Origin of the sequence: uncultured Paenalcaligenes sp., assembly GCF_947630565.1 — a bacterium.
Classification (GTDB): Bacteria; Pseudomonadota; Gammaproteobacteria; order Burkholderiales; family Burkholderiaceae_B; genus Paenalcaligenes; species Paenalcaligenes faecalis.
The window spans coordinates 1-56,879 of sequence record NZ_CANRIC010000004.1 but is presented as its reverse complement, the minus strand read 5'-3'; the positions used below and the strand labels follow the sequence as shown (position 1 = coordinate 56,879).

Here is a 56,879-nt window from a genome sequence, read left to right as displayed (position 1 = left end):
TTTAGGTAATACATCATCAGGGAAACCGGGCTGTTTTTGATCTAGATTGACAGCCACTATATCAAAGTGAATGGGCGCGCGAGCTTTTAGCTTGAGTAAAATATCGAGTAAACCATACGAGTCTTTGCCCCCTGATAGACAGACCATGACTTTGTCGCCATCTTCGATCATATTAAAATCGCCAATCGCACGACCGGCTTCTCTTAATAAACGCTTCTCTAGTTTATTGTTTTCGTGTTTTTGTTTTAATTCAGCTTTGGTTGGAAATTCAGTAGTATTTGACATGATTTGCTCTAGCGCTGTAATTCAATTTCTATACCAACTGCTGCGCAGTCAGTAAATGCATTGGGTTTGCTAATGCGTAATTGAACACGCATTACATCAGGGAATTGTTCTAATAGAGAGTGGGCTGTATTTTCTATTAATGTTTCTAATAGATTAACGTGTTGTTTAGTACAGCAATTAATAATGGTTTGACGTAATTGGCGATAATCTAAAACGCTATCTATGTCATGGTCATCACTAGGCTGATTAACTACCGTATCAAACTCAGCATCAATGTAAATAGGCTGGGTGGCGCGTAGCTCATGCTCCAGAATCCCAATGCGTGCGTCGATGGTCAACTGTTTAAAAAAAATGCGACGCAAAGTAGGGCGGGTAGTCATAAAACGGGTACTTCCAAAATTTAAAGTAAGCTGAAATCGCGTTGTAAGCCTAGCAAATGCTGTCCGGCGTCCACCACAATACAACTGCCTGTTAGGCTAGGCGTATTTGCAACATACAGCACAGTACGGCAAATGTCCTCGGCGCTGCTGCCATGGCCTAACGGAGATAGTTGGTGCGTGCGCTCAAAATCCTCTGGGCTCTGTAGGTGGCTAGGTAAGGTTAAGCCAGGAGCTATACCTACAACGCGTACATGTGGGGCCAGTGCTTGAGCCATCATAATAGTGGCCGATTTTAGCGCAGCCTTACATAAGGTATAAGAGAAAAAATCAGGATTGTAGCCCCAAAGTTTTTGATCCAGCATATTTATGGCGACAGCAGCGCTTTTTTGTGGTTTTTGTGTGGCTAATGCCTGAATAAGTTCGAGAGGAGCAATTAGGTTAGCACCTAGGTGTTGTTGTAAGCAAAGAGCAGAAAAATCAGTTGCGCTATCGTATTCAAACAGTGCAGCGTTATTTATTAACAGCTGAACAGGCCCCATTTTTGCAATCACCGCCTGCATGAGTTGCTGCCCGGCCTTTTCGGCATGTAGGTCTGCGCAAAATAACTCACATCGCTGTCCTAATAGGCGTATCTCTGACGCCGTTATTTCTGCCTCAGAGAGTGAGCGATGATAGTGCAGAGCAATATCCCAGCCGTCAGCCGCCAACGCTAAGGCCATATGTTTGCCTAAGCGTTTTGCAGCGCCCGTAATTAATGCTGTTTTAGTCTGACTCATGGTGATTAATAAATTCAAACGATTCAATGATGGATGGTTGAATAGTTACCTTGTAGGTACGTAGCTCATCACGTCGAAAAACATGGCATTCGACCTGACTGCCCATAGGATATGTCCCCAGTAGTTGCTCTAGTTGCGATGCGGATTGCACACGTAATCCATTGATAGCGACCACAACATCCCCAGCCGATAGCCCTGCTAAATGAGCGGCCCCATTTTCATAAACCGTTGCTAGCTCTACATCCTGTTGGTTTTGTTTGAGTCGTACATCTAAAGAGGGCGTGGTCGAGGTGGGTTTTTTTTGCAAAATAATGTCGTGCAGTGCAAATAAATCAACTAATGGGGGGTCTTCACGGCCCTCGGCATAGCGGTGAATAAGTTCGCTAGTATCAACACCTGTGGCCTCTAAGATCAAAGCAGGCATGGCATTCTCAGGAACACCAATAGCCTGTTTAGTGTAGAAATCACGTCCATACCGCTGCCACATTAAACGCATTACGTCGTCTAAGCTGTATTGGTTTTGGCTGTGGTGTTGTATGTGTAAGTCTAAAGCTAAAGCAACCAAAGCCCCTTTGCTGTAGTAGCTAACTAACGCATTCGGAGAATTCTCGTCTTGTTTGTAAAAACGTGTCCATGTGTCAAAGGAGCTTTCAGCGGTGGATTGCTTATAGCGACCTCCTGTACGCATGACCGCATTCAGGTTGTCTGCTTGGCGTTTTAAAAAGGTAGATTGGTCTATGACCCCTGAGCGCCACAACATGAGTTCATCATAATAGGAGGTAAATCCTTCAAAGACCCAAAGCAGCTTAGTGTGATTTTCACGTAATAAATCATAGGGGGCAAAAGCCGCTGGTTTAATACGTTTGACGTTCCATGTATGAAAGTATTCATGACTAACTAAGCCGAGAAAGTCTAGGTAGCCTTTGGTTTTTTTTGTTTTATCCGCACTAAGGGTAGGTAAGCCAGAGCGAGGGGCCATTAATGCCGTAGAGCTTCTGTGTTCCAGACCACCGTAGCCGTCGGCTGTGACCATTGTCATAAAAACATAGCGATCAGAGCTATCTAAAAAAGGAACGTATTTACTTTCCGGTTCAAACAGCGCAATTTGCGCCTCACATATTCTTTTGACATCGTCTGCTATGCGCTCTAAGTCCAGTGCAGGAGCCGTCCCCGTGAACACCAGTTCGTGACTAGCCCCGTATGCCGTAAATTGAATATATTGAGGCGTGCCTATTTCGAAAGGATGGTCAATCAGTGCGTCATAATTAGGCGCCTCGTAGAGTCCAAAGTCATGGCGTTTTGCTGCAGCTGGATAAGCGGTTGCTTCTGGTAAGCTAGTGTAGACTTTCCAGTCCGGCTTGGTTGCAGGGCGCTCAAGATGAACTAAGCATGGCTGTTGTTCTTGGCCCTCTACGCCTAAAAATACACTGGTTCCATTAAAAAAAGCATGACTGTCATCAATGTGAGCGCTGCGTACTGATAAATCCCAAGCATAAACCACATAAGAAATAGTTAAAGGCCCTTTGCACGGCGCGCATAACCACTCATGATTGGCCGTTTTATTAATTGTAATTGGGTTACCATTGCTAAAGGCTTGTATGCTTTCTATTTGGCGACTAAAGTCACGTAATAAATAGCTCCCTGGAATCCAAGCAGGTAAAAATAATTTTTGTCCTTGGGGATTAGGCTGAGCAATATCAAGCTGTATAGAAAGTCGATGGCCATGAAGGTCATTGAAACTAAGCTGGTAGAGATTTTTATCGTAGTTCATCATTTTTATTTTACGTAATAAGCGGAGGCAATGTGAGCGAATCGTTAGTTCTGATTGAAACTCATGGTCGTGTTGGAGTTTTAACATTAAATCGTCCCAAAGCATTAAATGCCCTGAATAACGACGTGGTTGCTGAAATTGCTGCTGCAGCACGCCAATTTGAGGCAGATCCGGATATCAGCGTTATTGTCTTGACCGGTAACGAAAAAGCGTTTGCGGCCGGAGCTGACATTGGAGCCATGAAAGACTGGGGCTTTAGCGATGTCTATAATAATGATTACTTGGGTGGGGATTGGCAATATCTACGTCAAATTCGTAAGCCGATGATTGCTGCTGTAGCGGGGTATGCGTTGGGCGGAGGCTGTGAGCTTGCCATGTTGTGTGACATGATTATCGCTGCAGAAAATGCTCGCTTTGGTCAGCCTGAGATTAAACTAGGCATTATTCCCGGCTATGGTGGTACGCAACGCTTACCGCGCGCCATTGGTAAAGCGAAAGCGATGGACCTGATCTTAACAGCTCGCATGATAAATGCCACAGAGGCTGATGCCATGGGGTTGGTGTCTCGTGTGGTACCAACAGAAAAGTTGATGGAAGAAACCATGGATGTGGCGCAAACCATTGCATCCATGTCTTTGCCTTCTGTGATGATGGCCAAAGAAAGTATTAATCGTGCCTATGAAAGCAGTTTGGCAGAGGGATTAATGTTTGAGCGACGTAACTTTCATGGACTATTTGCCACGGAAGACCAAAAAGAGGGCATGAATGCCTTTGTAGAAAAGCGTCAGCCGGACTTTAAGCATAAATAAATTTCAATAGGGGTATAACCCTTGCTGTATGCGGCTTTCGCAAGGGTTTGCCCTAGGTTTATTGTGGTTTTTTATAAGAAATAGTTGTTATTTGTTGCACAAAAAGCAAAACAGATTTGCTTGCAACAAAAAAATAACGCTATACTTCATGGGCTTGACGTCGGCCGCTTATCTTTTTGTACGACCACTTTAACGCAAAATAGCCTGATTTTTCAAAGCTCTTTGCAATATTTTACTGGGAGATACTGGGATATGCAGCAGGTCAACAAGCCTAATCAGTCGGTTCTGCCTATGCAGACGGCTGTAAATCAAACAGAAACCAAAGCCGTTGTGCTAACACCTGAACAACGACAGCGCTTGGCGCGTCGCTCTTCACTAGGTATAGTGCAAATACTTTGTGCGCAAGCACTACTTGCTTTGATGGTTACACTGCTTTCGTGGTGGTTTGGTGGTAGGGATGCAGCTGCATCTGCGCTCATTGGGGCCGGAGCTTACTTTATTCCTAATACTTTATTCGCTGTACGATTGCTTCTGGGGTTGATGGGTGGGGCAAATGCAAATCCCGCGTCCTTTTTTATGGGCGAGGTTTTTAAGCTAGGCTCTGCTATTGCTATTTTGGGCCTTGCGGCTTGGCAATTTCAGTCTTGGTTAGTGTGGCCAGCGTTATTGTTTGGCTTAATAGGCGTTTTAAAGGGATACGTAGTGCTGCTTGCTTTAGGCAGGCTGCCTTAATCGTGGGCTTATAGGCCTTTAACATAACAGGGTAATTACAGATGGCTGCTGCTAGTGCTAATTCGCCTCAGTCAGATTACATCCAACATCACTTAGTTCACTTGAACAACGTGGGTGCTAAACAGGATGTACTCGCTAATTTCAGCGTTATCAACTACGACTCCGTATTTTGGTCGTTGCTAATGGGCTTTATTGCCGTCTACATCATGTACCGTGCTGCACGTTCAGCCACGGTTGGTGTACCTGGTCGCTTTCAAGCCGCGATTGAAATTTTAGTTAGCTGGGTCGAAGATCAAGCTAAGTCTATTGTGCATAACGAAGACTCACGTCGTTTCGTTGCTCCGTTGGCACTGACTATTTTCTTATGGATTGTCCTAATGAACGTGCTCGACTTATTACCAGTCGACTTGTTGCCTTGGACTTTTGCTACTACAGGCTTAGGTGCCGAAACTGGCGATCCATTGTATTACCATCGTATTTTGCCTACTGCTGACTTAAACGTACCAATGGGTATGTCTTTAGGTGTGCTATTGCTTACGCTTTACTACAGCATCAAGATCAAAAAACCCGGTGGTTTCGTCAAAGAACTCTTTACTGCTCCCTTCACGTTTGGTGGGATAGCAGGTGTATTGCTTTCACCATTTAATATTCTCCTCAACCTAATCGAATACGGCGCAAAAACAGTGTCGCTCGGTATGCGGTTGTTCGGCAACATGTTTGCTGGTGAATTAGTTTTCATGCTTATCGCTCTATTGGGCGGTGCATGGACAGGGTTTAATGGCGCAAGCCTTGGCTTGGGTATTGGCCATGTATTAGCTGGTTCTGTGTGGGCTATTTTCCACATCTTAATCGTGCTTTTACAGGCATTTATTTTCATGATGCTGACACTGGTATATATCGGTCAGGCTCACGAAAGCCATTAATCAGTTTCCGGTTTTGGTCGGTCACCGAAACCGGGATGCAGAATCCTTCTGCTACGCCGTTTTTTTGTAATTTTGAACTCATAAGATTTTTAACCAAGGAGTTGTCATGACCAACGTTGCTTTCGTTGCCCTTGCTTGCGGTATTATCGTCGGTCTGGGTGCGTTTGGTGCCAGTATCGGTATTGCTCTAATGGGTGGTAAGTACCTAGAAGCTTCTGCTCGCCAACCTGAGCTAATGAACGCTTTGCAAACCAAAATGTTCCTTTTAGCAGGTCTAATTGATGCGGCCTTCCTAATTGGTGTTGGTATTGCCATGTTGTTTGCGTTCGCTAACCCTTTTATCGGTTAATTGCGGCGCGGGTCCGCTGGCCCCAAGGCGGACAGGCAGTCGTAAGCGGTGCTCATTCATGCGCCGCAAGCGGCTTGATTAGATAGTGTCAGGTAGCTTCCAAGCGCCGGACACGAGTGGTATATAAGGGAAACGACCGTGAATTTAAACGCGACTCTCTTTTTTCAGATGATCGTGTTTTTCGTCTTGGCATGGTTTACGATGACATTCGTATGGCCACCCCTGACAAAAGCAATCGATGATCGTCGCCAGAAAATCGCTGATGGCTTAGCCGCCGCCGAAAAAGGCAAGGCTGACCTCGCTCAAGCTCAGGCACGTATCAGTCTGATGGAAGCTTCCGCAAAGTCTGATAACCATTCGCGCTTGGCTGATGCTGAAAAGCAAGCTGCTGCGCTAATCGAACAGGCTCGCCACGAGGCAGAAGCGGAAAAAGCGCGCATTATTGCGCAAGCTCAACAGGACGCTGCCCAAGAAGTACAACGTCTACGCGATACATTGCGTGGCGAGGTAGCGGTGTTGGCAGTTAAAGGCGCCGAGCAGATTCTGCAACGCGAAGTTGACTCCAAAGCGCATGCCCAGCTGCTAGAGCAGCTTAAGGCTCAACTTTAATCTGAAGGCAGGCCATGGCTGAACTATCGACTATTGCCAGACCTTACGCCGAGGCTCTTTTTGCGTCTACACGCAATGAGGGGACGCTAGAGCAGTGGTCGGCCCTGTTGTCCGAAATGGCTCAGGTGGCCGGTCACCCAGAGGTTAATAAAGTACTAGCTACACCAGGACTTTCTAACCAACAGCGTTACGAGCTTTTTGCAGGTCTGATGAAAACCCCGCTTTCTGACAAAGCGCGGAACTTCCTTGAATTGCTGGTAGGCAACGAGCGAGTATTGCTTTTGCCCCAAATCGCCGAGCAATTTGAGGTTTTAAAACACCAACTCGAGGGTACTGAGTTGGCGCACATTACGAGCGCCTATGAATTAAGCCAAGAGCAAGTCAACGATCTCGTTGCCGGGCTCGAAAAGAAATTCGGCTTAAAACTTATACCCGAGGTGACCGTGGACGCTGCTCTGATCGGTGGTGTACGCGTAATGGTTGGTGACCAAGTACTAGACACTTCCGTGCAGGCCCAGCTGGCCCGTATGCGCGACACACTGGCAGCTTGATCGCCGGCCAGATTACAGGATTCCAGGAGTCTGAACATGCAACTTAACCCGTCTGAGATCAGCGAACTGCTAAAAAGCCGAATTGAAGGCTTAAGCGTGTCCACAGACGTTCGCACCCAAGGCACGGTGGTATCCGTGACTGACGGTATTACTCGTATCCACGGTTTATCCGATGTGATGCAGGGTGAAATGCTTGAATTCCCCAACAACATTTTCGGTTTGGCGCTTAACCTAGAGCGTGATTCCGTTGGTGCTGTGGTTTTGGGTGAGTACACTAGCATTTCCGAAGGCGACCCCGTTAAAACAACAGGTCGTATTCTAGAAGTTCCCGTAGGCCCAGAATTACTAGGCCGCGTGGTTGATACGCTAGGTAACCCGATCGATGGTAAGGGCCCTATCAACGCTAAAGAAACTGACGTTATCGAAAAAGTTGCCCCTGGGGTAATTGCACGTCAATCTGTTGATGAGCCTCTACAAACCGGTATTAAGGCGATTGACGCCATGGTACCGATTGGTCGTGGTCAGCGCGAGCTTATCATTGGTGACCGTCAAACAGGTAAAACTGCGGTTGCTGTTGATACGATCATCAACCAAAAAGGTAAAAACGTTAAATGTATTTACGTTGCGGTAGGTCAAAAAGCCTCCACAATTAACAACGTAGTACGTAAACTCGAAGAACACGGTGCATTGGAATACACCATCGTTGTGGCAGCTCCTGCATCTGAGTCCGCTGCTATGCAGTACTTGGCTCCTTATGCTGGTTGTACTATGGGTGAGTACTTCCGTGACCGTGGTGAAAACGCGCTAATCGTATACGATGACTTGACTAAACAAGCTTGGGCTTACCGTCAAGTATCTCTACTATTGCGTCGTCCTCCAGGCCGTGAAGCTTACCCTGGTGATGTGTTCTACTTACACTCTCGTCTACTAGAGCGTGCAGCTCGTGTAAACGCTGAATACGTAGAGAAATTCACAAACGGTGCAGTAAAAGGTAAAACCGGTTCTTTAACTGCGTTACCTATTATTGAAACCCAAGCAGGTGACGTTTCTGCTTTCGTTCCAACCAACGTAATTTCAATTACTGACGGTCAGATTTTCTTGGAAACTGACTTGTTCCACGCTGGTATCCGTCCTGCGATTAACGCGGGTATTTCGGTGTCACGTGTTGGTGGTGCGGCGCAAACCAACGTAATGAAAAAAATGTCTGGTGGTATTCGTACCGACTTGGCTCAGTACCGTGAATTGGCTGCTTTCGCGCAGTTTGCTTCTGACTTAGACGAAGCAACTCGTCGTCAGTTAGAGCGTGGTCGTCGTGTTGTTGAGCTATTAAAACAGCCACAATATGTAACACTACCTGTATGGGAAATGTCTGTCGCTCTATATGCTGTGAATAACGGCTACTTTGATGACCTCGAAGTTGAGCAGGTATTGCCATTTGAAAAAGCGCTTAAAGACTCGCTACGCAGTAAACACGCTGATTTGGTTCAACGCATTGCTGATAACAACAAGCTCAGCAAAGAAGATGAAACTGAATTAGCTGCTGCTATCGCAGACTTTAAAAAGAACGGCGCATTCTAACTCATAGGCACATTGAGTGGGCCTGCATAAGCAGGCTCAACAATGCCTTTACAGGAAAGTGTGATGGCCGGAATTAAAGAAATTCGTACAAAGATCAAGAGCGTACAAAATACGAGCAAGATCACCAAAGCCATGGAGATGGTAGCAGCATCCAAAATGCGCAAAGCGCAGGAACGTATGCGTGCTGGCCGTCCTTATGCAGTTAAAGTGCGTCAAATTGCTGCACGTTTAATGCAGGCACACCCTGAGTACACACACCCTTACATGGTTGAAAGCAAAGAGCTAAAAGCTGTGGGGATTGTGATGATTACTACAGATAAAGGGTTATGTGGTGGCTTGAATACCAACATTACGCGTTTGGTATTGAATCGTTTGCGTGAGCTCGCTGACAAGAATGTCAAGGTTCAAACCACTGCTTTAGGTAGCAAAGGTGCGTCAACGTTGGCTCGTGTTGGTGCGAACTTGGTCTCCCAAGAAGTCCAGTTAGGCGATGAACCTAATCTTTCTCGTTTGATTGGCGCAGTAAAAGTGCAGCTTGATGATTACATGGATGGCAAAATTGATGCCGTTTACTTAGCCGGTACTCGCTTTGTGAACACCATGAAACAAGACCCTATGTTTATTCGTTTATTGCCATTGCCAAGCGGTCTAAAAGACCCCTTTCAAAATGGTGAGGATGAATCCGTTGAGGCCGCACAAGATGTAAATAATTCCGAGTATGGCTGGGATTACATCTACGAACCTGATGCAAAGACCGTTATTGATGAGCTATTACAGCGCTACGTCGAAGGTCTAGTTTACCAGGCAGTAGCTGAAAACATGGCATCGGAACAATCGGCACGTATGGTTGCAATGAAATCTGCTTCCGACAATGCCTCGAAGGTCATTGACGAATTACAGTTGGTTTACAACAAAACTCGTCAGGCTGCTATTACTAAAGAGATTTCTGAAATCGTGGGGGGAGCCGCTGCGGTTTAATTATCGCTAGGCTTACCGTATACGTTATTAAGCAAGGACTAAACATGAGCAACGGTACCATCGTTCAGTGCATCGGCGCCGTGGTGGATATTCAGTTCCCCCGCGACAGCATTCCAAAGGTTTATGATGCACTCAAGCTAGTTGATGCAAATTCTAAATTTGCAGAGGCCGACTTAACTTTTGAAGTGCAACAGCAATTAGGTGACGGTGTTGTCCGCACTATTGCTATGGGTTCCAGTGATGGTTTACGCCGTGGTATGGGCGTATCAAACACAGGTGCTCCTATTTCTGTGCCTGTAGGCACAGGCACCTTGGGTCGTATTATGGACGTCTTAGGCCGTCCTATTGATGAGGTTGGCCCTATCGAGTCAGATGAGACTCGCGCCATTCACCAAGACGCCCCTAAATTTGATGAGCTATCTCCTTCGGTTGAGCTACTCGAAACCGGCATTAAAGTAATTGACTTAGTTTGCCCCTTTGCTAAAGGTGGTAAGGTAGGTCTGTTCGGTGGTGCGGGTGTAGGTAAAACCGTTAACATGCTCGAACTAATTAACAACATCGCTAAACAGCACAGCGGTCTTTCCGTTTTCGCTGGTGTAGGTGAGCGTACCCGTGAAGGTAACGACTTCTACCACGAAATGGCTGAAGCAGGCGTGATTCAATTAGACAACCTAAAAGAATCCAAAGTCTCCATGGTGTTCGGACAGATGAACGAACCTCCCGGAAACCGTTTGCGTGTTGCGTTGTCAGGCCTAACAATGGCTGAAAAATTCCGTGACGAAGGTCGTGACGTGTTGTTCTTCGTGGATAACATTTATCGTTACACCCTAGCCGGTACAGAGGTATCCGCTCTATTGGGACGTATGCCTTCAGCGGTAGGTTATCAGCCAACATTGGCTGAGGAAATGGGTAAGCTTCAAGAGCGTATTACATCAACAAAAATCGGCTCGATTACATCGATCCAGGCTGTTTATGTACCTGCGGATGACTTGACTGACCCATCACCAGCAACAACTTTCTTGCACTTAGACTCTACCGTTGTATTGTCACGTGATATTGCTGCCCTAGGTATCTACCCTGCGGTTGATCCATTGGATTCCACAAGTCGTCAGCTTGATCCTCAAGTTGTTGGCGAAGAGCATTACGCTATTGCTCGCGGTGTTCAGCAAACACTACAACGCTACAAAGAGCTACGCGATATTATTGCGATTTTGGGTATGGACGAGTTGTCTCCTGAAGACAAACTGCTTGTTGCCCGCGCACGTAAAATCCAACGCTTCTTGTCTCAGCCTTTCCACGTAGCTGAAGTGTTTACTGGGGCTCCTGGTAAATTTGTTTCGTTGGCTGAAACACTACGCGGCTTTAAGATGATTGTTGATGGTGAGTGCGATACTCTACCTGAACAAGCTTTCTATATGGTTGGTGGTATTGACGAAGCCTTCGAGAAAGCCAAAAACCTATAATAAGGATTGACTCATGGCAATGCTTCAAGTTGACGTAGTCAGCGCTGAAAAATCAATGTTCTCTGGTGAAGCCAAGTTTGTGGTGTTACCAGGTGAATCGGGTGAATTAGGTATTTTACCTGGTCATACACCATTGATTTCACGTATTCGTCCGGGCACCATGAAAATCGAATTAGCCGACGGCACTGAAGAACATATCTTTATTGCCGGCGGTATTCTCGAGGTTCAACCCGGTAAGGTAGCAGTATTGTCTGATACCGCAATTCGTGCAGCAGATTTGGATGAGCAAAAAGCCCTCGAAGCACGTAAACGTGCCGAAGACGCTTTACGCAATACCAAAGACAAAGCGGATATTGCTGTAGTTGAAGCTGAACTTGCCATGTTGGCGGCTCAAGCTGATGCTGCTCGCAGATTCAGCAAAATCTCACGTCATTAATCGTGATTTTGCTTTGCTAAAATAGGCGCCTTATGGCGCCTATTTTGTGTATGGCCTACGTATTTATACGCTACTGTTTTTCGTTAAATTGCGCTAACTACGAATGGTCTGAATTGAGTTTGGTTTTTATGATGAAGACAGAATATAAAAATCACTCAAGGAGACCATCATGAATACAGTGAAAAATATCGTATTGCTTATTGACCAGCAAAGCCAGTGGGCTCAGGTTTATGCTGGGACGTATAAAAACGTGAATGTGCATTCACTCCCATTTGAGCCTCTGCTGATAGGGGATTCGGTGGATCAGGGCTTACGTCATTGGGCGCTTAGCTTATTACATTATGACTTAGCCTTAGTGGCAGTTAGTCCTACTAATCTGTCTTGGGTGCGTAGTCAGCTACATCACGCAAGACGACATTTACGTACTCCTATCTTAGCGATAGTGCAAAATTTGAAACCTATTGCTATTCAAGATGTCATAGATGCAGGTGCGGATGATTTCATCACGGACCAGAACCTCAAAACAGAGCTACCTATTCGTGTTAAGCTTTTGCTGCAGCGATTACAAAAAAAACTGAATTATGGTTCTTCATCTACCATTTCTACTGCGGAACAAAATGCACTAAATGATGAGTATTTAGTTTCTGAAAGCTCAGCCCCTTTAGATGCTTATACCGCAGCAGTAGCAACTCGTTATGCTACGCACAGTCAGCCTTTTCAACAGGCCAAGAATACAGTGGTTCAACGTTTTGAAAAGGCGTATATCCGTGCGATATTAGTTCGCAATCAGGGTAATATTACGCGCGCAGCGCGCGCTGCCAATAAGCATAGACGCTCCTTTTGGGAGCTCATGCGAAAACATAATATTGATGCTGACGTTTATCGGGTATCTGCCTGCCCAGATCAGCATCAATTCGTTAAAATAAGCAGGCATTGATTATTTAGGAATTGCCGTGTCATTACCTCAACTTAAAAACGATATTTTGTTACGCTCTTTGTTGCGCGAGCCAGTTCCCTACACGCCGGTTTGGTTAATGCGTCAGGCAGGTCGTTACTTGCCCGAATATCGTGCTACTCGTGCAGAGGCTGGGTCCTTCATGGGATTAGCACAGAACAAAGAGTATGCTTGCGAGGTAACTTTGCAGCCATTGCGCCGTTTTGATTTAGATGCGGCAATTTTATTTTCAGATATTCTTACTATCCCGCATGCCATGGGCTTGGGGCTGGATTTTGTCGAAGGCGAAGGCCCGCAGTTTGCCCACCCGGTTCGTAACGAAGACGATGTAAAGCGTCTCGTTGTGCCGGATATGTCTAAACTGCAATACGTTTTTGATGCCGTGCAGTTAATTCGTAAAGAACTAGACGGCAAAGTGCCTCTGATTGGCTTTGCTGGCAGCCCTTGGACTATCGCTTGTTATATGGTCGAGGGCCAAGGCTCAGCAGATTACCGTCTCATTAAAGGCATGATGTATGGGCGTCCTGATCTAGTACACCAAATGCTAGAGATCAACGCTCAAACAACGATTCAGTACCTAAATGAGCAGATTCGTGCTGGTGCTCAGGCGGCAATGATTTTTGATAGCTGGGGTGGTGTGATGGCAGATACTCTTTTCCAAGAGTTTTCCTTGCAGTACACCAAAAAAGTGGTTGATGGCTTGATCCGCGATAATGACGGTCGCAAAGTTCCCGTCATTGTCTTTACCAAAGGTGGTGGTCAGTGGCTCGAGGACATTGCCCAGTGCGGTGCAGATGCGGTAGGGGTGGACTGGACGGTTAATCTCACTAACGCTCGTCAACGCTTACAAGACAGCGTGGCATTCCAAGGTAATATGGATCCAATGGTGATGTTCGGTGGTGAACAAGCCATCCGTAAAGAGGTTCGTCGTGTGATTGACGACTTTGGGGTAGTGGGTAATGGCGGTCATGTCTTTAACTTTGGCCATGGCATTTCACGCTTTACTGATCCTGATATGGTGAAAGTACTGGTGGATGAGGTTCATAGTTATAGCGCTAAGCATCACAAGGGCTAACTCACCTTAATCTAATTTTCTAGGCTCAAGGTTTCTTGGGCCTTTTTTGTCAAAAAGCCAACATGAATAAATACTGGTTACGGGTGGCGCTTGATGTGCCTTTGCCGGGGTTGTTTGACTATTACCATACGCAGCCGGTGGTGATAGGCGTACGAGTACTGGTTCGTTTTGGTCCACGACAGTTGATTGGTATGGTCATTGAGACCCCGAACGAACCTCAGTTTCAGGCAGATCAAGTCAAAGCCATCGAGATGGTATTGGATGATATGGAGCCTATGTCAGCCCAGTGGTTAGATTTAGCTCAGTTTGCAGCTAATTATTATCAAAGACCGTTGGGCGAGGTTGTGATGCCCGTTTTGCCTGCCCCTTTACGGCGTCCTGCTGCTTATACAGGAAAGCGGGCCGACGGAGGGCCTGTATCACGTTTGCGCAAACGTAAGAAAACAGCAGGAAAAAAAATAAAAGCAAAAGAGGCTCCTATTCTGAATGCAGAGCAACTGCAGGCCATAGATACAATTAGGACTCAATCCGGGGCTGCACGCTATCTGCTATATGGCATTACGGGCAGCGGCAAAACAGAAACCTATATGCAGGTGGCACTGTCTGTTTTAGCCCAAGGTAAGCAGGTGTTGTTCATGGTGCCGGAGATTAACTTGACGCCACAGTTTGAGCAAACGTTACGTCAACGCTTGGTTAATGCAGAGGGGCAGCCATACCAAGTTGCCGTTATGCACAGTGCGCTTGCTGATGGAAAACGCCTAGAGGCATGGCTTAATACCGCAGAGGGCAGTGCGCACGTTTTATTAGGTACAAGGATGGCTATTTTTGCCGCTATACCTAATTTAGGCTTGATTATTGTCGATGAGGAGCACGATAACTCATACAAACAGCAAGATGGGTTGCGCTATTCGGCACGTGACCTAGCGGTTTGGCGGGCTCAGCAGATGCAAATACCAGTTGTTTTAGGTTCTGCCACGCCCTCTCTAGAAAGCTGGCATCATGTGCAAAAAGGTCACTATCAGTTATTAGTGTTGTCCCAAAGGGCAAAACGGGTTCCTCTACCTACTATTCAGTTGATTGATACCCGTCGCGCGCAGTTAGATCAGGGCTGGTCACCTCAGCTTCTAGAGGCCCTAGAGCAGACCTTATCTGCTGGTAAACAGTCCTTAATCTTTATCAACAGAAGAGGCTATGCTCCTGTTTTGCACTGCGGTTCATGTGGGTGGCTGAGTCAATGCCCCCATTGCTCAGCCTATGCGGTGCTGCATAAAGGCGCTAGGCATTATATGCAGTGCCATCATTGTGGTATTCAAAGTCCGGTCGCTAAGCATTGCCCTGATTGTGGTAATGTGGATTTAAAACCATTAGGTAAAGGCACTCAGCGTGTAGAGGAATACTTATTAGCGCGTTTTCCACAGGCTCGCATACTACGTATCGATGCAGATACCACCCGTCGTAAAGGCAGCGCAGAATCCTTGTTTGCACAGGTTCATGCCGGAGAGGTGGATATACTGGTTGGGACTCAGATGGTATCTAAAGGGCATGACTTTAGTCATCTCGCTTTGGTTGGGGTGTTAAATGCTGATACGATGCTTTTTGCACAGGATTTTCGTGCTCCCGAACGTTTGTTTGCCCAATTGATGCAGGTGTCAGGTAGGGCTGGTCGGCATTATGATGATGCACGGGTTTTAATCCAGACAGACTACCCAGATCAGGCTGTGTATCAGGCGCTACTCAAACAAGACTATGAACTTTTTGCTCGACACGAATTAGAGCAGCGCGAAACCGTCGGTTTACCTCCCTACGCTTATTTAGCGTTAATTACAGCCGAGTCCAAAACCATTGATCAGGCTTTGGCTTTTTTAAATACTGCCAAACAGTGGGCACAGCATCCTCAAATGCCTGGGGCCAACCGCGTTTTCTTATATGATGCAGTCCCCTTACGTATTGTGCGAGTTGCAAACATAGAGCGAGCGCAGCTGCTAATCGAAAGTCAGCATCGCATGGCTTTGCAGATTTTTTTAAAAACATGGGGGGCACAACTAGATGAACTGGCCAAGCACTACCGCTGTAAATTTACCCTCGAGGTCGATCCACAGGATATTTAAATCATTATGTCTGCTGTCGCTTTAGGATTGAATCCCGCCCAGAACGAGGCGGTACGCTATTTGAATGGGCCTGCTTTAGTTTTGGCCGGTGCCGGTAGTGGTAAAACACGTGTTATTACTCAAAAAATTGCCTATTTGATTGGTGAGTGTGGTTATAGTGCGCGTCGTATTATCGCCTTAACTTTTACGAATAAAGCGGCGCTAGAAATGGCTGAGCGAGTTCAAGATCTATTAGAAAAAAAACAGTCTAAAGGACTAACGATCAGTACGTTTCATTCATTGGGTTTAAAAATACTACGCGAGGAAGCCGAGGCAGCAGGACTAAAACCGCGCTTCTCTATCATGGACTCGAATGATACTTTAGGCATTATCCAAGAGATTTTGGCAACCACAGATAAAGGACGCTTGCGGGCTGTACAACAAGATATTTCATTATGGAAAAATGCGCTATTAAACCCTGACGCGGCGGCAAATGCGATTTTAACGCCTAGCCAAGCAGAGTCAGCCAAGGTCTATCGTAGTTATGATGAAACCCTAAGAGCCTACCAAGCGGTTGATTTTGATGATTTAATCCGACTTCCAACTCAATTGTTAGAACAAAATGAGCAGGTTCGTAAGCGTTGGCAGGAGCGTGTGCATTATTTGTTAGTGGATGAGTATCAAGATACCAATACATGCCAGTATCGGCTAGTACAGGCTTTGGTGGGTGATAGGGCGATGTTTACAGCTGTGGGGGATGATGATCAGGCCATTTATGCATGGCGTGGTGCAACAGTAGAAAACCTACATCAATTAACACTCGATTATCCTGATCTAAAACTGATCAAACTAGAGCAAAACTATCGATCTAGTCAGCGTATCCTAGAGGCCGCTAACAATGTGATTGGGCATAATCCTATCGTCTTTGGGAAAAAACTTTGGTCAGATTTGGGTATAGGTGAAGGCATTAAAATTAAAGATTGCGATGATGAACAGTCAGAATCTGAGTGGGTAGGTATTAGCCTATCAGCGGAAAAATTTGAGCGTAAGGCCCAATGGGGTGATTTTGCTGTGTTGTATCGTAGTAATCAGCAAGCACGTTTAATTGAGCAGCAATTACGTGAGTTACGGATTCCCTATGTAATGAGTGGGGGACAAAGTTTTTTTGATAAAGCAGAGATCCGCGACATATTGGCTTATATACGGCTAATAGCAAATCATGATGATGATCCTGCATTTATTCGGGCGGCTACTACCCCTCGTCGCGGCATAGGGCAAGGTACACTAACACAGCTAGGTGCTGTTGCCATGGAACATAAAATTTCTATGTTCGAAGCAATACATGCCATTTCGTTGACAGAGACCTTGGCAGAAAGACAGTTAAAGCCTTTGCAAGTATTTTCCGAATTCATTACCCGCTTACGGGTAAAGGCAGAGCGCACAGGGCGTGAGGGTGCGGTGGTGTTAGATGAATTGCTTTCGGCAATTAATTACGAAGGCTATCTCTATGACGTATTTGATGATAAGCCTGCCTTGTCTCGTTGGCAAAACGTGTTAGAGCTAACAGGCTGGCTTAAGTCAAAGGCGGAGCAAGATGAGATGAGCCTGCTCGACCTCTCCCAGCATGTGGCCTTGATTACTATGCTAGAGCGTAACGGTCAGGATGATGAAATTGATGCGGTGCATCTTTCTACCTTGCATGCGGCTAAAGGACTGGAATATAAACACGTTTTTTTGATAGGGGTAGAAGAAGGTTTGCTCCCGCATTTAGGACGAGACGATGAGGATATTCCGGTAGGCCAAGAAGAAACCGTTATGACTCAGCGTATCCAAGAAGAGCGTCGTCTTATGTACGTGGGTATTACACGGGCTCAGCGTAGTTTACGTCTTAGTTGGTGTAAGCGTCGACGCAGAGGCAAAGAATACACCGTCCGAGAAAAATCTCGGTTTATTACAGAAATGGGCTTAGCCGAAACGGCAATAGTAGAGGCTGCTGAGGCACATATGAGTCCTAAACAGCGGTTAGGTATGTTAAAGGATCTTTTGCAAAAATAAATCTACTCAAATTTATTTAGTTTTCGCTTTCTCTCACTGTTACTATTATAGAAGAGATAAATTGAACCTACATTTTTTAAATAAGATCTGTTGAATACAATATGCAGAAAGCTGTACTGCTAGCACCCGGCATCATGTTGCTCTTTGCCTTGGTATTTCTTGGGCTTTGGTATCAAGTTAGAGATCGTCGTTATCTGCTCTGGTTTTCATTAACTTGTGTTATGTATACCGGCGGTATGATGCTGCGATTTTTTGGGTATTTATACCCAATAGGTACACTATTTAGTAGCTCCAACTTATTGTTTTTATTCGCTTCCATCTTAGTTGGTTCAGCCACCTTGGAACGTCGAGGAGCTGTCTACCCTAAACGACTTGGGTTTTTATTGGCAGGTGCTTTTGCCGTTATTTTTTTACTATTAGAACTACAGTTAATTAGTGAAAGATGGTTTAGCTTATTGGCAAATTTCACATCGATTTTAGCTTTTTTATGCGTTTTGTTTGTTTTGTTTCGATTGCCTAATCGTAGAAAAATAGATGTATTAATTCTACTTTTCCTTTTTGTATATGTCATTCAGTTTTTAATTAGAGGCCTTTGCCTTCTATCTTGGTCTGATTATGAATTTACTTTAGGCTATCAGGCTCCTGCCTGGGTCTCTTTGCAACTGCTTCTTTTTTTTATTAGTATTGCTTATTGTTGCTTGATTTTATTTGCCTCTTTTTCTGATTTGTACAATGAGCTACGTAGGGCAAATAATTATGATGGCTTGACGGGTTTGTTAAATCGTAGTGGACTAGAGTTTCAGCTTTATAAGAAATTTAAAAATAATGACTTTTATCTTGTCATTGCAGATCTAGATCACTTTAAAGTTGTTAATGATAATTATGGTCATCATATTGGTGACCAGGTGTTGGTGTACTTTTCGCAGGTTTTAAAAGCGCATTTTTCCGATAAAGCTATTGTGTCCAGATGGGGCGGAGAGGAGTTCTTATTGATTTTACCTATTGCATCAGAACAAGAACTTTTGGCTAGTTTGCAGCCATTGTTGTCTCATTTGAATCAGACTTGTTTTACATTTGATGGCAATGAGATTGCAGTAACCGCTAGTTTTGGTGCGGCTAAGACGAATTGCCTTAATTGGCAAAAGTCGTTTATTAAAGCGGATAAAAAACTGTATGAGGCTAAATCCAATGGGCGTAACCAATTACGCATTTAACATGTTTTTCGTCTTAAAGAACGAGCATTTTGCTCTAAATGGAATGAAAACAAGCAAAAAAAACCGCGTTTAAAAACGCGGTTTTTTTGCTTTATTAAGACCTAGTAGTACAGGTGAGCAATTGAGTGTGCTTGTTGCATACGTGCTTCGTACATAGCTTCAGCCACTTTAATCATGCGATTAGAGAATGCATGAGCTACTTTTTTAAGACCTTTAACCATGGTTTTGCTTAATTCTTTTACTGACACAGCCTCACCATTGCTAAGAGCTCGGTTCATAACAGAGCGCTCTAGGGAGTCACTCCAACGTGTGTATTGGTAATCAGTAGATAGAGTAGCCATGGAAAAATCCTTAGTTAATAAAGCCTTAGAGCTGACAGTATTATAATTATAGGGTTTACCCTAGTCGCAAGTCAAGGGTAAACCCTAGGTTGGGATTAAGTGTGGTTATTCTGCTCAGGCAAAGTTATGAGAAATGCGCTATCTTTGATTGTTAGGGTCAATTATTAAAAGGGAGCGTGTATGGCAAACTCGATGATTTCTCGTTGGCAGCAGGGTTATGGGCCAATTCAACATAGCCAAGAGACGCAAATGGCGATTGCTCAGATGGCGCAACAGTTGGTGGACGAGGCGAAGCAGCCAAATACAGAGGCCGTATATGAAAAGCTGATTGCCTTGGATCATTTGACAGCAGCGGGAATGTGGCTGGTTGTACATATGACCTATGCCAATCGGGTGCGATTGGACGGTTCAGCCTTAGAGGCAGATGATTTTAAAGTGCAACCAGAAGGCCATACTGGTGGCGCCTTAAATATGGTGCCTGCTTATGCTGCCTATATGACGTTAAATGCACTCACCGGTGAGACTCGTGCTTGGCTTATGGGGCAAGGTCATAGCGTAGCTGCGATTGAGTCCATTAATGTGCTTTTAAATAATTTACATCCTGAACAGGAACAGGCCTATGGTGGGGGTGAGGCTGGCTTAAACCGGTTATTGCAGGATTTTTATGGTTATGGCTTAGCCGCTGATGGTTCTGCTTCTGCTCCCTTGGGGAGTCATGTGAATCCACATACGGCAGGTGGGATTATCGAAGGTGGCTATTTAGGTTTTGCTGAGTTGCAATATGCACATATGCCATTACCCGGCGAAAAGTTAGTCGCTTTTTTATCGGATGGTGCAGCAGAAGAGCAGCGAGGCAGTGATTGGATTCCACGTTGGTGGCGAGCAGAGGATTCGGGGGCAGCCTTACCAATCATGATTGCCAATGGTCGTCGAATTGAGCAACGTACACAAATGGGCACCTTAGAGGGGTTAAGTGATTTTATCGATCATTTGAAAGGGTGTGGCTTTGATCCTATTGCGTTTGATGGTAGAGATCCGGCTATGTTTGTTTATACGTTATGGGACATGGAACAACGTTTAAAACAACGTGTGCAATTAGTGGAAGCGGGACATCTGCAGTATCCGCTGTCGATCCCGTATGGTATAGCACATACAACAAAGGGGTTTGGGTTTTATGGTGCGGATGAAAATGCCGCTCATAACTTACCCTTGCCCGCTAATCCCCATGTAGATGAAACGGTGCGCCAGCTCTTTAATAAGTATGCAAAACCATTATGGGTGAACCCTACAGACCTCGCTCGTAGTTTGACGATCTTACAAACACACCAAGCGCAGCAGCGTGTATTAGAAAGAGATAATCCCGTTGCGAATCGTCATCCAGTAGAACCGGTATTACCTGAACTCCACTTTGTGGATAAAGGCACAATGAGTAGTCCGATGGCAGCGTTGGATCGTTATTTTGTGGAGTTGGTAGAGAAGAATCCGCAGTTACGTCCTCGGGTCGGAAATCCAGATGAACTGGCAAGCAATCGTTTATTGAGTGTCTTAAAAACCCTCAAGCATCGAGTTAGTGATCCAGAAGGGGATAATGAATCCATTCATGGTGCTGTGATTACAGCACTCAACGAAGAGGCCGTTGTATCAGCATGTATAGGTAATCAGAGTGGGTTGAACCTAGTCGCTAGTTACGAGGCGTTTTGTGTAAAGATGCTTGGGGCTTTACGTCAGCGTATTATTTTTGCTCGTCAACAAAAAGAAATAGGTCGTCCTGCCCAATGGATTAGCTGGCCAGTGGTGGCGACGTCTCACACTTGGGAGAATGGTAAGAACCAACAGTCTCATCAAGACACGACGTTTGCCGAAGCCTTATTAGGTGAAATGAGTGATGTGTCTAGGGTGATTTTTCCGGCAGATTACAATAGTTTTATGGCGGTATTACCATCTATTTATGCGAGTCGTGGGCAGATTGCTTGTGTGGTTGCCCCTAAGCGTGAACGGGCCGCGTACTTAGCACCAGAACAAGCAAGGCTTTTGGCAAGGGATGGGGCGGTAGTGCTGGATGAGTATCATGGACAGGAGCCGGTGCTGTTATTTGCAAATGGTAGCTATCAGCTAGAGCAAATACAGGTTGCGGCCCAACGCCTTAAAGATCAAGGGCATGGCTATAGATTAGTGTATATTCAGGAGCCAGGTAAACTACGTCACGCACGAGATGTCTATGAGCTAGAGCAGGTGATTATCCCTGAAAAGTTAGCCGAACTATGTCCTGATTATTTCGTACACCGTATTGCGTTAACGCACATGCGCCCAGAGGTGTTTCGTGGCCATTTGTGGCATTTGTTTCCACATGCTTTCACCAGTTCCGTGTTGGGTTATATCAATCGTGGTGGGACATTAGATGAGTTTGGTATGCAGTTTGCAAATAATGCAACATGGGCACATGTGTTAAAAGCATATGCACACAGTACCAAAACAAAATTGCAGGACTATTTAAGTTCCACAGAGGTGGATGCAGTGCTGGGGGTAGGTGATCCCTTAGTATTAAAAACGTATTAAACAACAAAGGGGCCTCAAGGTCCCTTTTTTAATGGTCTCACTTGTGTTTTTTTCAAAAAAGAAGAGGTTATTTCATTGTTAGGACTAAATAGCGTCTAAAACACAAAATGACTACATAATTTTGATATTATTCTTAATAAATGTATCGTTTCTAAATATACGTAGATAACACAGAGGAGACATTATGTCCGCAGTCAATTCAATAGGGATTATCGGTGCTGGTGCCATGGGGCAAGGTATTGCACAAATTGCAGCACAGGCCGGTTATATGGTTCGTTTATTTGATGTGCGTGAAGCGGCTATTACGCAGGCCCAAGACCAGCTAGGCAAGATTTGGGCACGTCAAGTAGAGCGAGGCCGCATGAGCCCAGAGCAAGTACAGCAAGCTCAAACGAATCTAATTGCTTGTACCGATTTAGCGCAAATGAGCGATGTGGATTTAGTGGTAGAGGCTATCGTAGAAAATTTGACGGTTAAGCAGGATTTATTTAAACAGCTTGAGTCCATTGTTAGTGATACCTGTATATTGGCCTCGAATACGTCTTCACTGTCGATTACCGCCATAGCACAAGCCTGCGAAAAACCGAATCGAGTCGCAGGCTTTCACTTTTTTAATCCAGTGGCATTAATGAAAGTGGTCGAGGTAATAGAGGGCTTACGAACAGATAGCTCAGTCTGTGATCAGTTGGTCATTATTGCTAAAAAAATGGGCCATACCCCTGTACGAGCTAAAGATATGCCGGGGTTCATCGTGAATCACGCGGGTCGCCCCATGAATATCGAAGGCTTAAAAATTGCCCAAGAGCAAGTTGCTGATTTTGCGACTGTAGATGCCATTATGCGTGAGCAGGCTGGTTTTAGAATGGGGCCTTTTGAGCTGATGGACTTGACGGCGTTAGATGTGTCACATCCCGTGATGGAGTCTATTTACAATCAGTTCTATCAAGAACCTCGCTTTAGACCTTCACCAATTACTGCCGTACGGTATGCTGGTGGGATCTTAGGTCGTAAAACAGGCGAAGGATTTTATCGCTATGTGGATGGACAAAAACAATTGCCGGAGACTCTACCTGCACCAGAACATAAAGCAGGCTTAAAGGTTTGGTTGGCTCCTTTGCATCCAGAGGGCTATGCACGCGCACATGCGTTACTAAGCACACTAGATATCGTTTTGCTAGAAACCGAAGAAGCCCCTGACGATGCCTTGATCGTGGTAACTCCTTACGGAGAGGATGTGGCGACGGTTGTGGCTAATTTTGGTTTAGATGCGGCACGTACAGTCGCCTTAGATACAGCTTTTGGCTTAGAGACAGGTCGTCGTCGCGTAGTGATGCGTTCTTTACTTACTGATGATGCATGGACAGAAAGTGCTGTGGCGCTATTTGCTAGTGATGGCACAGAGGTGAGTGTGATAGAGGACTCCGCAGGTTTTGTAGCGCAGCGTTTGGTGGCCTCAATCGTGAATGGCGCGTGTGACATTGCACAGCAAGGTATTGCTACAGCAGAGGATATTGATACGGCGGTTTCTTTAGGACTTGGCTACCCACACGGAGGCCCACTTTCTGTAGGTGATCATGTAGGGGGCGATTTGCTTTTAGAAATTTTGCAGTCCATGCAATTTGTGACAGGGGATATGCGTTATCGCCCTAGCTTATGGTTGCAGCGTCGAGTGCAATTAGGGGTATCTTTACGTACAACACGCTAATTGTTATAGCTAATAAAAAAGCCTCGTTCATCAGAGCGAGGCTTTTTTTATGCACGAAAGCAAATTAACGTACTTGTTCGACCATGTATAGAATGGCTGCGCGTAGATCGTCATCCGATGCATTCATAGCTGTACCACGGGGGGGCATGGCGCCTTTACCCGAGATAGCAATCTGCAACATGGTATCTAGACCTGTTTCTATGTAAGGCGCCCAGGCTTCTTTATCACCAAATTTAGGAGCACCTGCTACGCCAGAAGCATGACAGACGAAACAAGAGGCATCGTAGAGACCTTTACCGGTCGCGAGTTGCTCTGCTGTAGCAGCAGGGATACCACCAGCAGCAGCGGGGGCTGTGGCAACCGCAGTGCTTGCCGTTTTGTCTGCAGCAGGAGCTTCGGCTTTATCAGCGGGTTTTGCCTCGCCGTCAGCATCACCTGGCTCAGCAAAACTAGCGCCGGCTTCGTTTGCCATGTAAACCATAGCTCGCTCAACCTCTAGGTCTTTAAGAGACGTGTTACCGCCTTTAGCTGGCATAGCACCCTTACCTGTTAAAGCAACGTTCAACATGGCTTCGTAGCCAGTTTGAATGTAAGGCGCCCATGCGGCCTTATCGCCAAATTTAGGAGCACCAGCTACGCCTGTTGCGTGACAGGTGGTACAGGTTGCCTCGTAAACCTCTTTACCTGTTTTTAATGGACGCTCGCCTTCGACCACATTGAGGGTAAATTGAGCCACAGGCTGGATTCTAGAGGCAACACCTTCGGAGTTGTCCAAGCGTGCTTTACCTGTTCGTAAGTCATTGGTGTTTTGGTCAATGAAAAACATCGCTGCACCAACAGCGATTAAGAACACCATTGCTAGCCAAAAAATTTGGGTAGGGTTTTTGACGTGAACAGATTGTGCATCGTCGTTATTCTGAGATTTTTGTTCCGTAAGGCTCATAGTCAGATCCTGCGAATTCGTACAGAGTGGGTTGGCGGACCACCGAAAAATGACTACTGGGGCCGCAAGATTTATGGGTTGGTATGTACCAATGTGTAATTATAGCGAACTAACAGCGCTATGGGTGTATCTATGATTTGAGCTAGATTTTACCGCTAAAAAAATTAAACTCAACAAATTCTATTATACGGGGTAAAATGGTTTATTAAGCGCCCGTAGTTCAATGGATAGAATTAGAGTTTCCGAAGCTCTCGATACAGGTTCGATTCCTGTCGGGCGCGCCAGAATACAAAAGCGGTCTAGGTTTTTTCCTAGACCGCTTTTTTTATGTGTCTAATAAGCCGTGGTACTGTTGTAAGTAGTTTTCAAAAGGTTGGCCCTTTTCGGCGGCTTCGATGTCTGCTTGCTCCTCTAGGGAGGAAATGGCTTTTGCTTGAAAATCCTGTTCTATCTCAGAGGCTAATGGCGTATTGAGTAGTGAGTGTTTATGAGCAAGGCTTTGTGCATAGCTGAAGTCGACAAAACTTTGTCCTGAGGCTTGTAGTTCTGAAAGTAAACGAGCTGATGGACAAAGGCTGGAATCTTGGACTTTTGCCAGTTGTAGAGCGAGGGCGTCTTGGTAGAGCGTTTGATTGCTACCTTGATCGAATAGCTCAGAATAGGGCTGCATGGCTAAAATAATATCTTCGGCCCAGCTCTTTAATTCCACGTCTTGTTTGTTTTGATTGCGCAGCAGCAAACCCGGTTTACGTCCTTCGGCTACGACTTTAGCAAAGTTGTTTTTACTGTCTTGGCAAAAGCCGCCGTCTGGAAAAATAGGGCTTGGTTCGGTGGCACAGAATAATAAAAAAGCATCTAGGAATCGAGCACTTTCAGCAGATAAACCAATAGGATCGAAAGGGTCGATATCTAAGCAACGTACTTCTACGTATTCGACGCCACGATGTGCTAAAGCAGAGGACGGGCGCTCATTGTCTTTAGGCGTGCGTTTAGGACGGATGTTTGAGTAGTACTCATTCTCAATTTGTAGAATGTTGGTATTAAGCTGAATCCATTCGCCATTACGATGTGTACCTATCTCATCATAGGCAGGCCAAACCGTGGTGGCTGCCTTGCGCATGCGTAGTAAAAAAGTATCTAAATCGTTGTAGCACAGCTGTAGTTCAGCTTGGGCCTCTTTGTTTTGGTAGCCCAAGTCACTCATGCGTAGGCTAGTCGCCCAAGGTAAGCAGTAAGTATCAGGAGCAACTTGCTCTAAGGGCAGGTTTTGGCTGTCTAAAAAGTCTTTGGACACCACAGGAGATGCGCCAAATAAATACATCAATAGCCACGAATAACGAGTGAAATTGCGTATTAGTGCTAAATAGCCATTTGAGCGTTGTTCTTGAAGTGTACGACCATCCATTTGTAACGCAGGCCAAAGAGCATCTGGTAATGAAAAATTATAGTGAACGCCCGCAATACATTGCATACGTTTACCATAGCGCTCGGCTAAACCACGTCGGTAAATGTGTTTAAACATGCCTGTATTTGATTCGCCATACCAGCCAATTTGTATATCGGGTTCCGCAGGCAAATGGGAGGGCATGGATTGATTCCAGATGGTTTCCTCTCCGATATGGCGCACAACGAACTGATGCACATGTAAAAGCTCATCGCGTAGTTCTTCGACGGAGTGATGCGGAATGGTGATTAACTCAAGCAAGGATTCGGCGTAGTCAGTGGTAATACGACTATTGCATAACGCCGAGCCTAACGCCGCAGGGTGCGGCGTGGCGGTTAAAAACCCAGTAGGATCTACGCGCAAGCCCTCTTTTTCTACGCCTCGGCGAATATCGCTAAGCAATGTCAAATTGGAAGAGAGGGTTTTTATACGATTCTGGCTCAATGTCATTACCTAAGTTCACTTATAACTGGCTAATTATGTGGTTGATTGTAATGCGCATTAGGATTAAAGGGAAAGGGCTTAGCGTAGAGTGGACCTTCTAGTTGGAGGGTAATTTGAGAATGGCGAAATGAAAGGCTTTGGCAATGGCCGCAGAACGATTAGGGGCATCAAGCTTAGTGCAAACGTTACGTAAGTGAAAGTTAACGGTGTGGTAGCTAAGCCCCAGAATGATGCCTATTTCATACGTGGTTTTACCTAGAGCGACCCAATAGAGACATTCCCGCTCTTTAGGGCTTAAGGCTTTTTTAATCATGAGCATATCCTTAAAACACTAAGATTTATTTGGTATCAGTTGGTTACTTGTGTGATTGATTGTTGGCTTTAATAAAAAAATGCTCAAGCTTTTTTTAGCTAGTATTAGTCCTTAAGTATTTCTCACAGTAGGCATTTATGCTGTTTCCCTGCTAGGGAATCTGGATTTTATGGTCGAAGGTGCTACACTTATTACTTATCATTTTTGTTGGCGCCGATTTGCTTGATCTGCTTGCGGGCGCTCCATAAATCCAGCTAAAGAGGTCCAGTCATGGTCTCAAATACTACTTCTCCACACGCTTCTATTGATATTCCCGAGGGCTCGGTTGGTATAGTCACGCCCGAAATAATTGCCTTTGATGAACCCCTGCATTTGTCTAGTGGGCAGGTTTTGCCACGCTATGAACTAGCCGTAGAGACTTATGGCACGCTTAATCACGATTGTAGTAATGCAGTGTTAGTGTGCCATGCTCTCAATGCCTCCCATCATGTGGCAGGTATTGATCCGACCGATCCCAAAAATGTGGGGTGGTGGGACAATATGGTTGGTCCGGGCAAGGCCTTGGACACAGATCGCTTCTTTGTAATTGGTGTTAATAATATTGGTTCTTGTTTTGGCTCTACTGGCCCTGTCAGTATCAACCCAGAAACAGGTAAACCATGGGGCGCAGCTTTTCCTTTATTGACAGTGGAAGACTGGGTGCATGCACAGGCCCGTTTGGCGGATTATTTAGGTATTAAAAAATTTGCTGCCGTGATGGGAGGGTCATTAGGCGGTATGCAGGCCCTGAGTTGGGCGATTACCTGTCCTGATCGGTTAGAAAATTGTATTGTGATTGCCAGCACATCCAAACTTAGCGCTCAAAACATTGCCTTCAACGAGGTTGCTCGTCGGGCTATTATTACCGACCCTGAATTCTACGAAGGGGATTATTACAGTCGTAATACTGTGCCCAAAAGAGGGCTTTCTGTTGCGCGCATGGTGGGGCATATTACCTATCAATCTGACGAAGTGATGGCTGAGAAATTTGGCCGAGCACAGCGTGATCCCAAAGACGACGGGCAGTACCGATATGATTATGGTGTCGAGTTCGAGGTGGAATCCTATTTGCGTTATCAGGGAGAAAAGTTTTCCCAGTATTTTGATGCAAATACCTATTTATTGATTACTAGAGCCTTAGATTATTTTGATCCTGCTCACGAGTTCAATGGTGATTTAGCCCGTAGTTTAGCGGCTGTAAAAGCGAAGTTTTTATTGGTTTCTTTCACTACAGATTGGCGTTTTACACCAGAACGATCACGTGAAATCGCCAAGGCGTTGTTAAAAAACAAAAGAACGGTTACCTATGCCGAGGTCGATGCACCCCACGGGCATGATGCTTTTTTATTAGATGATCGCCGCTATCACGGTGTGGTGCAGGGCTATTATGATCAAATCGCCGAGCAGTTAGGTTTAGGGCCTCGTCAGCGTACTACAGGAGTATTGGCATGAACCCAGTCGATAATGCCGTGAGCCTAGCTCAGCGCCCTGATTTGGCGCGTATCGCAAGTTGGATTGAACCCTCGACTCACGTATTAGACTTGGGTTGTGCTGATGGAAAGTTGTTAGCGTATTTGCAGCGCACAAAAAATGTCCAAGGCTCAGGGATTGAGCGGGACCCACAAGCCGTAGTCGCCAGTGTGCGTCGTGGTGTGGCAGTGATTCAGCAAGACCTCGAAGATGGCCTTGCTTTATTTGAGGATCAACATTTCGATACGGTGGTGTTGTCTAAAACATTGCAGTCCATGATTAACACAGAGCATATTTTGCGCGAGATGGCGCGAGTTGCTCGTTATGGCATTGTGTCTTTTCCGAACTTTGGTCACTGGTCTCATGGTTTATCTATTTTGGCGGGGCGCATGCCTGTCTCCAAAGAAATGCCCTATGAGTGGTATGACACACCTAACATTCATCTTTGTACACTCAGGGATTTTCAAGACTTGGCAAAGTCTTTAGGACTACGCATCTTAGATCGAGTGGTGTTTGATGGTAAAAATGAATTGCGTTTCTTACCCGGTTTACGTGGCACATTAGCCCTTTATCGTTTTGAGTCTCCTTATGCTGCCCGTTAGCATTGGTCGTTATTGTGTCTAATGTTTATCTTAATCCACGCGTCCTCTCTCTTTTAGTTTTAGGTTTTGCGAGTGGTCTGCCATTGGCGTTGACCAGTGGCACTTTACAGGCATGGGCAACGGTGGCTGGGGTGTCACTGACGCAAATTGGATTTTTAACCTTAGTGGGCTCCGCCTATACCTTGAAGTTTCTGTGGGCTCCACTAATAGATCGTTATGCGGTTCCTATACTGGGTAGGCGACGGGGTTGGATTGCTCTAAGTCAGTTATTGTTAGGGCTTTCCATTGCGGCAATGGGCTTATTTAATCCTGCCCATCAATTAGGGCTGATTGCTCTATTGGCTGTTTTTGTTGCTTTTATGTCTGCCACCCAAGACATCGCTTTTGATGCGTATAGTACAGATGTATTGCGTACCAATGAGCGAGCCGCCGGTGCTGCTGTAAAAGTGCTAGGTTATAGGTTAGCCATGATTACCTCCAGTGGTTTAGCTCTGGTCATTGCTGATAAATGGCTAGGGTGGGGGGGGATGTATATGGTGATGGGGCTGATTATGGCCTTATGTGCAGTAGCCACCTTTTTAGCACCCGAGCCTGAATTTGTAGTTAAACCTCCGCGTTCGTTACGTAGCGCTGTTGTTGAGCCATTAGTTGAGTTTTTTAAACGACCTGAAGCCATCACCATTTTATTGTTGATTGTGTTGTATAAGTTAGGTGATGCCTTTGCAGGAGCGCTTTCCACCACGTTTTTAATCCGTGGCGCAGGCTTTGAAGTCGCTCAAGTTGGCATGGTAAATAAGATTTTCGGTTTAGCAGCGACCATCATAGGTGCATTATTAGGTGGCGGTTTAATGGCACGCTTTGGGCTCTATCGATCGCTGATGTTATTTGGATTATTACAGGCGGTATCAAACTTTGGTTATTGGGTATTAGCCGTTAACGAACCTCATTTAGTCTTAATGGGTACAGTGGTCGCCATTGAAAATCTATGTGGGGGCATGGGGACAGCAGCCTTTGTTGCGTTATTGATGGCCTTATGTAATCAACAGTTTTCAGCAACCCAGTTTGCATTATTGTCGGCTCTTTCTGCTGTGGGGCGGACTTATTTAGCCGGCCCATTGACACCACCCTTGGTTGAAAGCTTAGGTTGGCCTAGTTTTTTCCTCGTCACGGTCCTTTTAGCACTACCGGGGATCGTACTGCTTTGGTATAAACGAGCTACTATTTTAGCGCTGGATTCTTAGGCACACGTCTATGATGCTCTTAACTTTTTATTTGATTGCGATTACGGCCGAGGCCATGACTGCTGCTTTAGCGGCAGGCAAGCGAGATATGGATTGGGTTGGTGTCTGCGTGATTGCCTGTATTACTGCCTTAGGTGGGGGCTCTGTACGTGATGTGTTGTTGGGGCATTATCCCTTAACGTGGGTAGCCCATCCAGAATACCTATGGATGACGGCAGGGGCGGCTATTTTTACCGCTCTAACAGCCCGCCTCATGCGACACCTCAACAAGCTCTTTTTGGCTTTGGATGCATTGGGCCTAGTGACATTCACCGTCATTGGCTGCCAAATAGCCTTAGAGATGCAGTTACCTATCACTATTGTATTGCTCAGTGGCATGATTACCGGTTGTGCTGGGGGCGTGCTGCGCGACATTATGTGTAATGACATCCCTTTGCTCTTTCGCAAAGAAATGTATGCCAGTGTGTCCATGGTAACGGGCGGCTTATATTTGCTGGCGATTCATCAAGAGGTCAATGAGTTAGCCAGCATGCTGATTCCAATGGGAGTCGGGCTGACCTTTAGGTTTTTAGCGCTACGTTTTAATTGGCAAATGCCTCGGTTTGTGTACCGAGACGATTGGCATTAATTAGTTGATCCAGCCCATAACACGTGCCCATTGCATTACAAAAGGCATAAATACCGCCGTTAAAACCCCTGTTACACTCATGGCTAAAGCAGAAAAGGCGCCCATGGTTTCATTGATTTGAATCACTCTGGCTGTACCAATAGCATGAGCCGAAATTCCGGTGGCGATCCCTTTAACGATGGGGTCTTCGATACGGAGCAGATGAAACACGGGGGTCGCCATTACGCTACCTATAATGCCAGTAAAGGCGACAGAAACGGCCGTTAAAGAGGGCTGCCCGCCAAAGTAGTCTGACATGGCCATGGCAATAGGCATCGTAGAGGATTTTGGCATTAAGGAAATAATCATTTCCGTGCTTCCTCCTGTCCAGGTCGTAACTAATACACTGCTGATTAAACCAGTTAATGCACCAATGACTAAGGTAATACTAAGAGGACGCCATAGCTCTTTGAGTCTAGGCAACTGCTTGTATAAGGGGATTGCTAGCGCAACAGTAGCAGGCCCAATCAGAAAGTGGATAAATTGAGCCCCTTCAAAATAGGTTTCATAAGGGGTTTTAGTGATGACTAAAATACCCACCATGCCACATAGAGAGGTGAGTACTGGCAGTAAGAGTGGGTTGGAGTGGCTGCGCCGATAAATATATAAAGATAATAAATACACGCAAAGCGTGAGAGTGAGCCAAAGCAGGGGGCTATCGGTTAAAAACATCCAAATGCGAAACAGGTCCTCTTTTATCATTTATTTTTCTCGCGTTTTAGTAGCCAAGAGAGGCAAAAGGCACTGATCGCTAGTGTAAGGAAAGTTGCAATAATGATGGTTGCTAAAAAAGGGAACCATTCTTCTTGGATACGATAAAAATAGAGCATAACACCCACTACTGCTGGCGTAAAAAGCAGCATTAAATGCTGAATTAGAAAAGTGGAGGTTTGCTCTAGGGCTTTGGGGATCTTTTTATAAAGAATGAGCCCTAGCAATAGCAGCAGCATGCCAGCCAATGGGCCGGGTAATGGCAATGATAAACTACGTACCGTCACCTCTCCGAATAACTGAAAGACGAAGAGGGTGGTAAAAGCAAGGATAATAGGCATGGAGTGGATGGACTCTTATTATTCAGTAGGCGCAGTATTATAGGGCGTAGCCACCCAAGTCCGCCAACGTAACTCTAGGCCTTTAGGAAGATACACAACGACAGGAAGTCTACTGTTGTATTGTAATAATGAGCCATTACTATGAACGGGTATGAACTGCAGGGTTTGCTGATTGTCAGGACAAGCCATTTTCGTACTTATGGGGCCATTTAGCTCGCTGAGCTCATAATAGTTATAGCCCCAGCCTTCCAGCGTTTTTTCCTGAAATAGGCCTGTGTAATGCTGTGGATTACAGTCCGTCTCTTGAACTTTCCCCGGCAGTAATTCAATTTTTAGGTTATTTTCATAGTTACCCACGGGTAAGCGAATTACATGGCGCTCATAGTCTGCGGCAGGGGCAGGAAAGGACTCTAAGGTTGGGTCAGCGTTTGTCACCGGATCTTCGGCCCAAACGGGTGGGGTGGATAAAAAGACAGCGCATGTCATGAAAACTAAGGGTTTTAGCCATGGGTGCAATAGTGCAGAATGCAGCATAATTAAACCTATCTGATAATAATTAAGACCACCGTACTACGCCGTTTTAGAACAACGAAATAGATAGCTATGGACTTTATACTCGATAAATCAGTCTGATGAAATGCTAAAAGCGTAGGAAATACAGGAGACAACTATGACCATGCCGTTACTACAGAGCATCGATCAGTGCATAGAAAAGGCATTGGCGTCAGGCGACTTGCAACCAATACAGTTTCAGGCGCAACCAGTACAGGTTAAAGACATAGCCTTTCATGTATGTTGGATACCTGCGCTGTCCCTAAAAGACCGCAGTGCCCCCACAGGCTTTCCCGGTGGTCCCCTAGATCCAGACTTTAATCCTTTTTTACCGCCAGATCCTATATTGACAGTCGGAAAACTGGGTGGTTATCACCATGCCATTTTAAATAAATTTCCCGTTTGTGAGCGTCACTTGGTGATTCCTAGAGTGGAGTTTGCAGATCAGCGCTCAGTATTGCAATACGAGGATTTTTTAGCTCTCAGCTTTATCTTGGCAGAGCATCAAGGCCTAGGGTTTTATAATGGTGGCCCAGAGGCGGGAGCCAGTCAGCGTCATTTGCATTTACAGTGGTTACCTGACGACCCGGCAAATGCCAGTTTATTACCTTTTGTCCAAGGCTTGGACCAAGACATACAGCAGCAGCCTCAGCAACAGCGCGACTGGGACTTTAATCATGTGTTTATTTATGTTCCTCCCTCTGACGAGGCACAGGAATATGCCCGAGAACTCTATCAGGCGTATCAGCTTGCTTGCAAAAAACTACAACTCATCCCAGATGAAAATGGCTTGATGCCACCGATGAATATGTTGATTCAAAATGGTTGGCTTTTATTAGTGCCTCGCAAGCAAGAGCGCTGTGATGAGATCGCACTGAATGCTTTATCTTTTGCCGGTATGATTTATGTACGAGAACTAGAACATATTGATTTAGTTAAAGAAAAAGGGATTATGCAGGTCTTGGCTGCAGTTACCGAGTAGTGTTTTATCTTGATTTGTATCAATTAGTAGTTTCTAGACGTAAGGCTTTTAGGTAGTTACAATGCTTGAGTCTTACCCGCCTTATGCAATAAATGCATAAGGCTAATGAATCAGGTGCATAAAAAATGGATAGGTTCCATTTCTTATTCACCTTCGATATTTTTTAGTTGCCCGTTTGTATGGGGGCAAAAAGGGTTGTGTTGCCTATTTATAAATCAAGAAAGGGCAACATAACACGTATAGAGGAGTGAAAAAATATGCAGGAATCCGCTTTTTTTCAGCTCTCAACATCAACGACCTTATTGTTGATGGTGGGCTTTTATGTAGCGACGTTTTTGATGTCTTTGATGATTAGTCGAAAGAATGAGAACGTAGACGGCTACATGGTATCAAATAGTGCGGTAGGTTTTGGTTTATCTGCAGCAAGTATGATTGCAACGTGGATTTGGGCTGCTTCTTTTTATGCCAGCGCAACCTCTGGATTTAAATACGGTCTTTCAGGCCCCATCCATTATGGATTTTGGGGTGCGCTGATGATTTTGTTTATTTATCCTTTTGGACGACGTTTTAGAAAACTCGCACCAGATGCCCATACCTTAGCCGAGGTAATTCATGCACGTCATGGTAAATCTAGCCAGATGATTATGGCAGGATCTAACCTATTAGGCAGTTGTATTAGTTTGATGGTGAACTTTACCGCAGCAGGTGCTTTGGTATCAGTACTTAGCCCTCTTAGTTTTATTCAAGGGGTTTTGATTGCCGGTTTAGGGGTGTTGTCTTACACATTATGGTCGGGTTTTCGTGCATCTGTGATGACGGATTTTGCTCAGTTAGTGGCGATGATTTTAGCGGCAGTTATTATTATTCCATTGATTTTTTACAATGCCGGAGGCGCGACGTTCCTAAGCGAAAACATGTGGCGTTTAGATGCAGAGCAGGCTAATTTCTTTTCTACCAAAGCTATTTTAGAACAAGGTGCGCCTTACTTTGTAGCGGTATTAGCCTATGCGATTGGTAATCAAACCATCGCACAGCGCTTATTTGCAGTACGTGAAGACCTGATTAAGTCAACGTTCTTAACCGCGACTATTGGTTATGCTGGCGTGGTGATTGGATTGGGGATGCTTGGTTTACTGGCTCTATTTGCAGGAATTCAACCCGCGAATGGAGACATGAATAATATTATTCCTCAGATGGCGTCCTTGTACTTGCCTCCAATGGGTATTGCGCTGTTTTTTATCTTAGTGATTGGCTCTTTATCCTCAACAGCAGATGCGGATTTATGTGCGCTTTCTGCTATTGTGATGACGGATATTTACGGCAAGAACGTCGCTAAAGGTAAACCGAATCCACAGCGTATGTTGTGGTGGGGCCGTATGACGATGATTGTGGCAACCATGATAGGTGTTATTTTTGCGAGCTTACGATTAGATATTTTAGTGATGCTCGTTTTTGTGGGTGCGCTATGGGGAGCTATTGTATTCCCTGTGATCGTTAGTTTTTACTGGGAAAAGGTCACAAACCGCGCTTTTACGACCTCTGTGATTGCTGCTGTCACTTTATTTACGCTTGTTCGTTTTGAACTATTGCCATTAGATGGTGTGATCGGCATTTTCTTTGAGATCGCGGCCTCTGCAGGTGCTGGGGTGGTATTGGGATTGATGACATTTGCTTTTTTTCCACGTCAGATGGCGATTGCTGTAGGGGTATTGGCAGCCTTTGGTTTCATGCCATATTTCATCGGGTTCTTACGTGATTACACGGTATTGCTAGGCTCGTTAACCTCTTATGGTGTGAGTGCGGCAGTATGTATTGCCATGAGCTGGAATAGTAAAGAGCGTTTTGACTTCTCTGTATTGGCAAAGCGAGTTACCTCTTTCCACGCCGAAGAAGACGCCATGTTAAATCAAGCTCAAATCAATAAATAATAGGAGATCCCCATGAGTATCAATACCTTAGTGTTTTATATTTTGGTTTGGCCAGTGATTTCTTCCGGAATTCTGTTGTTATTGCTGGTTTCGTTAGTCCGTGATTTGCGCGCAGCTAAACGAGAAGGGCGCGACATGCTCTAACAGGCATTTGGTATTTCGTTCGTGCTGAAAAAGCTCCTTGGTCTTAAGCCAAGGAGCTTTTTTATGGGGAAAACACGTATCTTTGATTTTGGCATAGCCGTCTACACTGAGTAAGAGTTAGTAGAGTCTACAGACTTAGCTTGCGTTGGTACTTATCCAAACAGGAGACAAGAATGAAAGCAATAAAGCAAAAACTACTGCTTACTACATTAGCCGCCAGCTTATTAAGCAGTGCTGGCCTGGTACACGCCCGAGATTTAATTATCGCTTTGCGGGCAGAGCCTACAGCGATGGACCCGCAATACCATTCATTAACACCAAATACTCAATTATCTGAAACTTTATTTGATCCATTGGTGCGTACAGACAGCCAAGCAAAACCCGTCGCGTCTTTAGCTGAGTCTTGGAGTGTAGAGGGTAATACTTGGCTCTTTCATTTACGTAAAGACGTGAGCTTTACGGATGGTTCGCCGTTTACCGCAGAGGACGTCGTTTTTACTTATGAGCGCGCACATAAGGTACCGAATAGCCCGTCGTCCTATGCTTTGTATTTAAGCACCATTGATACGGTAGAAGCAGTGGATGCGCACACAGTAAAGATCACAACCAAAGGCCCATCTCCTGTGCTGTTACCTAATTTGTCGATGGTGCCTATTATGTCGCATAAAGCCGCCGCCGGAGATGCTCCCGAGGGTAAAACCACTACGCAGCTAAATAGCGGTGATGGCTTAATTGGCACAGGGCCTTACAAATTTGTGTCCTGGAAAAGAGGTGCAGAGATTGTTTTCCAGCGTAATGACGATTATTGGGGTGATAAACCAGAATGGGAAAAGGTCATTTATCGACCCATATCGAATCCTGCTGCTCGGGTTGCAGCCCTACTAGCGGGTGATGTGGATCTGATTGAGGACCCACCTACCGATGACTTAGATCGTCTAAAAAAAGACCCTAATTTATATGTACAAGAAACCCCCTCGTTACGAGTTATTTATGTGGCGCTGAATCAAGGTGATGAGGTGCCACCTGGCATGTCAGGTACAGACGGTAAAAATCCATTAGCTGATATACGTGTACGAGAAGCCTTATCGTTAGCCATTGATCGTCAAGCCATTGTGGATCGAATTATGGGTGGTGCGGCACAGGCTGCTGGTAATTTGCTGGCTTTCCCTGGTTTCGGCACCTCAGAGAAATTAGCTCAGGCACCTAAGCCGGATGTAGCTAAAGCAAAACAGCTACTGGCTGATGCAGGTTATCCAACGGGCTTTACGCTTAGCTTAGGTTCTCCGGCTGGGCGTTATACCAATGACCAACGTATAGCCCAAACGGTGGCAGCGATGTGGGCTCGGATTGGTGTAAAAACAGAGGTAGAAACCTCTGCGCCAGCGGTATTTTTTAAACAGCGCGATCAATATGCGTTTAGTTCGTATTTGGCGGGGTGGGCCGTTAGCTCCGGAGAAATGATTAACCCGTTAAAGGCATTAGTCATGAGTAAAGACCCAGCTCAAGGTTTCGGTACGACTAACTGGAGCAAATATCACAATCCTAAACTGGACGAACTCATTCTTAGTGCTTCTAAAACGCTAGATGACTCCGAGCGAGCACAAATACTTGGTACTGCCTCAGAGATGGTGATTGAGGATTACGGTATTTTGCCTTTGCAGTTTGAGCTTTCCGTCTGGGCCATGAAAAAAGAGATTCGTTATGATGGCCGAGCAGATCAATTCACCTTAGCTCAAGACATGTACTTAGCTAAATAACCCCAAGGTGCCGTAAATGACCTCAACCATTTTACGGCGCCTTTTTCAAACGGCTATTGCTGTGTTGCTTATGTCAGCACTGGTTTTTAGTGGTTTGTATTTAGTGGGTGATCCGATTTCTATGCTGGCCAGTCCAGAGGCCTCTGAACTAGAACGTGCTGCCATCCGACAGCACTTAGGATTAGATCAACCGCTATGGCGCCAATATATTATTTTTCTTAGTCAGGCGATTCACTTAGATTTTGGTACCAGTTTTTTAAATGGTGAGTCAGCAATGCGTTTAATTTTAGAACGTATGCCTGCCACCCTAGAGATCGCGACTCTAGCCATGCTCTTATCACTGCTTTTGGGTGTGCCTTTGGGAATCTACGCGGGGCTTTATCCGAATGGATTGGGGGCTCGTAGTGTTATGGCTAGCTCCATTCTGGGCTTTTCGCTACCTAATTTTTGGGTGGGCTTAATGCTAATTATGGTGTTTGCGGTGATGCTAGGTTGGCTACCAGCTGGGGGGCGCGGACCGACTCAGAGTTTTGGGCCTATAGAGCTGAGTGTATTTACGTGGGCGGGTTTAAAGCATGTGTTATTACCCGCCACCACAATAGCTGTAGCCAAATGTGCATTGATTATTCGTGTCACGCGTGCCGCCACCCGAGAATGCTTGCCTCAGGATTACATCAAATTTGCCCGAGCTAAGGGCTTAAAAGAAAAACGCGTCTTAGGGGTACATCTATTAAAAAACATTCTTATTCCTATTATTACGATAGGGGGCCTAGAGTACGGTCAAATTATTGCTTTTGCTGTGGTAACCGAAACCGTTTTTTCTTGGCCAGGTATGGGTAAATTATTGATAGATTCTATCGTTACCTTAGACCGGCCCGTGGTGGTGGCCTATTTAATGTTGACGGTCTTGCTGCTGGCGCTATTGAATCTAGTGGTGGATCTTTTGTATACCGTTTTAGATCCACGCGTGCGATTAGGGGGTGCTAAATGACAGAACTCATGACGCAGGTTCAGCCTTCACAGCCTAAAACCGAAAGTCGTTGGATACAGTTTTGGCAGCAATATCGCTCTAGTCCTTTAGCGGTGATGGCGTTGCTGGTATTGGTACTGACTATTTTACTTGCTCTGCTTGCGCCCTGGATTGCCCCACAAAATCCATTTGATATCGCTACATTGGATATTTTTGATACGAAGTTGCCGCCCGGAAGCCCCAGCGGTGACGGGACAATGACCTATTGGCTTGGCACGGATGGTCAAGCCAGAGATGTATTATCTGCGATTTTATATGGTATGCGGATCAGTATGATGGTGGGCTTTATTTCAGTAGCAGCTGCTTTTCTGATTGGCTCCGCTGCAGGGTTATTGTCCGCGTATTTTGGTGGACGGGTCGATGCCGTGTTAATGCGCTTAGTCGATATGCAGCTTTCTTTTCCAGCGATTTTAGTCGCTTTGATTTTATTAGCTATTTTAGGAAAGGGGGTTGATAAAGTTATCATTGCATTGATTGTAGTGCAGTGGGCCTATTTTGCTCGCGCAGCTCGTGGGGCAGCTATCGTAGAGCGTAATAAGGAATACATAGAGGCTGCGCGCTGTATGGCATTACCTTGGACGCGTATTTTATGGCGTCACGTTTTTCCTAACTGTATTCCGCCGTTAATGGTGATTGCGACCATTGATTTAGCCCATGCGGTTGCCCTAGAGGCTACGCTGTCCTTTTTAGGGGTGGGCGTGCCGGTCACAGAGCCTTCATTAGGTATGTTGATTTCCAATGGCTTTGAGTTTTTATTATCTGGCTATTACTGGATTTCATTTTTCCCCGGGATGGCGTTAGCGATTTTAGTGATTGCCATCAATTTGGTCGGGGATCATCTACGGGATATTTTGAATCCACGGAATGACATCTAAAAGGCGACTGAAACCATGACAACGCATTCATTATTAGATATACAAGGCTTGCAGACCTGGTTTTATACCCGAGCTGGGGTTGTTAAGGCCGTCAATCGTGTATCACTGCAGTTGCAGGCCGGAGAGATACTGGGCTTGGTTGGCGAATCAGGCTCTGGAAAAAGTATCACAGGATTTTCTATTATGGGGTTGATAGATCATCCTGGCAAAATTACGGCAGATCGTATGTTATTTGATGGCGTGGATTTGTTGTCTTTGGATCAAGAAAGCTATAGGCAGTTACGGGGTAATCAGCTGGCTATGATTTTTCAAGATCCGATGATGACCCTCAATCCGACGTTGCGTATAGATACACAAATGATAGAGGCAATTCGCGCCCATCACACAGTCTCTAAAACGGCGGCCCGAGAGCGCAGTCTAGCTGTGCTGAAAAAGGTGGGGATTCCTGCGGCAGAGGATCGGTTGATCGCTTATCCGCATCAGCTTTCTGGGGGAATGCGACAACGGGTTGCAATAGCGATCGCGCTATTGAATGAACCCAAGCTCATCATCGCTGATGAACCTACCACAGCTTTAGACGTCACCATTCAAGGACAAATTCTGTATGAAATACAAAAGCTGTGTGCTGAGCTAGGTACAGCGCTGATTTGGATTACTCATGATTTGGCGGTTGTCTCGGGGCTGGCTGACCGCTTGGCAGTGATGTATGCGGGGCGCATAGTAGAGACGGGCACAGCTGAGGATATCATTCATCATGCTGTACACCCTTATACCCAAGGGCTAATGGCCTCTATCCCCTCTGCGGCAACACGGGGGCAGCCCCTATACCAGATTCAAGGCAGTACGCCTTCTGTGCTGAATTTAGGACAAGGCTGTGCATTTAGGATGCGGTGTCAACGAGCCACAGAGCAATGCAATAGTGACCCAAAGCAAGTTCAACTCAGCCCGTGGCACTCGCATCGTTGCTGGCATGCTCAACAGGTGACGTATGGATAATGTGATTGAACTTAAACAACTGGGGCGCGATTTTTCTCCCGACGAAGATGTGTTTTCTCGTTTCATACGCCGTCTAAGTGGTCAAAAGCCCTTGGCGAGTGTGCATGCAGTAAGTCAGGTGGATTTGCAATTACGTACAGGTGAAACGCTTGGGATTGTGGGTGAATCAGGCTGTGGTAAATCGACATTGGGACGTATGGTGGCGGGGATACTGAATCCAAGTCACGGTCAGATTTTCTATAATGGACAGCTTATTACAGAGCTGTCGGCTCGTGCGCGCAAAGAGTACGAGCTGCGGGTGCAAATGATTTTTCAAGATCCTTTTTCATCCTTAAATCCACGCATGAGGGTGTTGGACAGCATTGGCGAGGCTGCGGTGGTGCATGGGTTGATTCGTCAGGCAGACCTAGAGGATTTTGTCATTGGGTTAATGCAAAAAGTAGGCTTAGATCCAAGCACTCGTTTTCGCTACCCGCATCAGTTCTCTGGTGGGCAGCGACAACGTATAGGCATAGCGCGAGCCTTGGCCTTAAATCCCTCTGTGATTGTGTGTGATGAGGCCGTAGCGGCTTTAGATGTTTCTATACAAGCTCAGGTGCTGAATTTATTTAAGGCGTTGCAGTCGGAGTTTACGCTGAGCTATTTATTTATTAGCCATAACCTAGGTGTGGTGAGCCATATCGCTGATCGGGTGGCTATTATGTATTTAGGACGTGTGGTCGAAATAGCGGATGTAGAAACCATTTTTTCGCATGCTCAGCACCCATATACTCAGGCATTACTAAAGGAACTGCCTCAGTTGCGGGCAGAAAAACGAGACTTTATACCTATTCAAGGCGAGCTGCCTTCGCCTTTAGACCCACCTTCAGGTTGTGCTTTTCATCCACGTTGTGTACATGCCTTTGATCGATGCCGCCTAGAGCAACCGGTATTGCAGGTAGTGGATACAAACATGAATATTGAACATCGTAGTGCTTGTCATTTAATTGATAATAAAACTCATTTATAGGGGTGTACCATGCCGGTTAGCACTGACTTTAAACCATTTGTTTTACATGAACCTTTGAGCTCTACCTTGCCTTTGCTGTGTGATTCGCCACACAGTGGCATTATTTATCCAGCAGATTTTAATGTGGCCCTAGCGATGCCCTTATTGCGGCAGGGAGAGGACACCTACGTGGATGAGTTATGGCAAGCTTTGCCCCAGTTTGGGGCATCGCTCTTAGAGGCCAATTTTCCTCGTACCTATATAGATCCTAATCGAGATGAAAATGATATTGATAGTGCGTTGTTCGCTTCGGGTGAAAAATGGCCTCACCCTTTACAACCAACAGTTAAAACCGAAATTGGTTATGGATTGATTTGGAAGAAAGTCAGAGGCGCAGAGATTTATAACCGCGCATTGACGGTTGCAGAGGTTCAGAGCCGTATAGAAAACTACTATAGACCCTATCATCAGGCGTTGGCAGACAGGGCATCAGCACTATATGAGCAGTTTGGGGCGTTATGGCATGTTAATTTGCATTCAATGCCCTCAGATGCGTATGTGGGTTTAGGCTTGGCAGATAAACCACTCGCCGATTTCGTTCTGGGAGACCGTGATGGGACGACGTGTGATGAAGGCTTTATTGCGTGTATTGAACAGTTTTTGCTCGAGGAGGGGTATTCTGTGGCACGTAATGATCCCTATAAAGGGGTCGCACTCATTGAGCGTATGGGACAGCCAGCCCAAAACAAACACAGCATTCAAGTCGAAATTAATCGTACGCTTTATATGAATGAGATCACGTTTGAGAAAAATGCTGGATTTGTGCGTTTGCAGCGTAGTTTAGCGGGTTTGTCTAAAGCGATTGCAGATTATGTACAAAGCCAGCTCTAAGGCTGGCGCTAAAGCAATGATCGCGGGCTTAGCCCGCGATCGATTATGCATAATAGCTATTTTTGATCTGCATCATCCGTATGAATTTGCAGTGCCTCTAAAAAGCGAGAGACCATATTATATGTGGCAATGGTAGCGGTAATTTCTACTACTAATTGCTCATTAAATAATTGTTCTACCGCATCATAAACATCCTTAGGGACCTGGATATTTAGGGTCATTTCATCGGTATAGGCTAAAACGGCACGTTGTTGTTCGGTAAAGATGTCTTTCGCATCGCGCCAATCATCTAAGGCATCTAGCTGAGCCTGAGTAACCCCCTCTTTTAATGCAATGGGGGCGTGTTGATCTGCCTCGTAGGGCGCGCGGTTTAAGATAGCAACGCGCATAATGATTAGCTCTCGTAGGTCGCCTGGAACTTGGCTGTTGAGGCGTATTCCGGTTAAATGATTTAACCACCCTTGGGCCACGGCAGGGCTGTGCAGTAGCATTTGATACAGGTGTATGACACTGCCGCGCTCGGCTTCGATCTGTGTTACGAGTTCATTAATTTGAGGTTGAGCTAAATCAGCATAGGGCAAACGGGCCATAAATCACTTCCAATAATTAAGCGCGTAACGCGATAGGTTCTATAGCAAAAGGTAATACCTCAAAAATAGAGGCGCTAACCAATTCTACAATACGCGAAATATCATCAGGAGTGCAAATAAATGGGGGGGCTAATAAAACATGATCACCGTGAACTCCGTCTACGGTTCCTCCCATTGGGTACATTAACAAGCCTTTTTCCATCGCGACCTTACGTAGTTTGGCATGCGTTTTTTCGGTGTGATTTAATGGGGCTTTAGTGGTTTTGTCAGCCACAAACTCAATCCCCACCATTAAGCCTCGGCCACGAATATTACCTACATTGGGGTGGGCATCTAATGCCGCATGCAGTTCGTCTCTTAGCTGTTGTCCGCGTTCGGTGACATTTTGTAGTAGCTGATCGCGTTCAATGACTTTTTGGACGGCCAACGCCGCTGCACAGGCTGTGGCATGGCCCATATAGGTATGCCCGTGTTGGAAAAATCCAGAGCCATTCACAATAGTATTGTAGATTTTACTGCTAGCTAACATGGCGCCGATGGGCTGATACCCCGCACCTAAGCCTTTAGCAATAGTCAGTAGATCTGGAGCGACTTCGTCTTCGGCACAAGCAAATAGGTGACCGGTGCGGCCCATACCGCACATGACCTCATCCAAAATTAACAGTACCCCGTATTTATCACAGACAGCACGTATGGCTTTTAAATATCCTTTGACCGGAGGAAGCACACCCGCAGTCGCGCCAACCACGGTTTCAGCAACAAAGGCCGCCACATTATCAGCACCTAATTCAAGAATTTTTTGCTCTAGTTCATCCGCCAAGCGCTGGGCATATTGCTGTTCTGTTTCTTGTTCTTGTTGTTCACGGTAGGCGTAGCAAGGTGAAATATGATGGGCTTCGGTCAGTAAAGGCAGAAAAGGTGCGCGTCTCCAGGCATTACCACCAATGGCTAAGGCGCCCAAGGTATTCCCATGGTAGCTTTGGCGACGAGCAATAAATAAACGACGGCTAGGTTGGTTTATTTCTACAAAATATTGGCGAGCCAGTTTTAATGCAGCCTCTACGGCCTCGGAGCCACCAGAGACAAAATAAACATGATTTAAGTCACCGGGAGCACGCTCTGCTAAAAAAGTAGCTAGCTCTTCGGCAGCATCATTGGTAAAAAAAGACGTGTGAGCGTAGGCCACGGCATCAATTTGTTGATGAATGGCATTTATCACATCTGCATGACTGTGGCCTAAACAGGACACAGCAGCGCCACCAGAGGCATCAATATAGCGTTTGCCTGATTGGTCGATGAGTTCAATACCCTCTCCAGAAACGGCGGTAGGCAAGGTATTATGCGGATTACGATGAAAAACGTGTGTCATGGTGGCCTGCTGTAATAAAAGAGATACGGTTGGCGAATCAACTGTTTCGTATAATGTTATTTATGCAACAGTTGTTTCTTACTAGCATAGCGCATGAAACAAATAAATCAATAGGTGAGTAGGATGAAACATGATGAATCATGTCGATGTTGCCTAAACACATCAATAAACACGATATACTTCGATTTATGAGTAAAAAACACCGAGCCCCACAAACTCTTGAAGCCCTGATTCAACATTTGCAGTCGACCTATGCCGAGATGCCGACGCAATTTCAAATTAGTGCTCGTTATTTAATCGATCATCCTGGAGATATACCTATTGCGTCTATGCGGACTATTGCGGCACAAGCTGGTGTGCAACCTGCTACGTTGGTTCGTTTAGCCCAAGCGCTGGGTTATAGCGGTTGGTCAGGGCTAAAGGATGTCTTTGTACAGTCCTTACGTCAGATGCCCTCGGCCTATACAGAGCAGGCCAAAGTAGTGGTGCGTAGTCGTAATCCACTAGCGATGTTTAGTCAGGCGACTCAGGCTCAAGCCCGTAATGTTGCGAATTTACCTGAGCTTAATGCCGAGGCGATCCCTGTGGCTGTTGATTTGTTAGTGAAAGCAAAACGGGTCTATGTGGCTGGGTTTAGAGCCTCTCATGCACCGGCTTTTACCTTTTATTATTTATATCGCTTATTTAGGCCTTCAGTAGCTATGCTGCGTTCAGAGGCAGGGACCTTAGAGATGGAGCTACGAGCCTTGCAGGCGGGTGATGTGGTGGTGTTAACCGCCTTTGCGCCGTATTCGCATGAAATTGTACGAGTCTATGAGGCAGCGATTGAGAGTGGCTGTAAGGTCATTGCGCTGTGTGATAGTAAAGTGGCACCTATTGCTTTGGAATCGGAGTGTAATTTAATTTTTGGCACAGACGTTCCTTCTTTCTTTCCCTCCAGTGCCGCAGCGATTGCATTAGTAGAGGGGTTGATTGAGCAGATATTAGCTCGTACAGGAAAAAAAGCCCTCAGCGGATTGCAGTCAGCTGAAAACCAACTGCATCAGACAGGGGCTTATTGGAAATAATCGATTAGTTTCAGCAGGTCTTGTTGCTGCTTTTTAAGGATCTGCTGCTCAGCTCGCGTAATGCGTCACCTTCTAATCGGACAATACGCCATTCTGGGAGCACACGGGCACCATGGTGCTGGTAAAACTCAATTGCATTTTGGTTCCAGTCTAAAACGACCCACTCAAAACGTCCGCAGTTAAGCTCAACTGCTTTTTGCGCAAGGTGCTTTAATACAAAACTGCCTAAACCTTGATTGCGGTGTTCAGGAGCAATATAAATATCTTCTAGATATAAGCCGCGCTTGGCCTTAAAGGTGGAGTAGTTATGAAACCAGAAAACATAAGAAATAAGATGATCTGGTTGATCTTTTGGGGTGATGACTAAGGCTTTGGCCGCTGGCTCTTTGCCAAATATATTTTCAAAAATAGCGTCTTCAGTGGCTTCAAACTGATCCAGCATTTTTTCAAAAATAGCCATATCGCGCATTAAATTGACGATTTGGGGGATATCGGTAGGGGTAGCAGGGCGCAACACATAGTTGCCAAAAACTTCACTCACGCGTAGACCTCGTTGTAATATAGTAGAGACACCAACTAAAAGGGGATTGTATGTCTTTATTATTTACACGTCACACCGCTGCCGCTATTTTTGCTTTAGGTGCTACGGCTGCGGTCGTTAGTCCTGTTATGGCGCAACAAGGTTCAGCGACTGGTGAGGTACGTCGTATTGATGTGGCTGCAGGAAAAATCACCCTCAAACACGGCAGTATTGATGCATTGGAATTACCCGGTATGACCTTGGTTTATTTAGTGGACCCCGCTTTGTTAGGGGATATTAAACCGGGTGATAAAGTCAAATTTACCGCAGAGCGCCGAGATGGCGACTATGTGATTGTGAAGATCAACAAATAAAAAATATCGCGGCCTAAAGCCGCGATATTTTTTATCATCAAGGTCAGATAGTTAGAGCACGTAACGGGCTAAATCTTGGCTACCTGCGGTTTCTTCTAGTTTGTCATTGACATAAGCCGCATCAATAGTGACCTGTTGTGCGCCTTTAGAGCCTGCCTCGTAAGATAAGTCTTCAAGCAGTTTTTCCATTACAGTATAAAGACGACGAGCACCAATATTTTCAGTTCGCTCATTGACCTCGAACGCCAATTCAGCCAAACGTCGAATCCCTTCGGGCTGGAAGTCTAGTGTCACGTCTTCGGTAGCCATCAGAGCACAATACTGCTTAGTTAATGCAGCGTCGGTATCAGACAAAATTTGTACAAAGTCATCTGCACTCAAGGAGTCTAATTCTACCCGTATAGGGAAACGGCCCTGAAGCTCGGGAATGAGATCAGAGGGACGTGATAGATGAAAAGCGCCTGAGGCAATAAATAGAATATGATCCGTGCGTACTACACCGTATTTGGTGGTGACGTTTGTCCCCTCGACTAAAGGGAGTAAGTCACGTTGAACACCTTGACGAGAGACCTCGCCACTGGTGTTGCCTTCGCGGGCAGTAATCTTATCAATTTCATCTAAGAACACAATGCCATTTTGTTCTGCATTACGCACGGCTTCAGTGCGTAGATCTTCTTCGTTAACCCGTTTAGCGGCTTCTTCTTCGATTAAGAGTTTTAGAGCCTCTTTAATCTTAATTTTGCGTGGTTTGGTTTTTTCGCGTCCAATACCTGCAAACATACCGCGTAACTGTTCCGTCATTTCCTCCATGCCGGGAGGCGCCATGATTTCCATTTGCGGCATCGCTTGAGCTAATTCGATCTCAATCTCTGTGTCGTCTAGCGTCCCTTCGCGTAAACGCTTACGAAAGGTCTGGCGTGCGCTGGAGTCTTCATTTCTTTCAGGCTCGCCCATGGCATTGCGTGACGGAGGAATAAGCACATCAAGGATACGGTCTTCGGCGGCATCCTCAGCCTGATGTTTGACGCGGCGCATTTCAATTTCACGCGTTTGCTTGACGGATGCATCAACTAAATCACGAATGATGGTTTCTACATCACGGCCTACATAACCAACCTCAGTGAATTTAGTGGCTTCAACTTTGATGAACGGTGCATTAGCGAGTTTGGCTAAACGACGTGCAATTTCTGTTTTACCTACACCAGTAGGGCCAATCATGAGAATGTTTTTAGGAACGATTTCATTGCGTAATGGGTCGGCGACCTGCTGGCGGCGCCAGCGATTACGAAGTGCCACAGCGACCGAGCGTTTGGCATTGTTTTGCCCCACGATGTTTTTATCTAGTTCGGAAACGATTTCGGCGGGGGTCATTGTTGTTGCTGACATAGTAGTGACCTGCTAAATGATTATAGAGTTTCGAGGACGTGGTTTTGATTGGTGTAAATACACAAATCACCAGCGATTTCTAGGGATTTTTTCACAATCTCTGCCGGGCTAAGTTCGGTGTTATGTAGTAACGCCAAGGCAGCGGATTGCGCGTAAGAGCCTCCCGAACCAATGGCTGCAATGCCGTGCTCGGGTTCTAGTACATCGCCATTACCTGTCAGAATTAAGGTGTGTTCTTTGTCGGCCACAATGAGCATGGCTTCAAGTTTGCGTAAGACGCGGTCTGTGCGCCAGTCACGTGTTAGCTCTACGGCTGCACGTAATAAGTGACCTTGGTGTTTTTCTAGTTTGGCCTCAAAACGTTCTTGTAGAGTGAATGCATCTGCAGTTGCTCCGGCAAAACCGGCTAACACCTGGTCTTTATAAAGGCGGCGAATTTTGCGCGCAGTGCCTTTAACGACCACATTACCTAGGGTCACTTGACCGTCGCCACCAATGGCGACTTCGTTGCCGCGACGCACGGCGATAATAGTAGTGGCGTGATATTGTTCCATTATGATCCTTTGCGTTGTGTGTTTTTGTAGGTGGGGCTGTAAGGTAATAATTCAAGGGGCATAAAGAAAGCCACTCAAAATAGAGTGGCTCTCAAAATGGCAAAGCGTAGAGTTACCGCATTAGTCGCCGTAGAGTTTTTGACGCTTTTCGCGACGCTCTTGGGCTTCTAGTGATAGGTTTGCGGTAGGGCGTGCCAATAAACGCTTCAGGCCGATGGGTTCACCGGTCTCCTCACACCAGCCATACTCACCGGAGTCAATCAATCCTAAAGATTGTTGAACCTTTTTGAGTAGTTTACGCTCACGATCACGGGTACGAAGTTCTAGAGCATGCTCTTCTTCGATGGTTGCGCGATCAGCGGGATCAGGAACAAACTGAGTCTCGCGTAGATTCTCGGTGGTTGCCCCTGCATTGGCTAAGATCTCTTGCTCTAGTTCACGCAAACGGTTCTGAAAAAATGCCAATTGAGCCGCATTCATGTACTGGTCTTCGGGCATTGCTAAGAGTTCGTCCACTGTTAACAGTTGATCTGGGTTTGTACTGACATTCGAGTTGCTTGCCATGATTATTCCCTTTTTTTCATCGTGGAGCCAAAGCTCCTGCCTAAGTTAAGCCTTTTAAAATGGTAGGCCAAGTACAAGGGTTAAACGAGACACTGCTCTAGCCCTTGCATGAATACCTCTTTTGGAAGGTTGTGTCCGATAAAGACTAATTTTGTTTCAGGCTTTTCTTTACCTAGCCATGGTTTCCCTGGCTCAGCACCCATCATCATATGTACCCCCTGAAACAGCATACGACGATTAGCGCCTTTCATGTAAATGATGCCTTTGTAACGCAGTAAGTCAGGACCGAAAACTTGTACCACGCCGCCTAAAAAATCCTCAAGTCGTTCAGGATCAAATGGACGACGTGACTTAAACACAAAAGCACTCACGCTGTCTTGGTGTGCTTTGTGATGGTGATGATCATCATGATCGCAATGATCATCACAGTCATGATCATGGTCATGATGGTGCTCATGATCGTGTTCTTCATTAGCGAGAAACTCAGGGTCAATATCTAAAATAGCATTGAGATTAAAACCACTGATATCTAAGATCTCATTGAGTTCTGTTTCACCAAAATGTACCGCAGAGATAGTAGCACGAGGATTAATTCGTACAATACGTTTTCGTAATGCATTGAATTCTTCGTCTGAGACTAAATCTTTTTTAGAGATCAAAATTCTATCAGCAAAACCAATTTGTTTTTGTGACTCGTCTTGTTTGTCTAGGGTTTCCATGCCGTGCTTGGCATCAACCACAGTAATGACAGCATCTAGTCGGTAGTAGTTTGCAATGTCGTCATCCATAAAGAAGGTTTGACATACTGGGCCTGGGTTGGCCATACCGGTTGTTTCGATAATGACGCGCTCGAAATTCAGCTCGCCTTTTTCTCGTTTGATACGTAATTCATTTAATGTACGCATTAAGTCACCGCGTACAGTACAACAAATACAGCCATTATTTAGTTCGATAATTTCTTCTTGGCTGTCTTGAACTAATAATTCGTTATCAATGTTTTCTGGCCCAAACTCATTTTCAATGACCGCAATACGGCGTCCGTGGAACTCGGATAAAATGCGTTTAAGTAGGGTGGTTTTCCCTGCACCTAAAAAGCCAGTGAGGACCGTAACAGGGACCATTTTTTCTAGAGCGGCGTTCATAAGGGGCCTCATAATAAATTTATGCGATTACAGCACAGCATAGGCTGAAGCGCAAACTACAACAAAGAATGCCTACCTATGTGGGGACGATTTGTGGCATTGCAAGCAGACGGCTCGTAATTCTGTTTCATTGCTACTTAAAGCGAAACCCGCTTGCAAAATACAGTCATTAATTTGTTGACTAAGGGTAGGAGCGCTTAGCTCAGCAACAGAACCACATTGGGTACAAACCACTAAAAGATCATGTGGTTCACCCGCCACATCTACACAAGCCGTCCAGGCATTAATGGCATCTAAACGATGAATCAGGCCTAGCTCTGTTAAAAAATCTAAAGCTCTGTATACCGTAGGTGGGGCAGCATTGGGTTGCAGCGCGCGGACTTGATCTAAAAGCTCGTAGGCTTTTAGCCCCCTCTGGGCTCGTATTAACAATTCTAAAACCTGCTTTCTTATGGGTGTAAGTCGTTTTTGTCGATGCTTACAAAGTATTTCGGCATTTTGTAATTGTTGTTCTATTGCTTGAGGTGTAAGTACATGAATAGGCATAAGCGCTGTATAAAATCAGGGTTGATATGTTATAACATATCAAACTCATAAAAAATGGCTTGATAGGAAGTTCATGCGTAGATCAACTCGCACATATTTGGGATCGGCTCTGCTGTTGTCGGCAGCCCAACGCTTAATCGGGGCAATAGCTGTAATTATACTCATGTGGTTATTAAGCGCATGGGCATTGGGATGGCTATGAGTACCCCTATCATTGAATTAGAACACGTAAGTTTAGGCTGGCGCGACAAAATTGCGCTACGAGATATTAGTGGGCAGTTTGAGGCGGGTGGGCTGTATGCGTTAGTTGGCCCGAATGGGGCGGGGAAATCGACCCTCTTAAAAGGGCTCATGGGTGAAATCGTACCCGTTCAAGGGCAGATTCGCCTGCAGGTGGATGCAATGACCGATTTGGCTTTTTTACCGCAACAAGCCGATATTGATCGCAGCTTTCCCATCACTGTGTATGACGTTGTGGCAATGGGAGCATGGTCGCGCATAGGCGCTTGGCGTGGTGTGAGTGCGACAGAGCATCAACGTATTCAGCAGGCATTAGACACGGTAGGTCTAGCCGGGTTTGCGGCACGCAGTATTAATACGCTATCAGGTGGGCAGTTTCAACGTGCATTATTTGCGCGATTATTAGTGCAGGATGCCTCTGTCATTTTATTAGATGAGCCATTTGCTGCGGTCGACACAGATACCACACATGATTTATTGCGTTTGGTTTTAGATTGGCATGCACAAGGTCGTACCGTCATTGCGGTATTACACGAGTTAGATATGGTGAGAAATCACTTTCCAACCAGTGTGCTGCTTGGGGGACAGTTGGTGGCATGGGGAAAAAGCCAAGAGGTTCTTAGCTCTGAAAACCTGCATTTGGCTCGCCATTTGTGTGCTGGAGATTTTTTATAATGTTGATGGAGTGGCTGGTTTCTCCTTTTGTTGATTTTGGCTTTATGCGCCGAGCCTTAGCGGGCTCTTTTGCTTTAGCCATTGCAGCAGGGCCTTTGGGTGTGTTTTTAATTTTACGCCGTATGAGCCTGATGGGTGATGCGATGGCGCATGCCATCTTGCCCGGAGTGGCGGTTGGTTTTTTGACTGCAGGTTTTTCACTCGGCGCCATGGCCTTAGGTGGTGTGATTACCGGGTTAGTGGTGGCTTTACTTGCAGGAGCCGTAGCGCGTATCACGCCGCTTCGAGAGGACGCTAGCTTTGCGGCATTTTATTTGGTGTCACTCGGTCTAGGTGTGCTGTTGGTGTCATTACGCGGCTCGAATATGGATTTACTGCATGTGCTGTTCGGAACGGTGCTGGGTTTAGACGATGCGGCCTTGTTATTGGTAACAGGAACGTCTTCAGTGGCTCTGCTGGTATTAACCGCTATTTATAGACCATTGGTGATGGAGTGTTTGGACCCGTTGTTTTTACGTGCTCAAGGTCGACGCAGCGGTTGGGTTCATGCTGTGTTTTTAGTCTTGCTGGTGATGACTTTGGTGGCAGGGTTCCAGGTATTAGGAACGTTGATGGTCGTAGGGATCATGATGTTGCCCGCCGCCTCGGCTCGGTTTTGGGTGCATTCAGCCAGCAGTCAAATGATATGTGCTGCAGTAATAGGTGCAGTGACCTCTTACGGGGGCTTGTTGCTGTCTTTTCATGTCAATGTGCCCGCGTCGCCCTCCATTATCTTGGTGGCGGGGTCAGTCTATTTTATTTCTATCTTTTTTGGTCGTCATGGTGGGATTTGGTATTCATTACGCCAGTCTGCTGCTAGACGTCAACGTATAGCTCAAGGGAAAAAATGAAAAAAACTCTGATGATGTCGGTATCGACGATGATGCTTTATGCGGCGCTAGGTCCCCCTGTGGCGATGGCGGAACCGCTTAAAGTGGTAAGTAGTTTTTCTATTTTAGGGGATTTGGTTCATCAGGTTGGGGGTGACAAGGTGCAATCGATTAGCATCATTGGACCTGAAAGTGATGCCCATAGTTTTGAGCCACGTCCCAGTGATGCCAAAACATTACAAAGCGCAGATTTATTGATTATTAATGGCGCCCATTTTGAGGCTTGGCTACCTAAACTGAGTCAGGCGGCAGGCTATAAAGGCAAGGTAGTAGAGGCAATTCAAGGTGTGCCTTTACGCGCCTATGAGGACGAGCATGAACATGAGCATGACCCTAGCCATACCCAAACACATGCGCATACAGAGGGCCATGCACATCATCACGACCACGATCACAGTCATGACCACGGGGATTATGACCCTCATGCTTGGCAAAGCCTAGAGCATGCCCAGATGTATGTATCTACGATCCGAGATGCGCTCAGTGAAACGGACCCTGATAATACCGTGTATTACCAAAAGCGTGCCGCAGACTACATACAAGCCATGCAGGCATTGAATGTGCGATTGTTAGCTGAGTTTGAAAAAATTCCGGCATCGCAGCGATCTGTTGTGACATCGCATGATGCGTTTAACTATTTGGGCCAAGCCTATGGGGTGGAGTTTTTGTCGTTATTGGGTGCGTCAAACCAAGCGGAGCCATCCGCTAAAGAGTTAGCGGGATTGATTGAGTACATGAGAGACAATCGGGTACAAGCTGTTTTCATGGAAAATATCTCTAGTCCCAAACTGATCGAGCAAATTGCACGAGAAACCGGCGCAAAGGTAGGTAAACATTTATATTCAGATGCTTTAGCCAAAGCACCACACCCAGCGGATACCTACTTAGGAATGATGCAGTGGAATGCCGAAGCGCTGCTAGAGGTATTGCGACCTGATTAACCGCGGTTTGTCAGACGTGCTCACGACTCAGTGTCTGGTTCGTGAGCTTTTTTGCGTTTGGGGTGCGCTTGCATGAACTGTAGTAACTGTTCAGGATTGAGCTGACTTAAGCTTTGGGTTGAGCTGATCTGTGCATGGCCTAATAGTTGTTGTACCCCGCGTACATCATTAGAGGACTCTAATAAATGATTCGCAAAGCTGTTGCGAAGACGATGAGGATAAACGGGCTTAGTAATTCCTACAGCTAGGGCTCGTTGCTGTAGTTGTTTTTGAATGACTCGTGGGCTGATTCGGTTGCCTCTGGAGCCCAGAAATAAGGCCGCAAAGGCATCGATATTTGCTGAGCTTGCATTTTTTGACTCAGAAAGCAATAAATGATGACGCTGAGCTAACCAGAGTTTGATGGCGAGCATGGCTTTGGAGCCGATGGGAACCGTGCGTTGTCGTTGCTCTTTGGCTTGAATTTCTACCTCGTTGTCTTCTAGGTTAATCCAGCAATGTGATTCATAACCCGGCTCGGATATAGGTTGCACATCTAAAGCCATAATTTCAGCTAAGCGTAATCCACTGGAATACAGGAGCTCAAAAATAGCTTGATCGCGTACCGCAATCGGGTCATGAGGGTCCACAGGATAATTCAATAGTAATTCTGTTTGTTCAATAGACAGAATTTTAGGATCAGGGTAGTTGCCATGCGGTGGGTGTACACCTATAGCTGGGTTATAGCCCGTTTGATAGTGCTCACTAAGCCAATTAAAGAAATTACGCCATGCCGATAGCATACGCGCAAGGCTTCTGGGCTGAATGCCTGCCCCATGTAATTGCCCTAATGCAAAACGTAAATGATTCTGCTCATAGGAGGTAGGGGTGGGCAGTGGATAGCGTGTGATTAAGTGGGTGATATCCCGTTGATAAGCAGCCAAGGTGTCTTTGGCTAAGCCTTTGGTTTGTAAATGTTGCAGCCATTGCGTAACGGCGGCCTCGGTATTAGGCAAGTGAGGGGTTTTGTTCATAAAATCGCGCTAATATCGCCATAAAAATTTGCCCCATAGCAACTAAAAAATCAGTGCCTATGTTGTAGGTGAAACGCCTACTGATATCCGAGCCTAAGGCCAAAGCCCCCACACAGTCATGGTGGCTCCATGAATACAAGGGAATAATTGCCATTGAGGCCATAGGCTGATGAAACCAGCTTGCTGCTTCTTGGTTGTGTGTAGGACCTGTATACGGAGCCTCTAGAGCTTCAACCCAGCGTTTGGTGCTGGGGCTGCAGTCTGGGGCGTCAAAAGGGTGATTTCGCCACCATAGGCGTAGCTGCACCTCTTGGAGGCCGTATCGGGTCTGTAGGCTGTGACAAATTAGCTCGCACACATTGTGATGACTGCCATTAAAGGCCAGTAAGTCGCAGGCCCAGCTTAGTAAGGCTCGACTGATTAATTCATTTTCGCGGGCATTGTGTAAAAACTGGGTGATTTGTTTTTCTAGCTGTTGTGTATGCTTGCGTAAATGCATGGTTTGACGCTCTGAGAGTGAGATCACTTTATCAGAGCGAGGGTGAGGCAGCTTTAGATCATGCAATAGGTATTCATGCTCTAGGAAAAACTGCGGATTTTGTTTTAAAAAAGCAGCAATATCATCCGCTTGCAAAGAGATATGACTCATAGATGACCCCTAGATAAAAGGCGATGTATTTTATTTTAAAGCATCCGGGATAGCGGGGGCTTCAGGTGGGATTTTATAGCGGTTATAGCTCCAGAGGTATTGTTCAGGAAAGCGTTGAATGAGTTGCTCCATGGCTTGATTGATAGCGGTGACCATATTCTCTATAGACGGCTCTGCCGGTAGAGTTAGTCTTAAATAATGAATACGCCAGCCTTGTCCTTTAGGCAGTCGCTCTCCGGCAGTGAGGACCACAGGAACCTTGGCTTGCAAGGCTAGTTTTGCTGCAAGAGTCATGGTGTAGGCGGCTTTGCCAAAAAAAGGGACCCAGATCCCATCGCCAGAACTAGGCACTTGATCCGGTAACATACCGACGGCCTCACCCCTTTTTAAAGCACGTAAAAATTCTCGAATGCCTCGAACCGAGGCGGGGACGGCATTGAGGCCCGGCATATTACGTGATGCTTGCATCGCGGGTTCAATAAACTGCTGGCGCGGCGGCCTAAACATGACGGTAATAGGGCCATGTTTGAGTAAGGCTCGGGCCGTAATCTCAAAGCACCCCAAATGAGGGGTGAGGTAGAGTATGCCTCGTTGTTCGGCAAGAGCCTCTTGAACAATGGCCTCATCATCCGATATGCATTTTTGTAAACAACGTTGTGCATCAAGCCAGACTTTAGGGGTTTCTAAGATCATCGCACCTGTTTGGGCGGCAGCATGACGTGCAAAAGCGGGGTCGGTATAGCCAGCTTGGGCTGTGTTTTTTTGTAATCGCGAACGATAGCGACCGGGTAGTAAATAAACCACGGTACCAATTAAAGCACCGATGCTGTGAAGCCACCGTAAGGGGAGCTTTGCTAGCATTTTTAAGAAAAACAAAAACATGATGGCAGGACTGTTGTGGAGGTAAATAACAATATAGTATGAATCTTCGCGTATTTTTGCTTAAAATAGAAGGATCGCTGAGTTAACCGACAACTTGCGGAGCGATACTCTCATTAAGAGATCAAAAATTCCCGCTAAAGCGTCGCGCCCTGATAGGTCTAACCTAGGCTTTTTTTCGTGGTGCAACGCCATTGCTTTAATTCAAAAACCTACAGGATGTATGACTGTGGCACATAATGACTTTCTATTTACTTCGGAATCTGTTTCCGAAGGCCATCCCGATAAAGTAGCAGATCAAATTTCCGATGCCGTCTTAGATGCGATCTTTGAACAGGATCCTAATGCACGTGTAGCCGCTGAAACCCTATGTAATACGGGCTTAGTGGTAATGGCCGGAGAGATCACGACTACTGCAAATGTAAACTACATTGATGTAGCGCGCGAGACCTTAAAACAAATTGGTTATGACAATGCCGATTACGGTATTGATTATAAGAGCTGCGCAGTTTTAGTGGCTTACGATAAACAATCCCCAGACATTGCCCAAGGTGTAGACCGAGCCCCCGAAGAGTTAATGAATCAGGGCGCAGGGGATCAAGGCTTGATGTTTGGTTTTGCATGTGACGAGACCCCTGATTTAATGCCTGCACCTATTTGGTACTCTCACCGTCTGATGCAGCGTCAGAGCGAGCTACGCAAAGATGGCCGCCTACCTTGGTTGCGTCCAGATGCAAAGGCTCAGGTGACTTTCCGTTATGTGGATGGTCGTCCTACAGAGGTGGATACGGTAGTGTTATCAACACAGCATCACCCTGAAATCAGCCAGCCCGAAATTCATGAGGCAGTGATTGAGCAAATTATTCGCCCGACTTTTGCTGAGGGTCTGTTAACCGACAACACTCGATTTTTAGTGAATCCGACTGGTAAGTTCGTGATTGGTGGCCCTAACGGTGATTGTGGTTTAACAGGTCGCAAAATTATTGTAGATACCTACGGTGGCGCATGTTCGCATGGTGGTGGTGCTTTTTCCGGCAAAGATCCCTCTAAGGTAGACCGTTCCGCAGCGTATGCGGCGCGTTATGTTGCTAAAAATATTGTAGCGGCAGGCTTAGCTCGCCAGTGCGAGGTTCAAGTCAGTTACGCCATTGGTGTGGCAGAGCCCATCAATATTACGGTCTACACGAACGGTACGGGTATCGTGCCTGATGACCAAATCGCCCTATTGGTACGTGATCACTTCGACTTGCGTCCTCGCGGTATTGTGCAGATGCTTGATTTGTTGCGTCCTATTTATAAAAAGACGGCAGCGTATGGCCACTTTGGTCGTAGCGAGCCTGAGTTCTCCTGGGAGGCGACCGATAAGGCCGCCGCGCTACGAGCAGCTATTTAGGCTTTTATCGGCTTTTTTATCACGCCCATCCACGCGAACAGTGGGTGGGCGTTTTTATTTAT

General features: G+C 45.9%; 58 protein-coding genes, 1 tRNA gene and 1 riboswitch (1 of these 60 running past the window's edge). Of the genes, 37 read left to right on the top strand and 22 right to left on the bottom strand.

The window, feature by feature from the left end; genetic code table 11:
• The 4 genes in view from ttcA to Q0Z62_RS01720 are tightly spaced (at most 20 nt apart) and all read right to left on the bottom strand, a layout consistent with a single transcriptional unit that may run on beyond the window.
• A protein-coding gene (ttcA, locus tag Q0Z62_RS01735) for a tRNA 2-thiocytidine(32) synthetase TtcA (protein ID WP_298050321.1) crosses the window boundary here: on the bottom strand, window positions 1-285 show its beginning. It extends 696 nt beyond the left edge of the window; only the first 285 of its 981 coding nucleotides appear in the window; it begins with the start codon at window positions 283-285; the stop codon falls past the left edge of the window.
• Between the two features lie 8 nt (window positions 286-293).
• A complete protein-coding gene (locus Q0Z62_RS01730) occupies window positions 294-665 on the bottom strand; it encodes a dihydroneopterin aldolase (RefSeq protein ID WP_269900615.1) in 372 nt (123 codons plus the stop codon).
• Window positions 666-685: 20 nt separating this feature from the next.
• Window positions 686-1,441 (bottom strand): SDR family oxidoreductase, encoded by a 756-nt coding sequence (locus tag Q0Z62_RS01725; RefSeq protein WP_269900614.1) that lies wholly within the window; start codon window positions 1,439-1,441, stop codon window positions 686-688.
• Window positions 1,428-3,212, bottom strand: coding sequence for a M61 family metallopeptidase (locus tag Q0Z62_RS01720; protein WP_298050334.1), 1,785 nt, complete (start codon window positions 3,210-3,212; stop codon window positions 1,428-1,430). Before Q0Z62_RS01720 ends, Q0Z62_RS01725 begins: the two co-directional genes overlap by 14 nt.
• 32 nt (window positions 3,213-3,244) lie before the next feature.
• Here Q0Z62_RS01720 and Q0Z62_RS01715 point away from each other — a divergent pair, with 32 nt between their 5' ends.
• The 15 genes from Q0Z62_RS01715 to Q0Z62_RS01645 all read left to right on the top strand — a co-directional run bounded on the left by Q0Z62_RS01715 (window position 3,245) and on the right by Q0Z62_RS01645 (window position 19,026).
• Window positions 3,245-4,021 (top strand): enoyl-CoA hydratase, encoded by a 777-nt coding sequence (locus Q0Z62_RS01715; RefSeq protein WP_298050320.1) that lies wholly within the window; start codon window positions 3,245-3,247, stop codon window positions 4,019-4,021.
• Between the two features lie 252 nt (window positions 4,022-4,273).
• Window positions 4,274-4,753 carry an ATP synthase subunit I gene (locus Q0Z62_RS01710; RefSeq protein WP_269900612.1) on the top strand — a complete coding sequence of 160 codons (480 nt, stop codon included), beginning with the start codon at window positions 4,274-4,276 and terminating at the stop codon, window positions 4,751-4,753.
• Between the two features lie 41 nt (window positions 4,754-4,794).
• A complete protein-coding gene (atpB, locus tag Q0Z62_RS01705) occupies window positions 4,795-5,676 on the top strand; it encodes a F0F1 ATP synthase subunit A (RefSeq protein ID WP_269900611.1) in 882 nt (293 codons plus the stop codon).
• A gap of 106 nt (window positions 5,677-5,782) precedes the next feature.
• Entirely contained in the window at window positions 5,783-6,025 is a 243-nt protein-coding gene (gene atpE, locus Q0Z62_RS01700) for a F0F1 ATP synthase subunit C (RefSeq protein ID WP_260650178.1), read from the top strand.
• Between the two features lie 138 nt (window positions 6,026-6,163).
• Window positions 6,164-6,634 (top strand): F0F1 ATP synthase subunit B, encoded by a 471-nt coding sequence (locus Q0Z62_RS01695; RefSeq protein ID WP_269900610.1) that lies wholly within the window; start codon window positions 6,164-6,166, stop codon window positions 6,632-6,634.
• Between the two features lie 14 nt (window positions 6,635-6,648).
• Window positions 6,649-7,185 (top strand): F0F1 ATP synthase subunit delta, encoded by a 537-nt coding sequence (locus Q0Z62_RS01690; protein ID WP_269900609.1) that lies wholly within the window; start codon window positions 6,649-6,651, stop codon window positions 7,183-7,185.
• 36 nt (window positions 7,186-7,221) lie between these two features.
• A complete protein-coding gene (gene atpA / locus Q0Z62_RS01685; RefSeq protein ID WP_269900608.1) occupies window positions 7,222-8,763 on the top strand; it encodes a F0F1 ATP synthase subunit alpha in 1,542 nt (513 codons plus the stop codon).
• A 63-nt stretch (window positions 8,764-8,826) separates the two neighbouring features.
• Window positions 8,827-9,741: a F0F1 ATP synthase subunit gamma gene (atpG, locus tag Q0Z62_RS01680; RefSeq protein WP_269902217.1), complete on the top strand. Its 915-nt coding sequence runs from the start codon at window positions 8,827-8,829 to the stop codon at window positions 9,739-9,741.
• Between the two features lie 44 nt (window positions 9,742-9,785).
• A complete protein-coding gene (gene atpD, locus Q0Z62_RS01675) occupies window positions 9,786-11,204 on the top strand; it encodes a F0F1 ATP synthase subunit beta (protein ID WP_298050319.1) in 1,419 nt (472 codons plus the stop codon).
• Between the two features lie 13 nt (window positions 11,205-11,217).
• On the top strand, window positions 11,218-11,640 hold the full coding sequence (locus Q0Z62_RS01670; RefSeq protein WP_269900606.1) for a F0F1 ATP synthase subunit epsilon: 423 nt from the start codon (window positions 11,218-11,220) through the stop codon (window positions 11,638-11,640).
• A 169-nt stretch (window positions 11,641-11,809) separates the two neighbouring features.
• On the top strand, window positions 11,810-12,577 hold the full coding sequence (locus Q0Z62_RS01665; RefSeq protein ID WP_298050318.1) for a helix-turn-helix domain-containing protein: 768 nt from the start codon (window positions 11,810-11,812) through the stop codon (window positions 12,575-12,577).
• A 16-nt stretch (window positions 12,578-12,593) separates the two neighbouring features.
• The gene (hemE, locus tag Q0Z62_RS01660; protein WP_269900604.1) at window positions 12,594-13,670 is read left to right on the top strand and encodes a uroporphyrinogen decarboxylase; all 1,077 of its coding nucleotides are present in this window, start codon (window positions 12,594-12,596) and stop codon (window positions 13,668-13,670) included.
• A gap of 62 nt (window positions 13,671-13,732) precedes the next feature.
• Complete coding sequence (locus tag Q0Z62_RS01655; RefSeq protein WP_298050317.1) at window positions 13,733-15,778, top strand: primosomal protein N'; 2,046 nt, start codon at window positions 13,733-13,735, stop codon at window positions 15,776-15,778.
• A gap of 6 nt (window positions 15,779-15,784) precedes the next feature.
• A complete protein-coding gene (locus Q0Z62_RS01650; RefSeq protein WP_298050316.1) occupies window positions 15,785-17,812 on the top strand; it encodes a UvrD-helicase domain-containing protein in 2,028 nt (675 codons plus the stop codon).
• Between the two features lie 101 nt (window positions 17,813-17,913).
• Window positions 17,914-19,026: a GGDEF domain-containing protein gene (locus tag Q0Z62_RS01645; protein WP_298050315.1), complete on the top strand. Its 1,113-nt coding sequence runs from the start codon at window positions 17,914-17,916 to the stop codon at window positions 19,024-19,026.
• A gap of 101 nt (window positions 19,027-19,127) precedes the next feature.
• Here Q0Z62_RS01645 and Q0Z62_RS01640 read toward each other — a convergent pair whose 3' ends face one another.
• The gene (locus Q0Z62_RS01640) at window positions 19,128-19,367 is read right to left on the bottom strand and encodes a hypothetical protein (RefSeq protein WP_269900601.1); all 240 of its coding nucleotides are present in this window, start codon (window positions 19,365-19,367) and stop codon (window positions 19,128-19,130) included.
• A gap of 180 nt (window positions 19,368-19,547) precedes the next feature.
• Between Q0Z62_RS01640 and Q0Z62_RS01635 the strand changes: the two genes are divergently transcribed.
• Both Q0Z62_RS01635 and Q0Z62_RS01630 read left to right on the top strand, forming a co-directional pair.
• Window positions 19,548-21,923, top strand: coding sequence for a xylulose 5-phosphate 3-epimerase (locus Q0Z62_RS01635; protein ID WP_298050314.1), 2,376 nt, complete (start codon window positions 19,548-19,550; stop codon window positions 21,921-21,923).
• Between the two features lie 184 nt (window positions 21,924-22,107).
• Window positions 22,108-23,628 carry a 3-hydroxyacyl-CoA dehydrogenase gene (locus tag Q0Z62_RS01630; RefSeq protein WP_298050313.1) on the top strand — a complete coding sequence of 507 codons (1,521 nt, stop codon included), beginning with the start codon at window positions 22,108-22,110 and terminating at the stop codon, window positions 23,626-23,628.
• Window positions 23,629-23,692: 64 nt separating this feature from the next.
• On the opposite strand, the gene Q0Z62_RS01625 is transcribed toward Q0Z62_RS01630, so the two are convergent.
• Window positions 23,693-24,571 carry a c-type cytochrome gene (locus Q0Z62_RS01625; protein WP_298050312.1) on the bottom strand — a complete coding sequence of 293 codons (879 nt, stop codon included), beginning with the start codon at window positions 24,569-24,571 and terminating at the stop codon, window positions 23,693-23,695.
• Between the two features lie 209 nt (window positions 24,572-24,780).
• Here Q0Z62_RS01625 and Q0Z62_RS01620 point away from each other — a divergent pair.
• Window positions 24,781-24,855, top strand: a tRNA-Arg gene (locus tag Q0Z62_RS01620).
• A 41-nt stretch (window positions 24,856-24,896) separates the two neighbouring features.
• Here Q0Z62_RS01620 and gshA read toward each other — a convergent pair.
• Together gshA and Q0Z62_RS01610 are read right to left on the bottom strand one after the other, a co-directional pair.
• The gene (gene gshA / locus Q0Z62_RS01615) at window positions 24,897-26,465 is read right to left on the bottom strand and encodes a glutamate--cysteine ligase (protein WP_298050311.1); all 1,569 of its coding nucleotides are present in this window, start codon (window positions 26,463-26,465) and stop codon (window positions 24,897-24,899) included.
• Between the two features lie 91 nt (window positions 26,466-26,556).
• Window positions 26,557-26,772, bottom strand: a complete 216-nt coding sequence (locus Q0Z62_RS01610; RefSeq protein ID WP_298050310.1) for a helix-turn-helix transcriptional regulator — start codon at window positions 26,770-26,772, stop codon at window positions 26,557-26,559.
• Between the two features lie 200 nt (window positions 26,773-26,972).
• Window positions 26,973-27,051, top strand: a riboswitch (SAM riboswitch).
• Between Q0Z62_RS01610 and Q0Z62_RS01605 the strand changes: the two genes are divergently transcribed.
• The 4 genes from Q0Z62_RS01605 to Q0Z62_RS01590 all read left to right on the top strand — a co-directional run bounded on the left by Q0Z62_RS01605 (window position 27,043) and on the right by Q0Z62_RS01590 (window position 30,752).
• Window positions 27,043-28,263, top strand: coding sequence for a homoserine O-acetyltransferase (locus tag Q0Z62_RS01605; RefSeq protein ID WP_298050309.1), 1,221 nt, complete (start codon window positions 27,043-27,045; stop codon window positions 28,261-28,263). (Overlaps the previous riboswitch by 9 nt.)
• Window positions 28,260-28,883 carry a methionine biosynthesis protein MetW gene (gene metW / locus Q0Z62_RS01600; RefSeq protein WP_269900594.1) on the top strand — a complete coding sequence of 208 codons (624 nt, stop codon included), beginning with the start codon at window positions 28,260-28,262 and terminating at the stop codon, window positions 28,881-28,883. Before Q0Z62_RS01605 ends, metW begins: the two co-directional genes overlap by 4 nt.
• Before the next feature lie 14 nt (window positions 28,884-28,897).
• Window positions 28,898-30,124, top strand: coding sequence for a muropeptide transporter (locus Q0Z62_RS01595; RefSeq protein ID WP_298050308.1), 1,227 nt, complete (start codon window positions 28,898-28,900; stop codon window positions 30,122-30,124).
• A gap of 10 nt (window positions 30,125-30,134) precedes the next feature.
• Window positions 30,135-30,752 (top strand): trimeric intracellular cation channel family protein, encoded by a 618-nt coding sequence (locus tag Q0Z62_RS01590; protein WP_298050307.1) that lies wholly within the window; start codon window positions 30,135-30,137, stop codon window positions 30,750-30,752.
• Here Q0Z62_RS01590 and Q0Z62_RS01585 read toward each other — a convergent pair whose 3' ends face one another.
• Genes Q0Z62_RS01585 through Q0Z62_RS01575 form a run of 3 tightly spaced genes read right to left on the bottom strand, consistent with a single transcriptional unit; the run spans window position 30,753 to window position 32,377 of the window.
• Window positions 30,753-31,493, bottom strand: a complete 741-nt coding sequence (locus tag Q0Z62_RS01585; RefSeq protein WP_298050306.1) for an LrgB family protein — start codon at window positions 31,491-31,493, stop codon at window positions 30,753-30,755.
• Window positions 31,490-31,843 carry a CidA/LrgA family protein gene (locus Q0Z62_RS01580; protein ID WP_333473129.1) on the bottom strand — a complete coding sequence of 118 codons (354 nt, stop codon included), beginning with the start codon at window positions 31,841-31,843 and terminating at the stop codon, window positions 31,490-31,492. Before Q0Z62_RS01580 ends, Q0Z62_RS01585 begins: the two co-directional genes overlap by 4 nt.
• 18 nt (window positions 31,844-31,861) lie before the next feature.
• A complete protein-coding gene (locus tag Q0Z62_RS01575; RefSeq protein WP_298050305.1) occupies window positions 31,862-32,377 on the bottom strand; it encodes an ecotin in 516 nt (171 codons plus the stop codon).
• A gap of 136 nt (window positions 32,378-32,513) precedes the next feature.
• Between Q0Z62_RS01575 and Q0Z62_RS01570 the strand changes: the two genes are divergently transcribed.
• The 9 genes from Q0Z62_RS01570 to Q0Z62_RS01530 all read left to right on the top strand — a co-directional run bounded on the left by Q0Z62_RS01570 (window position 32,514) and on the right by Q0Z62_RS01530 (window position 41,986).
• On the top strand, window positions 32,514-33,377 hold the full coding sequence (locus Q0Z62_RS01570) for a DUF4922 domain-containing protein (protein ID WP_298050304.1): 864 nt from the start codon (window positions 32,514-32,516) through the stop codon (window positions 33,375-33,377).
• A 257-nt stretch (window positions 33,378-33,634) separates the two neighbouring features.
• Complete coding sequence (locus Q0Z62_RS01565) at window positions 33,635-35,305, top strand: sodium:solute symporter family protein (protein ID WP_298050303.1); 1,671 nt, start codon at window positions 33,635-33,637, stop codon at window positions 35,303-35,305.
• Between the two features lie 12 nt (window positions 35,306-35,317).
• On the top strand, window positions 35,318-35,449 hold the full coding sequence (locus tag Q0Z62_RS01560; RefSeq protein ID WP_269900587.1) for a putative transporter small subunit: 132 nt from the start codon (window positions 35,318-35,320) through the stop codon (window positions 35,447-35,449).
• Window positions 35,450-35,622: 173 nt separating this feature from the next.
• Entirely contained in the window at window positions 35,623-37,206 is a 1,584-nt protein-coding gene (locus Q0Z62_RS01555) for an ABC transporter substrate-binding protein (RefSeq protein ID WP_350339531.1), read from the top strand.
• Window positions 37,207-37,222: 16 nt separating this feature from the next.
• Window positions 37,223-38,197 (top strand): ABC transporter permease, encoded by a 975-nt coding sequence (locus Q0Z62_RS01550; protein ID WP_269900586.1) that lies wholly within the window; start codon window positions 37,223-37,225, stop codon window positions 38,195-38,197.
• Entirely contained in the window at window positions 38,194-39,111 is a 918-nt protein-coding gene (locus Q0Z62_RS01545) for an ABC transporter permease (protein WP_269900585.1), read from the top strand. Before Q0Z62_RS01550 ends, Q0Z62_RS01545 begins: the two co-directional genes overlap by 4 nt.
• Window positions 39,112-39,126: 15 nt before the next feature.
• On the top strand, window positions 39,127-40,107 hold the full coding sequence (locus Q0Z62_RS01540) for an ABC transporter ATP-binding protein (RefSeq protein ID WP_269900584.1): 981 nt from the start codon (window positions 39,127-39,129) through the stop codon (window positions 40,105-40,107).
• Entirely contained in the window at window positions 40,100-41,116 is a 1,017-nt protein-coding gene (locus tag Q0Z62_RS01535; protein ID WP_298050302.1) for an ABC transporter ATP-binding protein, read from the top strand. Before Q0Z62_RS01540 ends, Q0Z62_RS01535 begins: the two co-directional genes overlap by 8 nt.
• 9 nt (window positions 41,117-41,125) lie before the next feature.
• Window positions 41,126-41,986 (top strand): N-formylglutamate amidohydrolase, encoded by an 861-nt coding sequence (locus Q0Z62_RS01530; protein ID WP_269900582.1) that lies wholly within the window; start codon window positions 41,126-41,128, stop codon window positions 41,984-41,986.
• A 56-nt stretch (window positions 41,987-42,042) separates the two neighbouring features.
• Here the strand turns inward: Q0Z62_RS01530 and Q0Z62_RS01525 are convergent, their stop codons facing one another.
• Complete coding sequence (locus Q0Z62_RS01525; protein WP_298050301.1) at window positions 42,043-42,576, bottom strand: carboxymuconolactone decarboxylase family protein; 534 nt, start codon at window positions 42,574-42,576, stop codon at window positions 42,043-42,045.
• Window positions 42,577-42,592: 16 nt separating this feature from the next.
• Window positions 42,593-43,945 carry an aspartate aminotransferase family protein gene (locus tag Q0Z62_RS01520; RefSeq protein ID WP_298050300.1) on the bottom strand — a complete coding sequence of 451 codons (1,353 nt, stop codon included), beginning with the start codon at window positions 43,943-43,945 and terminating at the stop codon, window positions 42,593-42,595.
• 188 nt (window positions 43,946-44,133) lie between these two features.
• Here Q0Z62_RS01520 and Q0Z62_RS01515 point away from each other — a divergent pair, with 188 nt between their 5' ends.
• Entirely contained in the window at window positions 44,134-45,012 is an 879-nt protein-coding gene (locus Q0Z62_RS01515; RefSeq protein ID WP_298050299.1) for a MurR/RpiR family transcriptional regulator, read from the top strand.
• A gap of 10 nt (window positions 45,013-45,022) precedes the next feature.
• On the opposite strand, the gene Q0Z62_RS01510 is transcribed toward Q0Z62_RS01515, so the two are convergent.
• Window positions 45,023-45,553 (bottom strand): GNAT family N-acetyltransferase, encoded by a 531-nt coding sequence (locus Q0Z62_RS01510; RefSeq protein WP_269900578.1) that lies wholly within the window; start codon window positions 45,551-45,553, stop codon window positions 45,023-45,025.
• 50 nt (window positions 45,554-45,603) lie between these two features.
• Here Q0Z62_RS01510 and Q0Z62_RS01505 point away from each other — a divergent pair, with 50 nt between their 5' ends.
• Entirely contained in the window at window positions 45,604-45,906 is a 303-nt protein-coding gene (locus Q0Z62_RS01505) for a copper-binding protein (protein WP_298050298.1), read from the top strand.
• Window positions 45,907-45,957: 51 nt separating this feature from the next.
• Here Q0Z62_RS01505 and hslU read toward each other — a convergent pair whose 3' ends face one another.
• The 5 genes from hslU to Q0Z62_RS01480 form a co-directional block, all read right to left on the bottom strand.
• On the bottom strand, window positions 45,958-47,292 hold the full coding sequence (gene hslU, locus Q0Z62_RS01500) for an ATP-dependent protease ATPase subunit HslU (protein WP_269900576.1): 1,335 nt from the start codon (window positions 47,290-47,292) through the stop codon (window positions 45,958-45,960).
• Between the two features lie 20 nt (window positions 47,293-47,312).
• Complete coding sequence (hslV, locus tag Q0Z62_RS01495; protein ID WP_269900575.1) at window positions 47,313-47,846, bottom strand: ATP-dependent protease subunit HslV; 534 nt, start codon at window positions 47,844-47,846, stop codon at window positions 47,313-47,315.
• A 120-nt stretch (window positions 47,847-47,966) separates the two neighbouring features.
• Complete coding sequence (gene dksA, locus Q0Z62_RS01490; RefSeq protein ID WP_269900574.1) at window positions 47,967-48,410, bottom strand: RNA polymerase-binding protein DksA; 444 nt, start codon at window positions 48,408-48,410, stop codon at window positions 47,967-47,969.
• An 80-nt stretch (window positions 48,411-48,490) separates the two neighbouring features.
• A complete protein-coding gene (locus Q0Z62_RS01485; RefSeq protein WP_269900573.1) occupies window positions 48,491-49,552 on the bottom strand; it encodes a GTP-binding protein in 1,062 nt (353 codons plus the stop codon).
• Between the two features lie 72 nt (window positions 49,553-49,624).
• Complete coding sequence (locus Q0Z62_RS01480) at window positions 49,625-50,098, bottom strand: Fur family transcriptional regulator (protein ID WP_269900572.1); 474 nt, start codon at window positions 50,096-50,098, stop codon at window positions 49,625-49,627.
• Between the two features lie 198 nt (window positions 50,099-50,296).
• Between Q0Z62_RS01480 and Q0Z62_RS01475 the strand changes: the two genes are divergently transcribed.
• From Q0Z62_RS01475 to Q0Z62_RS01465, 3 genes are read left to right on the top strand one after another with little or no spacing between them, the layout of a single operon-like run.
• On the top strand, window positions 50,297-51,013 hold the full coding sequence (locus Q0Z62_RS01475; protein ID WP_298050297.1) for an ABC transporter ATP-binding protein: 717 nt from the start codon (window positions 50,297-50,299) through the stop codon (window positions 51,011-51,013).
• Window positions 51,010-51,903, top strand: coding sequence for a metal ABC transporter permease (locus Q0Z62_RS01470; RefSeq protein ID WP_269902214.1), 894 nt, complete (start codon window positions 51,010-51,012; stop codon window positions 51,901-51,903). Before Q0Z62_RS01475 ends, Q0Z62_RS01470 begins: the two co-directional genes overlap by 4 nt.
• Window positions 51,900-52,883, top strand: a complete 984-nt coding sequence (locus Q0Z62_RS01465) for a zinc ABC transporter substrate-binding protein (RefSeq protein WP_298050296.1) — start codon at window positions 51,900-51,902, stop codon at window positions 52,881-52,883. The genes Q0Z62_RS01470 and Q0Z62_RS01465 overlap by 4 nt, the downstream gene beginning before the upstream one ends.
• Window positions 52,884-52,903: 20 nt before the next feature.
• Here the strand turns inward: Q0Z62_RS01465 and xerC are convergent, their stop codons facing one another.
• Genes xerC through Q0Z62_RS01450 form a run of 3 tightly spaced genes read right to left on the bottom strand, consistent with a single transcriptional unit; the run spans window position 52,904 to window position 55,427 of the window.
• Window positions 52,904-53,896 (bottom strand): tyrosine-type recombinase/integrase, encoded by a 993-nt coding sequence (gene xerC / locus Q0Z62_RS01460; protein WP_269900569.1) that lies wholly within the window; start codon window positions 53,894-53,896, stop codon window positions 52,904-52,906.
• A complete protein-coding gene (locus tag Q0Z62_RS01455) occupies window positions 53,871-54,545 on the bottom strand; it encodes a DUF484 family protein (RefSeq protein ID WP_298050295.1) in 675 nt (224 codons plus the stop codon). Before Q0Z62_RS01455 ends, xerC begins: the two co-directional genes overlap by 26 nt.
• 30 nt (window positions 54,546-54,575) lie before the next feature.
• Window positions 54,576-55,427, bottom strand: a complete 852-nt coding sequence (locus tag Q0Z62_RS01450) for a lysophospholipid acyltransferase family protein (RefSeq protein WP_269900567.1) — start codon at window positions 55,425-55,427, stop codon at window positions 54,576-54,578.
• 226 nt (window positions 55,428-55,653) lie between these two features.
• Here Q0Z62_RS01450 and metK point away from each other — a divergent pair, with 226 nt between their 5' ends.
• Entirely contained in the window at window positions 55,654-56,817 is a 1,164-nt protein-coding gene (gene metK, locus Q0Z62_RS01445) for a methionine adenosyltransferase (protein ID WP_269902213.1), read from the top strand.
• The last annotated feature ends 62 nt before the right edge of the window (window positions 56,818-56,879 follow it).

Coding starts and splice junctions, on each gene's coding strand:
- Q0Z62_RS01730 (WP_269900615.1), bottom strand. CDS start 665: ATGACTACCCGCCCTACTTTGCGTCGCATTTTTTTTAAACAGTTGACC.
- Q0Z62_RS01725 (WP_269900614.1), bottom strand. CDS start 1,441: ATGAGTCAGACTAAAACAGCATTAATTACGGGCGCTGCAAAACGCTTA.
- Q0Z62_RS01720 (WP_298050334.1), bottom strand. CDS start 3,212: ATGAACTACGATAAAAATCTCTACCAGCTTAGTTTCAATGACCTTCAT.
- Q0Z62_RS01710 (WP_269900612.1), top strand. CDS start 4,274: ATGCAGCAGGTCAACAAGCCTAATCAGTCGGTTCTGCCTATGCAGACG.
- atpB (WP_269900611.1), top strand. CDS start 4,795: ATGGCTGCTGCTAGTGCTAATTCGCCTCAGTCAGATTACATCCAACAT.
- atpE (WP_260650178.1), top strand. CDS start 5,783: ATGACCAACGTTGCTTTCGTTGCCCTTGCTTGCGGTATTATCGTCGGT.
- Q0Z62_RS01690 (WP_269900609.1), top strand. CDS start 6,649: ATGGCTGAACTATCGACTATTGCCAGACCTTACGCCGAGGCTCTTTTT.
- atpA (WP_269900608.1), top strand. CDS start 7,222: ATGCAACTTAACCCGTCTGAGATCAGCGAACTGCTAAAAAGCCGAATT.
- atpG (WP_269902217.1), top strand. CDS start 8,827: ATGGCCGGAATTAAAGAAATTCGTACAAAGATCAAGAGCGTACAAAAT.
- atpD (WP_298050319.1), top strand. CDS start 9,786: ATGAGCAACGGTACCATCGTTCAGTGCATCGGCGCCGTGGTGGATATT.
- Q0Z62_RS01670 (WP_269900606.1), top strand. CDS start 11,218: ATGGCAATGCTTCAAGTTGACGTAGTCAGCGCTGAAAAATCAATGTTC.
- Q0Z62_RS01665 (WP_298050318.1), top strand. CDS start 11,810: ATGAATACAGTGAAAAATATCGTATTGCTTATTGACCAGCAAAGCCAG.
- Q0Z62_RS01655 (WP_298050317.1), top strand. CDS start 13,733: ATGAATAAATACTGGTTACGGGTGGCGCTTGATGTGCCTTTGCCGGGG.
- Q0Z62_RS01650 (WP_298050316.1), top strand. CDS start 15,785: ATGTCTGCTGTCGCTTTAGGATTGAATCCCGCCCAGAACGAGGCGGTA.
- Q0Z62_RS01645 (WP_298050315.1), top strand. CDS start 17,914: ATGCAGAAAGCTGTACTGCTAGCACCCGGCATCATGTTGCTCTTTGCC.
- Q0Z62_RS01640 (WP_269900601.1), bottom strand. CDS start 19,367: ATGGCTACTCTATCTACTGATTACCAATACACACGTTGGAGTGACTCC.
- Q0Z62_RS01635 (WP_298050314.1), top strand. CDS start 19,548: ATGGCAAACTCGATGATTTCTCGTTGGCAGCAGGGTTATGGGCCAATT.
- Q0Z62_RS01630 (WP_298050313.1), top strand. CDS start 22,108: ATGTCCGCAGTCAATTCAATAGGGATTATCGGTGCTGGTGCCATGGGG.
- Q0Z62_RS01625 (WP_298050312.1), bottom strand. CDS start 24,571: ATGAGCCTTACGGAACAAAAATCTCAGAATAACGACGATGCACAATCT.
- gshA (WP_298050311.1), bottom strand. CDS start 26,465: ATGACATTGAGCCAGAATCGTATAAAAACCCTCTCTTCCAATTTGACA.
- Q0Z62_RS01610 (WP_298050310.1), bottom strand. CDS start 26,772: ATGATTAAAAAAGCCTTAAGCCCTAAAGAGCGGGAATGTCTCTATTGG.
- Q0Z62_RS01605 (WP_298050309.1), top strand. CDS start 27,043: ATGGTCTCAAATACTACTTCTCCACACGCTTCTATTGATATTCCCGAG.
- metW (WP_269900594.1), top strand. CDS start 28,260: ATGAACCCAGTCGATAATGCCGTGAGCCTAGCTCAGCGCCCTGATTTG.
- Q0Z62_RS01590 (WP_298050307.1), top strand. CDS start 30,135: ATGATGCTCTTAACTTTTTATTTGATTGCGATTACGGCCGAGGCCATG.
- Q0Z62_RS01585 (WP_298050306.1), bottom strand. CDS start 31,493: ATGATAAAAGAGGACCTGTTTCGCATTTGGATGTTTTTAACCGATAGC.
- Q0Z62_RS01580 (WP_333473129.1), bottom strand. CDS start 31,843: ATGCCTATTATCCTTGCTTTTACCACCCTCTTCGTCTTTCAGTTATTC.
- Q0Z62_RS01575 (WP_298050305.1), bottom strand. CDS start 32,377: ATGCTGCATTCTGCACTATTGCACCCATGGCTAAAACCCTTAGTTTTC.
- Q0Z62_RS01570 (WP_298050304.1), top strand. CDS start 32,514: ATGACCATGCCGTTACTACAGAGCATCGATCAGTGCATAGAAAAGGCA.
- Q0Z62_RS01565 (WP_298050303.1), top strand. CDS start 33,635: ATGCAGGAATCCGCTTTTTTTCAGCTCTCAACATCAACGACCTTATTG.
- Q0Z62_RS01560 (WP_269900587.1), top strand. CDS start 35,318: ATGAGTATCAATACCTTAGTGTTTTATATTTTGGTTTGGCCAGTGATT.
- Q0Z62_RS01555 (WP_350339531.1), top strand. CDS start 35,623: ATGAAAGCAATAAAGCAAAAACTACTGCTTACTACATTAGCCGCCAGC.
- Q0Z62_RS01550 (WP_269900586.1), top strand. CDS start 37,223: ATGACCTCAACCATTTTACGGCGCCTTTTTCAAACGGCTATTGCTGTG.
- Q0Z62_RS01545 (WP_269900585.1), top strand. CDS start 38,194: ATGACAGAACTCATGACGCAGGTTCAGCCTTCACAGCCTAAAACCGAA.
- Q0Z62_RS01540 (WP_269900584.1), top strand. CDS start 39,127: ATGACAACGCATTCATTATTAGATATACAAGGCTTGCAGACCTGGTTT.
- Q0Z62_RS01535 (WP_298050302.1), top strand. CDS start 40,100: ATGGATAATGTGATTGAACTTAAACAACTGGGGCGCGATTTTTCTCCC.
- Q0Z62_RS01530 (WP_269900582.1), top strand. CDS start 41,126: ATGCCGGTTAGCACTGACTTTAAACCATTTGTTTTACATGAACCTTTG.
- Q0Z62_RS01525 (WP_298050301.1), bottom strand. CDS start 42,576: ATGGCCCGTTTGCCCTATGCTGATTTAGCTCAACCTCAAATTAATGAA.
- Q0Z62_RS01520 (WP_298050300.1), bottom strand. CDS start 43,945: ATGACACACGTTTTTCATCGTAATCCGCATAATACCTTGCCTACCGCC.
- Q0Z62_RS01515 (WP_298050299.1), top strand. CDS start 44,134: ATGAGTAAAAAACACCGAGCCCCACAAACTCTTGAAGCCCTGATTCAA.
- Q0Z62_RS01505 (WP_298050298.1), top strand. CDS start 45,604: ATGTCTTTATTATTTACACGTCACACCGCTGCCGCTATTTTTGCTTTA.
- hslU (WP_269900576.1), bottom strand. CDS start 47,292: ATGTCAGCAACAACAATGACCCCCGCCGAAATCGTTTCCGAACTAGAT.
- hslV (WP_269900575.1), bottom strand. CDS start 47,846: ATGGAACAATATCACGCCACTACTATTATCGCCGTGCGTCGCGGCAAC.
- dksA (WP_269900574.1), bottom strand. CDS start 48,410: ATGGCAAGCAACTCGAATGTCAGTACAAACCCAGATCAACTGTTAACA.
- Q0Z62_RS01485 (WP_269900573.1), bottom strand. CDS start 49,552: ATGAACGCCGCTCTAGAAAAAATGGTCCCTGTTACGGTCCTCACTGGC.
- Q0Z62_RS01480 (WP_269900572.1), bottom strand. CDS start 50,098: ATGCCTATTCATGTACTTACACCTCAAGCAATAGAACAACAATTACAA.
- Q0Z62_RS01475 (WP_298050297.1), top strand. CDS start 50,297: ATGAGTACCCCTATCATTGAATTAGAACACGTAAGTTTAGGCTGGCGC.
- Q0Z62_RS01465 (WP_298050296.1), top strand. CDS start 51,900: ATGAAAAAAACTCTGATGATGTCGGTATCGACGATGATGCTTTATGCG.
- xerC (WP_269900569.1), bottom strand. CDS start 53,896: ATGAACAAAACCCCTCACTTGCCTAATACCGAGGCCGCCGTTACGCAA.
- Q0Z62_RS01455 (WP_298050295.1), bottom strand. CDS start 54,545: ATGAGTCATATCTCTTTGCAAGCGGATGATATTGCTGCTTTTTTAAAA.
- Q0Z62_RS01450 (WP_269900567.1), bottom strand. CDS start 55,427: ATGTTTTTGTTTTTCTTAAAAATGCTAGCAAAGCTCCCCTTACGGTGG.